A 57,671-nucleotide genomic window follows, 5' to 3' on the forward strand; every position below is an offset into this window, starting at 1 on the left:
CAAAATAAAATCGATGCGAATTCATAGCTACACCGGTAGTAAAATCGAAATGATCGCTGAAATGCTATCTCCAATGGTCAGCGGTTGGCTTAACTACTTCACGAAATTCAATCCATCAGCAGTAAAGTACACCATTGACTGTCTGAACCGCAGACTGATCAAATGGGCAATGTGCAAATACAAGAGGTTCAGGGGACATCGCAGTCGAGCGGAAAAATGGCTGAAAGAACTCGCAAAAAGAGAACCCAATATGTTTCCACACTGGGTTCTCGGAATGGTACCGTAACTGGCCGAATGATAAGAGCCGTATGAATCGAGAGGTTCACGTACGGTTCTGTGAGAGCCTGAAGGTGAAACCCCTTCGGGCTACTCGACTGGAAGGTCGGCTACTCAACTAATGGGTAGCCTCCTATCCGATTGGGAAAAGGGAGTCGCCTCCCGATAACGTAAGAACGAATTACGGTCAGATTTTGAATAAGTCAGACAATACCGGTTGAAGGTTCCACGCGCTTTCTTTCGTCACATCGTCGGTTCGGGACGGGTGATTTGCTTGTACTGGCGGTACATGGACAGGCGCCAATGGGTAATCATGCCGTAGGCAAGCAGGAAGAATAGGGCTCCTGTCTGCGGAATCGATATAAACTCTTCAATGTAACCGTGAAGCAGCAGCCGGACGGTCAGCAGCCCGAGCAGAATGAAAACGAAGCTTCGCGACCGCTGAATGAACACCTGATCGTTCTTCTTTTCGAATTTGGTGCCCCGAATCAGCGGATAGGAGAAGACGAACCAACCGATTAAAAAGGCGATCGCGCCCACAAAACGGGAATGCGCACCTCAGGGACAACGAACATCATAAAGCCTGTAGTCATCCCGAGCGGCGGAATAATGATTTTTTTGATGGTAACGGGACGGCTGCTGGCTTTCACGCGAATAAAGATCACGGCGAGCGCCATCACGAGCATGCCGACCGTAGAGCCTATTTGAAGAATTGGGGAATTCAGGTCAACCACAATTCAAGACCTCTTTCTATCAATAATGTCACAGCACTTTATACCTAGATGATTATAGCATAATACGCTGCCGGACAAAATTGAGGAACACCATGAAGTTGAGGGCATGGGTTTTAGGCAAATAAGGCTTCCGCTCTCCGGATCGCTTGGCGCATGCCGGGAAGGGGATTTTTAAGCATCGGACCGTGGCCGCATGCAAGCACGGAAGGGCTGAGATCAGTCAGTTTTTTGGCTGTGCTCAGGGCTGTGCTTTTACTCCAGGTTGCCATGGCGGGAAACGGAAACAGCAGGCGTTTATCACCCGATACCGCAAGACCTGCCCGGGTCTGCCAAGCATCGCCGGCAATCAGGATGCCGCTGCGCTGATCGAGAAAAACCATGTGGCCCGGCGTATGACCCGGTGCGTCAATGGCGAGTAGGGAGCCCAGCATGTCGCCATCCTTAAGCAGCCGATCTGGCTTGGAGGCGATGCCTTTCGGGATACCCCCCTTAATCGGCGTTTGAGGCTCATGCGCTTCCAGCCGGGTGTTTCCGGTAAGCAGGATCGCATCCCGCGCCGAAATGGAAAATTCCGCCTCGGGAAAGGCGCCCTTCAATCCATCCAGCGAACCGACATGGTCGCCGTGGGCATGGGTCAGCACAATGCGCGTAATCGGTTTGCCGATGTCGGCCGCGGCCGACACGATTCCTTTTTGGCAGAAAGGCATGCCGGTATCTATTAATGTCAATCCGTTCTCTTCTTCGACAAGATATACGTTCACAGGGAACAGCCGCGGCATGAACGACAGCTGCATAACCTGCTCGACGATAGTTTTTTTCAAAAAGATCACATCCCGTTAACTATTTATATTAATATTTTAACTAATATGATTAGTTTAGTCAATATTCTTTTATCGAGTCAAAATGGGATTTGTGTCGAAAAGATAAAATTTTAATATTTTTTCCATTTTTTGAGTGCATTTTTATGCAGGATAAGTTACCATTATGTTATGAATACGGAAAAATATGCAGAAAAAGTATCCGGAAAGAGAGGCTGGACTCATGGAATTGTACAAGCGTACCGTTATATTTTTGCTGATGTATTCGGTCTCCGTTTTTTTACTGTATGTGGCCAGTGAACACGCCCCGTATCTGCTTCCGGTTATCTGGTTTGCCGCTCTGATTTTGCTGATTTGCGGTCTGTGTTATATTTTTTTTCATTATGTATTCCGCCCCCGAAAAAGGAAGACCCGTTAAATATTGTGCCATTTGACTGTCCTGCGGGGCAGTTTTTTCGTTCAATGAGGGGAGCAAAAAGCGACTTCGTCCCTTGAAGGACAACGAAGCGTTTTTGCTTGGTTTTTTGCTGCAAAAATAAAAACGTTTTAGGGTAAAGCTCAGTCTAATATACAAAAGCAATTCATCAGCGAGAAATTACAATTGGGGGAAGGGAGCCTCGTCATGGAGGAGAGAGAACTGGCCGCCGCCGCATGCAGAGGCGATGAGGCTGCATTTTACGCACTCATTACGGGGCAGAAAAGAAAGTTGTACGGCATTGCCTACAGCTATCTTCACAATGAGGCCGACGCGCTGGAAGCGGTGCAGGAGACGGTCTGCAGGGCATGGACCAAGTGCGGGCGCCTTCGGAACCCTGAGGTGTTCGTAACCTGGCTGATCCGCATACTCATCAACTGCTGCATCGATGAACAAAAACGGAAGAGGCGCGTCATTCCTTATGAGGAAGTTGGCGATTCTGCTCCGGGGGAAATGGTCAGCGACAGCAAGGTAGACCTGGAGCGTGCATTGAGCCGGATGAAGCCCAAATACCGGCATGTGCTGATTCTGCGGTATTACGAGGATATGTCCGTCGCTGATATCGCCAAAGTGCTGGATTGCCCGGAAGGAACGGTCAAAACCAGATTGCGTCAGGGATTAAAGCTGCTGAAGCAGAAAATCGAACCGGGAGGTGCGGTCACTCATGCATGAGAAAGAAGAACGGATGCTTCGAAGCTTCACGGAAGATGCCAAATCGAAGGCCGCGGCCGTCTCTGATGAAGCGTTCGAGTCCGCGATCCGGGAAGGAATCCGGCAGGGAAGACGCCGCAAGCGGCGTCTTCGGCTGCGAGACAGAGGCCTTGTCCTCTTTGCCGGTGCTTTGGCGGCGGTTTTGTTGCTGATGTGGAACATTGTGCTGCATCAGCCTGAACGGATGGCCGCAGGACCTTTTCCTCTGCTCAAGGGGCATGAACTAGGAGAGGATATCACGCTGAACACGGCCAATAAGCACGGGCTTATCCAGCCGGTCGGCAAATCGGTCACAAAAGGGGACTACACCATAACCGTTGACGGCGTTCTCGTGGGCTCGCAGCAGCTGAACGTATTTTACACGCTGGAAAACCGGTCGGACCGGATAGCGATTGTGCAGGGAGAGGAGCTTAAAGATCCCGAAACGGGAAAATCATTGAAATATGGATCCCGCTCAGGAGGAGCTTTCGAGTTCGATAAAGGTACTCACGAGGTGCAGGTGGATTTTACATTTTCGGAGAATGACGCCATACCGGAGGACATCACCCTTGCTGTTCGGATGGCCCGGGATTCCGCCAACGCGAGGGCAGGGATCCGGGAAGACGGGGGGGAAGAACTGAATGTCGGTTTCCGTCTTGATATGGATACGTACCGAAAGTATATCCATACGATTCCGCTCAATCAGGCGATTGATGTCGAGGGACAAAAAATCATGTTGCGGGAAGCGGTCGTTTCACCGACGGGTATCGTGCTGAAGGCTAATATCGACAAGGAGAATACGATGAAGGTATTTGGTCTGCATGAGCCGTACTTGGAATCGGTCAAAAACGGAGAGATTGTTCGTCTGGTCAACCATATGTCCTGGCTTCCGGACGAATCGGGGAACATGACGTATTTCTTCGGAAGCAATGCCCTGGACCGGCCGGATTCCATTACGTTGAGATCGGAAGGATTGCATGCCGTCGATCCTTCTCTCCTGAAGGTTAAGGTGGATACCGAAACGGGCGCCGTGCTTCATTCCCCTGACGAAATGCTGAAATTCGACGAATACGTAAAAGGGAAGGAGGTCCACACGCTAAAGCTTGAGTATGAGAACAGGAACTCAAGCAATTCCTCAAATCTTTCCTTCGAGCCGGAATTCGTGGACGGAAAGGGCAAGAGGCACACAGAATCCGATGCTCATAACGGTACCCGAACGGAAACCCGTTCGGGCTCCGAAACCGGATGGAGCAAAGCAACCTATTACTTCTACCTCAAGCCCCGGGATTATTCGCAGCCGCTGACGTTCACGCTGACCAGTTATCCCGGTTTAATTGAAAAAGCAATCGAGATTCCGATCAAGTAAATGCATGGCTTTGGAATCGTAAGGGTAAAACCTCGGTAAACTAAAACCGTGATAATCGCCTATGCATCCCGGCGCGAAGGATGAGGCAGCTCGTTTGAGGGCCAAACCTTTGCGGTGCCGTTAAAACGAAAGGAACGTCCCCAGTGAGGGCGACGTTCCTTTATAAAATATAAGCCATGTACAAAAAATCACTTGGTACATGGCTTATATTTGTTCCGAAAATGCTATCGTTCTTCAAGTTGGAAACGAAGCCGCTTCGATTTGAGCGTATAGCTGCCCCGGACAGCTTCCGATTACGCTAACGGACACAGGATCCGTTATTCCCTGGATTTGCCCCGGTTTCTTATTCTAACGGACATAGAATCCGTTAAGATACCGAAATGCAGGGGAATCCACAAGTTTTAACGGTTTAACGGAATCCATGTCCGTTACAACGGAGAAGAGGCTCGAAAATGCCTTTTAACGGAACTCATGTCCGTTAAAAGGCCCAGAGCGTCGAACGCGGCACCTTCGGCCCTCGGAGTAGCTCGATCAAGCTACCCGTTACAAAAGTTTGCATACACGCCGCTGATCCAGCTGCATAGAATGGAACCCGCAGGAACTACTCCCTAAAACATTTTCTGCGGCAAACGTTGCAGCTGTAGTGCGGCCTCACCACCCGTGACTCCGCCACCCCGCGACCTCACCAGCCCGCGGCCGTACGATCCGAGGCTGCTACATCGCGTGGCTCCCCAAGCCCGCTGCAGCTCGCAGCGCCATCGCGCTCACCGCACCATAGTGCTCACCGCGCCATCGTGCTCGCAGCGCCATCGTGCTCACCGCGCCATCGTGCTTGCAGCGCCATCGTGCTCACCGCACCATCGTGCTCCCACCAAAACCCCCGCACGAGGCTCTTCGTACGGCCCGGTCTAATGAACCCCATCAATTCCTGTATTCCGTCGGCGAACTCCCGTCCGGCCCTTTGGCATCGAGCAGCTCGATCAGCGCTTTCGGCACGCCGTTTAACAGCAGCCACTGGCGCAGCGTTTCGATGGCCCGGATATGGCCGTTGCCTTCATCGCGCCAGGTTAAGAGCTCAACAACCTTGATGATGAGCGCCATGAGCTCGGTTTTGTCCTGCTCGGTCTTCTCGGCCCGGGCTTTTTGGTAGATCGCTTCTTTCTCCCAGTCGATCAAGATTTCGTCACCGATGGTGGGCTTCATCAGCGTATATCCGGAATCGCAATTCGGGCAGCGGACGCCGGTGAGCTGTTCGGTTTCAAAGGTTACCTGAATGTTCTCCCGGCATTTCCGGCACGGAAAGTTAACATGAATGATCGAATGGATGTCCATCATGGGGGAGCCTCCTTGAAAATGCAAGTTATGACATAAGGTAATTAATTTTTACCCATAACTTGGCCAAGGGACCCACAATTCTAGTCTTCGGTTATGACATACACGCATCGGCAGCCTCCGCTAGCGAGGCATTCGGTCCGTTCCACCTTGGCTTGAAGCAGGGAGGAAAAAAGCTCGAGTTCGCAGCTGCAGGCCTGGTTATAACGGTCCGCAACCCTTGAAATCGGACAGTTATGCTCTTTAATGACGTACTGGCCTTCCCCGGTTTGCTCGCATTCAGCCATATACCCGTTCTCGTTCTGGATGTCGGTAAGGGTACGGACACGCTCACTCAGCGGTTTACCGCCGATCCCGCGTTCGTAACGCTGACGCAGCTTATCGCGCCGGCGTTCGAACAGCCGGGTGACCATGCCTTCGCCGGCTTCCTCCGCCAGCTCATCCAGCAGATCCATCGTAAGGGTGGAATACTTGTTAGGAAAAAGCGATTCGGCATGCGGAGTCAGACGGTACAGGGCGAGCGGGCGGCCCATGGCTTGGCGGACCAGCTCGGTCTGGATCATGCCTTCCTTCTCCAGGCTGCCCAGATGGCGCCTGACGGCCATCTCGGTGACCAGAAGTTCGGAGGCGATCGACTTTGCGCTAAGAGGCCCCTGCGTTTTTAACATATGGAGAATGGTATCCCGGGTGGACAGATTCTGTGCCTGTTCCATCTTGATCACCACCTGATTTTATAATTGCATTGATGTTGTATGAGAAACATTATCGCCTATCGGCGGATACCTGTCTACCCGTGTCTTCACGCGGGCGGAACTGGTCTCTCCATGATTTATATTGGGAAAATCCGTGGATTCGAACTTAATCGTAAAAATGCACCCCTTGGAATCCATCGGTTAAACCCGGGGTGGGGCCAATGTCCGTTCCAAGGGGTGCACTTTGAAAAAAGGGATGAAGCTCATCGGCTTCATGCTCATTCCGTAACTTCAAGCATATCGAAGATAAGCCAGCTGCCGTTTTGTTTTTTTAACCAGTACAGGGCGGAGGAAGAGTACATGTCTCCATCCGCGTCATCGGTTTCCTCGGTATAAATAACGGCTTCATCATTTTGGTACAATACGATGCTTGAAGAGTCGGAATGAATATTGAAATCCAGCTCTTTAAACACTCCCGACTGAAGCCAGTCATCGATGATTTTCTTGTACGGAGATTCAGGAGCGATGACGGAGAAAAGAAGCCGGGTATCCTCCTGGTTGATTCCGTTGTAGTGGGTTTGAAGGATGTTCATCATGGCAGTCCGTTCCGCTTCCGGCACTTCCGGCTTTGCGTCCAAAAGGCCGTCAGGCAGATGGTATTCCATGTCAAAAATCCCGTTGTCATATTCTTTCCATGCACCGGCAGCATCCTTTTTCAGGAGAACCTCCTTGTATAAGGTGTAGTCCCAGTTGAAAGCTCCGCCGGTACGCTCGAAAGTATTCGCTACGGTAGCAATTACGGATGTACCGGCCACGGTCACGTTATATACGTAGGCCGATACTTTGCTTTTGCCGGACGACATCTCTTCGTAGCTTTGTTCATGGCTCTTGCGGGTTGGCGACTTGGGGTGGACAGCCGCAAGGGCCCCCTTATAATCGCCTTTGCTTAGTGCGGCGGCTTGGCCGGCGTACAGCTTTTTGATTTGGATGCTCACCAGGTCCGTAACCGTTTTGCGGTCGATTTTGATCGTACGGGTTTTGGCGTCCCATTTCACGGGCAGCCCGGTCGATTCCGCCACGAAACGGAGCGGTACGAGGGTATTTCCCGCATTGGCATACGGCGGCGTCTCAAGCTTTGTTTTTTGTCCGTTCACATAGGCAATCGTAGATCCAAGCTTCATCCGCAGCTCCTGGTCCGCAAGCGTGCCGGTCACCTGCTTGGCGGCGGAGTTCCAATCCACGTTATAGCCGAGGGCTTGAAACAGCGGTTTGAACTGAACGAACGTGACTCCGTTTTTCATAACGGGTGCTGCCTGGAACTGAATTGGTTTTCCGTCGAGCAGCACGCGGATTTGGGGCGGGTTTTTGGAGGGGGCTGCTTGAACGGCACTCCCGAACGCAAACAGCATGGCAATCAGCAGCAGCATGATTCTTTTCTTCTTAATTATAGCGGTCATCTCCTTCCAAATCAGCCCGACAATAGCGAAATAATGAGTATCGTTGAGGTAATCGTACATGAGAAACCCAGCTTGGGCAATACATTTATATTAAGTAAAATTATGGTGGATTCAGAGGCGGGTTGAGAGGTATGATCTTTTATGAAAAGGGGGCGGGAGGGTAAAGATTGGGCTAGGATGGGTAATACATTGAAATAGGACTAATCATGAAGGAGTGATGGGGCATGACGTATTTTTACATAGGAACCTATGGCTCGGCTGAGGAAAAAGGGATATATTTGGGCGAGATGAATCGGGAAACGGGGGATTTGCAGCTGGTGGATGGAGCTTCCGGCATCGAAAACGCGACTTTCCTGGAATGGGACGAGCTGCATCGGGTGCTGTATGCGGTCAGTGAAAAAGAGAACAGCGAAGTATTCGCTTATGCTGCCGATCCGGAAACCCGGAAGCTAAAGGTAATCAGCCGGAAGGCAACGGAATCCTCCGGGGCCTGCCACGTCTCCCGCTCGCGGGACGGCAAATATTTGTTCACGACCGGTTACAGCGACGGCCGGATTTCGGTTTTTGCGCTGGAAGGGGAAGGGGCTATCGGAGAGATTTCTTCCCTGATCCGCCACAGCGGCAGAGGATTGCGGGATGATCGTCAGTCGGAGGCGCATCCGCATTCCATTTTCCAGGATCCCCATCATGAATATGTGGTAGTGTGCGATCTGGGCATGGATAATGTGAACCTTTACCGGCTGGAGGACGGCAAACTGGTGACCCACCGCGAGATCGCCATGCCGCCGGGCTCCGGTCCCCGCCATGTCGCTTTCCATCCGTCAGGACAGTGGATGTACTGCGTGAATGAGCTGAACTGCACGGTAACCGTGTTTGCTTACGATTCAACTTTTGGCGATCTGAAAACACTTCAGCATGTTTCAACCCTCCCTCCGGGCGTGAGGTGGAGAATACGGCGGCTCAGGTCACCGTATCGCCTTGCGGGCGGTTTCTGTATGCTTCGAACCGGGGACATGACAGCATCGTGCAGTATATCATTGACGCCGAGAACGGCATGCTGCAAGCGGTGAATTGGGTTTCCTCCGGCGGAAAGACGCCGCGCCATTTTAGCCTTCTGCCCGGCGGATTTTTGGTATCGGCGAATCAGGACAGCGGTTCGATCGCAAGTTACAAGATTAACAAAGATACCGGCGGGCTGGAAGCTACCGGCTTTACGTTGGAAGTGCCGCGCCCGGTGTGCATCTGTCCGGTGGGGGAAGCGTAGCGGAAGGGCGGAATTTTCATAGTTGAATCAACAGTTGGGCCCGGGGATCATGTTCCCCGGGCCCATTTCATTATAAGAAAGTATAAGATTTCATTTATGATCGACTTATGTTTCTCTCAGCAACCTATCGTCCATTCGAAGGACGACAACGTTTATTGCTCGCAGAATCCATTTAGGCTAGGTGTCGTTCTGCTTGGTGTTTGTTCTGCTTGCCCGTACCGTTTAATTCGCAAAAGTATGGCGTCCGATTTGCATTGTAGGCGTACGCGTCCAAATCCATTTACTGGTGGCCGTTTTCGGATTAAAGTAGTAATGAGAGTTTCCGGTCGGGTCCCACCCGCGTACGGCATCGAGAGCGGCCATATAAGCCGTCCGATTCGGCTCCATTCCGTACTGCCCGTCCATGACGGCAGTAAACGCGTTTTTCTGGAATACGACGCCTTCGATCGTGTTCGGGAATTCGTCCGACTGGATCCGGTTCATCACGACGGCGCCGACGGCAACCTGACCTTTGTAGGATTCCCCGCGGGCTTCGCTGTAAATGATTTTGGCCATGATGTCCATTTCGGGTTTGCTCAGCGTGTATTTTCTGAGCTGTCTCCACGTGGCGGGGCCGGCAATCCCGTCCGGGTAGGCGCCGTACTCTTTTTGGAATTCCAGAACGCTGGATACCGTGCCGGGGCCGTATTTCCCGTCCAATGCTCCGTCGTAGAGACCGAGCGTTTTCAGCCGGTACTGCAGGTCCCAGACTTTAGGGTCCTCAATGCCGTATTTGAGGACGGGGGCCGCTTCGGCCTTGTCCTCTTTAAAGCCCAGGCTTTGAATGACAAAGAGGACGATAAGGATAGCGAATACTTTCCACTTGCAAGCTGTCATCGTAATCATCTCCTTCCGGATGAATTATAATGGGCGGCAGGCAGCTGGACAACGGCATAAACTGGAAAAAACCTGGGAGGCCTTGCCGCTCTAAGTGGAAATGGATTACATTTTGGCAAGCCAACTAACTAGCTTATTCGCTAGTATCCAACTTGCATTATACATAGGAGGTAATTATTGTATGACAGCTTCGATACTGCTTGTTGAGGATGACCTTTCCATCGGGGAAATGGTCGAAAACTATCTTTCAGGCGAGGGATTTGAAATTTGCAGGGCCAAAGACGGAGAGGAAGCGCTCCATCTGTTCAACAGCCGATCCTTTGATCTGGTTCTGCTTGATCTGATGTTGCCGAAGCTTGGCGGCATGGACTTTCTCCGGATCGTCCGGGAACGGAGCCATGTGCCGATTCTCATTCTTTCCGCCAAAGACGGAGAGGCCGATAAGGCGCTGGGGCTCGGATTCGGAGCCGATGACTATATCGCCAAGCCGTTTTCCATGATCGAGCTGACGGCCAGAGTCAAGGCGGCCATCCGCCGTGCCACGTTTTATGCGGACGTAAATCCGCCGGCGCAGGATTCCCGCATCGTGAAGGTGCATGAGCTGTCCATGGACCTGGACAACCTGACCGTAAGCAAGAACGGACGTGAAATCAAGCTGACCGCCAAGGAGTTGGAGCTGTTAAAGCTTTTTCTGACTCACCCGAAAAAAGTATTTACGAAGCAGCAAATTTACAGCTCCGTCTGGAAAGACGAGTATTACGGAGACGAGAACGTCATCAATGTCCATATGAGCCGGCTGCGCGAAAAAATCGAGGACGAGCCCTCGGTTCCCCAGTACATCAAGACGCTATGGGGGATCGGGTACCGGTTGGGGGAATTTTAGCATGGTGCTAAATATGGCGCTCGCCGTTGCCGTCATCGCCCTGGCGGCCATGAATGCCGCGCAATATATAGCCAGGAGGCGAATGGGCCGGGATCTAAGGTATGTCACTTCCAAGCTCGACTCCATTATGAATGCCTCGTCGCAGGAGCAAGTGCTCCTTCCGACCGGGGACCCGGACGTCCGGGAGCTGCTGAATGCCGTTAACCGGCTGCTTGAGCTGAAGCGGCGATATGAGGTGGAGTTCACCAGAACCGAGCTTGCCATGCGCAAAATGCTGGCGAATATTTCCCATGATTTGAAAACGCCGCTGACCGTGGTGCTGGGGTATATTGAAATGATCGCGAGCAAGCCCGGCATGGAGCCGGAGGAGCGGGAGCGTCTGCTCGCAAAAGTCCAGGCTAAGGCGGTGGAAATCGTCGATTTGATGAACCGCTTTTTTGATCTGGCGAAGCTGGAATCCGGTGACCGCGACTTTCCGTTGACCCGGGTTCACATGAACGAATTTTGCCGTGGCGCCATTTTGACCTATTACGATTTGCTGGAGTCCGGCGGGCTTTCGACGGAGATCGACATTCCGGACGACCCGGTCTATGCCCGGGGCAACGAGGAGGCCCTTGGGCGGGTGCTGAACAACCTGTTGTCGAACGCTCTCCGCTACGGCGCAGAGGGCGGGGTAATCGGCCTTAGGCTCTGGGGCACCGAAGAAGAGGTGTTCATTGACGTATGGGACCGGGGAAAAGGAATCTCGGAGCGCGATCAGCGTTTTGTTTTTGAACGGATGTATACGCTGGAGGATTCCCGGAACCCGGCCTTTCAGGGAAGCGGTCTGGGACTGACGATTACCAAAAGGCTCGTGGAGCAAATGGACGGTGAAATATCGCTCAAGAGCCGACCCTATCAATCCACGGTGTTTACGGTGAAGCTGCGCCGGATTCCATAAGAAGCGGGAAATGGGCTCTTGATTCATGAACTCATGAGTTTCTGAACTTAAGAGTTTCGTAAGAATTGCGAAATAATTATGAAAATGCTCCCGGCTACAATGAGGTTAGGGTAAGTCATCCAATGAGAAGCAAGTAGAGAGGGGCTAGTTAAAACATGGGTTATGTAGTGAGCACCCGGCATCTATCCAAAACGTTTAACGGGAAAGAAGTCGTATCCGGTGTCAGCATGAACATTTCGCACGGACAAATCTATGGATTTTTAGGTCCGAACGGGGCCGGGAAAACGACGCTTATGAAAATGCTGCTAAATCTGATCAAGCCGACAAGCGGCGAGATCGAGATTTTCGGCGAGAGGCTTATGCCTCACTCGGTCGAGTTGTTTAAACGGATCGGCAGCATCATCGAGTATCCGATTTTTTACGAGAAGCTGACGGCGAAAGACAATCTGGAATTGCATTGCGAGTATATGGGGCTGCATGACAAAAAAGCGATCGGCGAAGCGCTTGAGCTTGTCAAGCTGACTGCGGCGGACGGCAAGCCCGTTCGCGAGTTTTCCTTGGGGATGAAGCAAAGGCTCGGCATGGCCCGTGCCCTTGTGACCAAGCCGGAGCTGCTGATTTTGGACGAACCGATTAACGGGCTGGATCCCGTGGGCATCAAAGATTTCAGGGATTTGTTCCAGATGCTCAGCAAGGAATACGGAATAACGCTGCTTATTTCGAGCCATTTGCTGTCCGAAATCGAGCAGGTGGCCGACACGATCGGCATCATCCAGAACGGGATCCTGAAAGAAGAGGTCTCTATGAGCGATCTGAAGAACCGCAACAGGGACTTTATCGAAATCGTTACGCCGGATTGCCGGAAGGCGGCATTCGTGCTGGAAAACAGCCTGAACATCGGGAACTTCAAGGTGATCGGCGATTCCGTCATCCGCATCTATGAACAGGACGTTTCCCAGCAGGAGATTTCCAAAGCGCTTATCCTGAACAACGTGGCCATCGAATCGATCAATCACAAGCGTGCCTCCTTGGAGGAGTACTTCATGAACCAGGTCGGCGGAGGTGAAAAATATGCTTAAATTAATGAAGCTGGAGCTGCGCAAGCATAAACTCGGCTGGTACTGGAAAGGCGTATTAATCGCCAACCTGCTTATTGTGGTTTTTATGGGCCTGCTTCCTTCCCTCGATGATGAGCTTGAGGTCGCTTTTGCCTCGTACGAGGAAGTGTTTTTGGCGATGGGGACAATGGTGCGGGTGGTGTATGTCATTTTTGCATCGGTCTTGATCAGTTCGTTCATCATTCAGGAATACAATAACAAAACCATTTCGGTTCTGTTTACGTATCCGGTCCTCCGCAAAAAGCTGATTGCCGCCAAGCTTCTGCTGATCATGGCGATCACCCTGGTTACCATCCTGATATCCAATGTGATGGTGGTTGCGTCCTTTCTTGCGCTGAACGCGTTCATGGATATCATGCAAGGAACGCTGTCCACGGAATTGATGGTCCATCAGACGGTGAACATGCTCATTCAGGGCTTGTCAGCGGTCGGCATCAGCATGGTGCCGCTATACTTCGGCATGCGGAAAAAATCGGCGGCAGCAACGATCATTTCGTCGGTCCTCCTCATAGGCATCATCAGCTCCAACAACGGCGGATTTTCGATCGGTCAGTTTATCGCCGTGCCGATTACGGTCGGACTTATCGGCCTGGCCATCGCCTATCTGTCATTCAAGAACGTGGACAATACCGATATTGCCTGACAGGATTTTACCTTGTGCATGTAGAAAATGTCATAGATTCGAGTTTATGTTGGCATTTTTAACTCCGGGTCAAGACTGAAGGAGGGAATGCATGTACAAGGTGATGATCGTCGATTTTAACGGAACGCTGGTCCAGAGCAAATATTTAGTGATTAAGCTGATGAATGATTTAGCGGATAAATACGGATATGAAAAGATTGCCGATGAACATATTGAACGGCTTGCCGCCATGACGATCCGGGAACGGCTCAAGCTGATGAAATGCCCGTTTTACAAGCTGCCCCTGCTGGTGGCCGATGTGAAGAAGAGGTATAAAGAGGACGTGGTGAGCCTTGATATCGTTCCGGGAATCGTGGACGTGCTTGCCGCTGCCAAGAACAACGGAATGACGATGGGGATTCTCTCCTCCAACAGCAAGGAAAATATACAGAGGTTCCTCGGCATGCATAACGGTGAAATGTTTGATTTCGTGTATACGGCAAAGAGCATATTCGGCAAGGATAAAGCGCTGAAAAAGTTGCTGAAGGAACGCGGATTCGCCAAGGAGGAAGTGCTGTACGTCGGCGATGAGCTGCGGGATGCGGAGGCCTGCCGGAAGTCGGGGATCGCCTGTGCGCTGGTTACCTGGGGATATGATGCGGAGGAACTGCTGCAGAGAGGAAATCCCGAATATATGGTCCGCCGCCCGGAGGAACTGCATGACATCCTGTCGCCGGGGAAGGAAACCTGACTTGACCTGAGCATTCCGCATGGAAGAGAAACCTTCTTGCCGAGAAGCTGTTGCTTGCGGATAGAGAGAGCCGGTGCCCGGAATGCCGGCTTTCTTTTTCGATTGCAAAAAACGTTTGACAGACCGAGTCATTGAATTTAAAATAGCCTATAACATACTAAACAGGTAGGAATTATAAAGTTTGTTCTCACCGTATGAACGGAGGAACACCCGATGGATTGGCAGGCACGGCCATAGAGGCTGGCTTGACCCTTGTCCTTTGGGGGTTGCTCCGTTTTTTTTCGCCTTCTGATCCTGTTTGGCAAAGAAAAATAGGGGAAGTGATTCCATATGAAAAAGGGTTTGAAACGAGGAGTTCTCATTGGCATGGCGGTGATGATGGCGGCAGCTTTGGCGCCTGCGGCGGGGATAAAGCAGATAAGGCGGCAGCGGACCAGGATGGAGGCAAGGCATCGGGGGCCGGAGTGAAAAACGTGGAATTGCTGAACGTATCCTATGATCCGACCCGGGAGTTGTACGAAAGCTACAATAAGGCGTTTGCCGCATACTGGGAGCGGGAAAAGGGGCAGAAGGTGACGTTTAAGCAGTCGCACGGCGGTTCGGGCAAGCAGAGCCGGGCGGTGATCGACGGCCTGGAAGCGGACGTGGTCACCCTGGCGCTAGGCTATGACATCGACGCAATCCGGCAGGCAGGGCTGATTGACGAGGGCTGGGAAGGCGAGTTTGAGCATAACAGCGCGCCTTACACGTCCACGATCGTTTTTCTGGTAAGGAAAGGGAACCCGAAAAGCATCCAGGACTGGCCGGATTTGATCAAGGATGGGGTCGAAGTCATTACCCCGAATCCGAAAACCTCCGGGGGCGCGCGCTGGAACTATCTTGCCGCCTGGGGGTATGCGCTGAAGGCGAACAATAACGATGAGGCGAAGGCCCGGGAATTCGTGAAAGAGCTGTTTACCCATGTGCCTGTACTTGACAGCGGAGCGCGAGGGGCTACCACGACGTTTGTGGAGCGGGGAATCGGGGACGTGCTGCTGGCCTGGGAAAATGAAGCCTACCTTTCCATTAACGAGCTCGGTCCGGATCAATTCGAAATCGTGAATCCTTCGGTCAGCATTTTGGCGGAGCCGCCGGTGGCCGTCGTTGACAAAATCGCCGACAAGCATGGAACGCGCGAAGTAGCGGAGGGCTATCTTAAATATTTGTACAGCGAGGAAGGCCAGACCATAGCCGCTAAAAATTATTATCGGCCCACGTTGGAAGCGGTAAGCGGGAAATTCAAGGATCAGTTTCCGGCGATTGAGCTGTTTACGCTGAAGGATGTGTTTGGAACCTGGGAAGAGACGCAGAAAAAGCATTTTGACGACGGGGGCATTTTCGATCGGATTTATGTGCCCGGCAGCTGATCGGAGAAAGGATGTGCAAAGAATGGCTTCGCTACGGACCAAGAGCAGAACGCGGCGCAGGGTCATCCCCGGCTTCGGCATCGGGATGGGATTCACCGCGTTTTACGTGAGCCTCGTGGTGCTTGTGCCGCTGTCGGCGCTGCTGCTGAACCATACCGGCTTGACGTGGGATAAGTTTTGGGCGATCGCCGTTGATCCCCGGGTGTTGGCTTCCTATCGGGTCAGTCTCGGGACGGCGGCCATGGCCGCCTTGGCCGACACGATCCTCGGCCTGCTGCTGGCCTGGGTTCTGGTCCGCTACGACTTTCCCGGCAAAGCGATTTGGGATGCGTTGATCGATCTTCCGTTTGCGCTGCCAACAGCCGTGGCGGGCGTTGCGCTCACGGCGATCTATTCCTCCAACGGCTGGGTCGGGTCGCTGCTTGAGCCGCTGGGCATCAAGGCCGCGTTCACGCCGCTCGGCATTACGCTGGCGCTCATGTTTATCGGCATTCCGTTCGTGGTTCGAACCGTTCAGCCGGTCCTGCAGGATGCCGAACGGGACGCCGAAGAAGCGGCGGCTACGCTGGGAGCCGGGCGTGGCGGACGTTTCGTTTGGTCATCTTCCCTGCGCTTATTCCGCCGCTGCTCACGGGATTTGCGCTGGCGTTCGCGCGGGGGATCGGCGAATACGGCTCGGTGGTGTTCATATCCGGCAACATGCCGATGAAGACGGAGATCGCTCCGCTGCTCATCATGTCGAAGCTGGAGCAGTTCGACTACGCAGGCGCGACCGCCGTCGCTTTGCTGCTGCTGCTCATCTCGTTTGTCATGCTGTTCGGCATCAATCTGCTGCAGCGCTGGACGAGGAAAACCGCACGTTAAAATCGAAAGAAGGGGGAGACATCATGGCAGGAACCGTACCGGTGACGGCACGCGAATCGAGGGTAGGAAGCGAACCGGTGACAGGACGCGAATCGAATGAAGGAAGGGAACGGAAAACGGTATCCGAACCGGTATCCCCGCGACCCGGAAAATCCATGCCTTCACCGGCAACCGCGGAAAAACGGTGGGTGAAGGTTACCCTGATCAGCCTGGCGGGAATCGTCCTGCTGTGGCTGATCGTGCTTCCGCTGTTCACCGTGCTTGCGGAGGCGCTGAAAAAGGGCTGGGATGTCTATGCCGCGGCGTTGTCCGATCCCGATGCCTTATCCGCCCTTCGCCTGACGCTGCTCGTGGCGCTGCTGACCGTCCCGCTGAATGCGATTTTCGGGGTGATCGCGGCCTGGACCATCACCAAGTTCAGCTTTAAGGGAAAGGGCCTGCTCATTACGCTGGTGGATCTCCCGTTTGCGGTGTCGCCGGTCATCGGCGGCCTGATCTTCGTGCTTGTCTTCGGGCGGCAGGGCTGGCTGGGGCCGTGGCTGGACGCCCATGATATCAAAATCATTTTCGCTCTGCCCGGCATCGTTCTCGCAACGCTGTTCGTAACCTTTCCGTTTGTGGCGAAGGAGCTCATTCCCCTGATGGAGGAGCAGGGAACGCAGGAGGAAGAAGCCGCCGTTACGCTCGGCGCCGGGGGCTGGCAGGTTTTTTGGAGAGTAACGCTTCCCAATATCAAATGGGGCCTGCTCTACGGCATGATTTTGTGCAATGCAAGAGCCATGGGGGAATTCGGGGCCGTTTCGGTCGTATCCGGGCATATCCGGGGAGAGACGAACACGCTGCCGCTGCACGTGGAAATCCTGTATAACGAGTACCAGTTTCAGGCTTCGTTTGCGGTGGCTTCGCTGCTCTTGCTGTTAGCGCTGGTTACCTTGATCCTAAAGGAATGGTTAACGCGAAAAAGTGCCCATTGACAGGGGTTTCCAGACCATGCTAAGTTTAATTCATACTATGTGGGTTGGAAAAGGGTGATTAATGGGGACGCGAACGGGTTCCCACGAAGCTTCGAGTCCTCGGAAGAACGTAACGGGCAAAACAGATATCGTCGCCTTTTGAAGAACGGCGGCGTCGCTGCAACATGAGCCATTCAAATACAGGGCGTTAGGCCCCGGCAAAGGAGGCGGTATCCATGGCAAAGCCTTTAAAAGTGGATGATGCGTGGCTGGAACGCATTGCGGGTCTGCTGAACGACATGGAGTTCGGTTCGCTGCATATCGTAGTGCATGAGGGGCAAATCGTTCAGATGGAACGCACGGAGCGCAAGCGTTTTGGAAATACGCCCTCCGGTGCCGATTCGCCGGAAAAATCCACGCGTTCCTCAACCCGGCAGCATGTTCGCCGGCCGGGGGAGAAGCAGCAGAAGTAATCGAATTATCCGGACATCCCGGTAGCCATGTTTCCCGCATGTTAATGGTGATCTAACGCGGCATGGTGGTGCATAACACGTAATGGATGAGCTAACGCAGCCTAGTAGTGACATAACGCATTAATGTTGGGCTAACGCCGGATGATGGTAGGGGACACTGGTTCCGCTATTCCTTCGAAAACCCCTCTTTTTTCAGTCTAACGGACACAGATTCCGCTAATTACCGGAAACGAACTATAAAATGAAGCGATATGCCCAAATAACGGAACGTAAGTCAGCGACAGCGACAGTTGCCTGAAAGGGCTATTTACCTCAAATAACGGAACGTATGTCCGAGGCGATGCCCGGATCGCTGTTTACCCCAAACAAAGGGAGTCGCTGTCAGTTCTTCGTAGCCCTCTGTTTAGCTCAATCCGCTTGCGGGCAGGTCATAGGGGTTATCTTCATACCGCTGGCACCAAGAGCATGCTGCCTTCTCGTACCGGGTTACGGATTGGGCGGGGACGGTACGGCGGGTTCATTATCCCGTCCGAGCCGGCGGCTTGCCGTTTCCTTGCGGCCGGTAGCGGGGACGTGGCGGCCCGCTTTGGCGAGGCCGAACACGGGCATGTTGTTGTACAACGCCTCATGCTGTCCTTTTTGGACGATATACGTTTCGTGATAAATGCCGACCGTTCCGTCCGTGCCGATATTGCGGTTGAAATCTCTCCAGGCGGCTAAATGTTCGGCGCCATGCCGGGCATAATGCTCCAAATCCTCGAAAGACTTCCAATACTGAATCAGCGTGGCTCCCCGCGGCGAAAAGTGGTAGGTGCCGTCCAGAAAGCCGATTTCCCGGTTCGCGTAAAGTTCGCGAATCATCGGCGGCATCGATTTGAAAACAGGGAGCCATTTGTGGACCGCCCACGGGCGGTTGATCCTCATCCCGATAATAAACACGACAAAAGCATCATCCATCTCGGCCGTATAGCGGCCCGGAATTACTTTACCCAAACGTTCGTCCTCCTCAATTCCGATTCTCGATCAATCCAAGCTGGGTGTCATAAAAGGCGGAAATCCGGTCTGAAGCATAAAGCTGGGCGGTGAGAAACGCGCCGTAAAACACGGTGAAAAGAAACTGAACCGCGTCCGGTACGGAAATCCCGGGTTTCAGATGGCCAAGCTCCGCCGCCTCCTCCATGCACCGCTGAAAAAGAGCGAACATATCCGGCGACTCGCCCCCGGCTTCCTCCCGGCCCGGGAAAAGGAGCAGCACCTCGGCCTGCGTCATTTCAGGCATGCATGGATGCATTTTCATCTCCGCCAGAAAGGCGATCAGGCTGGGCATGATCCCGGCCCGGTCGCGGGCCTCCTTCGCCACGCTATGGCATACATGGCGCACGGCATCAAAGCCCTTAAGCCCATGTTCTTCGATTTCAATGATTCGTTCGGACAACCAGACCCGCATGTAATACAGCAGCAGATCTTCTTTTTTGCGGAACAGATTAAAGAACGTCACCTTGGATACTTCCGCCTTGCGGCAAATATCGTCCAGCATCACTTCACGGAACATCCGGTCCCCGATCAGGGATAGGGCGGCTTCGTAAAGGGCTATTTTGGTTTTGGCTTTTTTCAGTTCCCGGAGGGGAACCTGGGACAGTTCCATAGGTGTATCTCCTGCATCTTAGTTTTTAACTTCTGTAAATAAATTTATCCGAGTTAATTTATTTTGTCAAGGTAAAGTGAAATGAGACGGGTATTCCGAATTTGCCGTTCGCAAGCGAAAAGGGAAGGCGAGCAGCAACAGCAAAAAGAAGCCCTAAAGTCAGCGGCTGACCTAGGGCTTCTTCATCCGTCTGTCCTTAAAAGGCTTCTAAAAAACTCAGCTCCGTTTTCTGCCGCCATGTCCGGCATCGCGGGTCGAAAGAACGCTGTCCGGATGGGAATTCGGGTGTTTTCCATGGCTATCTCTTTGCGGGTCGGCCACCGGCTGCCCCGCGTACAGCTCCCGCAGTTCAGGGTGGCCCGCATATGGCCGCTCTTTCCGCGAAGGAGCGGTGTTGAACCAAAAGCCGGTCAGATACAGCATGATCTGGGTGGCCAACGTGTAGGGCGAGGCTTCCGGCCAGAACAGGAGCGGCAAAGCGGCGGCCGCAATAAGCAAATGCAGAACATAAAAGACGACGTTCTGCGTTTTCCGCTTGGAATCCATCAGCAGACGGTAAAACGACAGGGTAGCCGTCATGGCGGACAGCCAAAGGCACCACGCCTCCGGACGGCTCCAGCCGCCCGGCTCACGAAGCACGGACACGAAGTCGAACGTCCAGAGAAAGGCCGCAGCAAAGGTCAGGCCGGGCACGGCCGGCCTCAGGATCTGCCACAGGCCAATGCCCCATCCCGGGCTCTCGATGCGCCTGAGAAGCTCGCTGCGCTCGCGGACAAGCCGATTGGTCTCCCGTTCCAGCGATCTGCTGAGCAGCGGAAGGCGCGAATCGTCGCGATCCCGCAGGTAGGCGTCAATCTGCTCCAGCAGGTCGGATGTCAGCCGGTCCGCCGCTTTGCATTCCAGCAGGAGTCCGGCCAGCGTGTCCTCGTCGACGGCGATCCCGTCCTGCCGTTCCGCGGCAGCGGCCAACGGACCGGCAAGCTGGGTATAAAGCGTCAGCGACTGCCTTATTCGTTCCAGCGTCTCGGTTCTCACGGCCTGAAGCCGGGACGCGCTGTATATGTATAAGCCCAGGAATACGGCCGCCGCCAGCAGTGCCGCAAGCAGGCCTTCCATGGAGCCGAAAAAGCGGTCAATCCATTCCGCAAGGGACAAACCGATCCCTCCTTAGTTATTCTACTTTTCACTATTGCACAAGAAGGAAGGGATTTCAAGACAAGCTGAAAAAAGCTCCATATTCAGGGTGGCAGGCAATTGGGTAAGTAAATGGCAGAGAAGGAACGACAGGAGGGACGTACTTGTGGAATTGGGAATGACTGCCGTTAAACTGGTGATCGGTTTTTTCGGGTTATGGCTGCTGACGCGGCTCCTGGGAAAAAAGGAAATTACCAACCTCACGCCCTTTGACTTCATTTCTTCCCTTTTGCTCAGCGATATCGTGGGCGAAACCCTGTATGCGGAGGATATCCGGTACGGCGAACTCGTTTTTGCCCTGGCGGTATGGTTTTCGCTGTCCTATGTCTTTGAGAAGCTTACCCAGTACGCCAAAAGGCTGCGGGGTCCCCTTGAGGGAACCCCGTCGGTGGTCATCCGGAACGGGGAGGTGGATGTGGAGGAGATGCGGAAAAACAAGATCGATTTCGAACAGCTGACGATGCTGCTCCGGCAAAAGGAAATATTCACGCTGCGCGAGGTCGCCTATGCCATTTTCGAACCGAACGGGTCGCTCAGCGTTATGAAACATTCGGCGTACGATACGGTGGAACGGGGAGACCTGGGACTGCCGGAGGAAGAGGCTTGTTTATCCCATTGCCTTGTGGAGAACGGGGAAGTGAATGAAGACAAGCTCAGCAAGTTAGGGAAAGATAAAAAATGGCTTCTGACGAAGCTGCGGGAGCAGAACATAAACGACTTTTCCGAGTTGGCCTACGCGGAATGGATGGAAGGAAAGGGGATGTTCGTGATGCGGCGCTGCAATAATTTTTAGGCTTGGGCCGGTGAAAAGGATCTTAAAATGTGCTTGCAAACGAAGAGGTCCGAATTTATAATTTTCCTTAGGGAAACATTTTAAGTTATGGGCAAGAAAAGGCGGGGCAATCGATCAGCAGATCTCTCGAAAGGCCGAAGATGATATTGAAGGAAATAAAATATACATCTTTAAAGGGAGCGGATTCATGTGAAAGATCAAACGAAAATTTCAAAAGGCCCTATACAGCGGGCTAAGCTGACTATGAGTTATGTGATCTTGCTCTTGCTGGCGGCTTAACCGTCGCATCCCGGCTCCGGAAATCAAACCAGGCACTTCACGGAAAAGATGCAGAGGATTCTGACATTGAGCACATTTCAGGGCCGTTCATAACAAATCGCAAACAGGGTATGCCTTTAAGGTTTTCAGGCCTTAGGCATACCCTGTTTGTTTTTTTAAGATAACCGAAAAACATAACCCCGTCTGCTTTTGCATCGATCCGAGATTGCCGAATTCCGTTCGCATAACCGACGGCGGCCTTCCCGTGAAGCAGCGAATGGTTCGGGCACGCCGGGATTAGTTTCCTTTTTCCACTAAAGCTTTATAGGAATTGTACTCATGAATGGCGAAGCCGGAAAAGGAGGCGTGATCGGCGGCCATCGCTTCAACCAGCTGCAGTTGGCGATCCATAAATTCGGCACTCTCTTCATAGAAGGTGATAAATGCCCCTTCGGAGCTCTGCTTCGTTTCAACAGCGATCACCGCTTTTTTGCCCAGCTCATCCGCTTCCTTCAACTCGGTGGCAGCCAGACTGTAAATATTCGATGCCTGATCCCGGTAAGCCATAATGGCAACGGCATCCACTTTGGATAACAGCCAGCGGCTCATGGACGCGGATTTGTCGGGCAGGTTATATTTATGGAGCCAGAAAGGGATGTCGGCCGTAACCGGCAGGTTCAGGGGGCGCAAGCCATCGACAAGGTAGCTTATGCTGCTCTGCCATTGAGCAATCACGGAGGCCTGGTCCGTTTTCCATTGACTGAGGACATGAGGCTCGATATCGAAATGAATGCCTTTAAAACGCTCCGACGGAGCGGCGGCGTTTTGGTAATCCGTCGTCCATTTGATAAAGGCATCCACGCGGTAACGTTCCGACTCCAGCGACCAATTGGGGGCGCCGCCGAGTGCATGAACCTCCATGCCGCGTGCGGTGGCTTGCCTGATGAAGCTTTTATAATACTCGGGCTTTACATCCCGGTTCATCTGAACATAAAAGACGTTGATTCCGTTCACGTCGGCAAAAGAAAGAATGCTTTCGGAGGAATCCTTGATGAGAGAGGCGTTCCATAACCATGTGGCCTTTTGCGGAGGCTGCGCCTGTACGGTTTTGGAAGGCAGGGACAAGCCGGCAAGGAATAACAGACAGCAGGCTACCCGTAGGAAGATACGGTGATTGCGGTAGTTTATCATTGGCGTATTTCTCCTTACATACGTTGGATTGGTAAGAGCAAGGAATAGGGGCATGGATATGCATTTCGCTATAAATGGACATGTATATATGGAAGGAGGACGTTAAAGGCAGGTTTTTTACGACATTTTTCACAAATATGCATGCATAAATACTATCGGTGATAATTTAAGTTAATGACATAGGTCTTTAGTAATGTTGTTTCGAGAAATTATGAATGCTTAAGGTTTGAAAGATGCGGATTAAGGATAAGTAATTAAGGAAGCGGGGCTTTCGGACGCCTTGAATAACCGGATTTCCAAGGAAAGGCCGATATCGTCATTACAGCCTGAAAGGGGTAGCATTTTATGAAGGTAGCAGTTGTCGGAGCATCGGGCACGATCGGAAAGCGGATCGCGGAGGAGGCGGTCCGGCGGGGACATGAAGTGACCGCAGTCGTCCGTAACCCCGAGAAAATGCAGGATTTTAAAGACCGGATGAATGTCGTCCGGGCAAGCGCGGTGGACCCGGATTCGATTGCCGAAGCGGTTAAAGGCAGCGATGCCGTCATCAGCGCGTACGGGCCCAGATTTGGGGAAGAGGAAGAGCTGTTGGAGGCGGCCCGGGCTTTGCTGGAGGGTGTCCGGCGGGGCGGCGTCTCCCGTCTGCTCATTGTCGGCGGGGCGGGAAGCCTGATCACGGACAGCGGCAAGGCGCTGATGGATACGCCCGGATTTCCGGGAGAGTTCCGCACGCTTGCCATGGCCCATGGCGACGCTTACGGCATATACAAGGAGTCGGATATGGATTGGACCTATCTCAGCCCCGCAGCCATTATCGAGCCGGGGCGGCGGACCGGGCAGTTCCGGATCGGAACGGACCGTTTAATTACGGATGAGAGCGGGGACAGCCGGATCTCCGCGGAGGATTACGCCGTGGCCATGATTGATGAGCTGGAGGATCCTCAGTTTACCCGGGCGCGGTTTACGGTGGCTTACTGATGCTGGCGAAGCGGATTGCGACCGGAGAAGCCGGTTTCGCAGGCTTGCTGTTTTTTGGATGTGTCGCGCACGGCCATCGTTCCCTCGAAGGATGATGATGCGGCCTTCCGGTTGACTGCAGGATGTTTTGTTTTGGAACAAGGGACGCCTTAACCTCGATACGGCGGAAATGGCCCGTCCGAGGAACGGCGTCTTTTGGCATGCGTGGATTTCCCGTCTAACCGAATGAGCCGGTAGTGCGTCTTGCATCCCTTGCGCGGTATAATGTGGAAAACAGATAAGACTCCGAATCCTCTTGTTCGGATGGCTGGCATCGACGCATTTCCGTCAGTCGGGATAGACGCGTTTGAAGGGGCCGAGCATGGAGGGGCAGGGACGGCAAGTGAACGCAAACGGGGGTTGGGGAAGCTTACGGCAAAGGAGCTGAGTATGGATGTACATCGTCGATTCGGAACAAATGCGGGAGCTGGACCATCGTGCCATTCACGGGCTTGGCATTCCGGCAGCATCGCTGATGGAGACAGCGGGGAAAACCATAGCGGAGGAGGTGCTGGCTCTATGCCGGGAACGGCGAGGAGGAAAAGCGGCCGGGGAAGGCCTCTTTTCGTCGCATGGCATTGCCGGGGATGCCTCTACGCACCTGGAGCGGGCCGCGGAGGAGCACTGGCTGGTGCTCGCGGGCAAAGGCAACAACGGCGGCGACGGTGCCGCCGCCGCAAGGCATTTGCGTGAAGCGGGGGTCCGCGTCACGCTGCTTTATGCGACCGAGCCGTCGTCCCTGACCGGCGAGGCCGCCCTCCAGCGGGACGCCGCGGCAGCGCTCGGCATCCCGCAGCTTGTCCACGGCCGGGAGGAGGCCGTGGATTACCGCGCGTACACCGGGATCGTGGACGCGCTGCTTGGAACGGGCGCGTCGGGCGCGCCCCGCGGCGCTTACGCCGCGATGATCCGGGCCGCGAACGAGAGCGGCCTGCCGATTGTGTCCGCGGATATTCCCAGCGGACTTGACGCCGACACCGGCATGCTGCACGAGCCCTGCGTTCGGGCATCGGTGACGGTATGCCTCGCGTTCCTGAAGCGGGGCCTCGTCCAATATCCCGGCGCAGGGGCCGCCGGGCGGGTGGCGGTGCGTTCCATCGGCATCCCTTCGTCCCTTTGCCGGGAACAGGGGGTACCGGTGTTTCTGCTCACGCCTGACGTTATTCGCGAAGAGCTTGAAACGGACCCCGAGCTTCCCCGTTCGCCGGAAGGCCATAAAGGAACGTACGGCCATGTGCTGACGGTCGGCGGAAGCCGTACCATGAGCGGCGCGGGCCTGCTTGCTTCGCGGGCTGCGCTCCGGGCCGGCTGCGGGCTGGTTACTTGGGCTCTGCCCGAGGAACTGCTGCTGCCCATGTCCGGCACGGCTCCCGAGCTCATGCTGGCTCCGGCGGCAGCGGCTGGAGACGGGTCCTGGGACGAAGCTTCCGCCGGACGTGTGCTGGAACTGCTGCAGAGCCGGGATGTTCTTGCGGCAGGCCCGGGTCTCGGCCGTTTCGAAGGAGACGGCAGATGGATCCGGCGCCTCTGGGAAGAAAGCCATGCTCCGATGGTGGTGGATGCGGATGCCCTCAACGCCCTGTCCGCAACAGAAGATTTTGCGGATTGGAAGCGAAGAACAGCGGATACCGTGCTGACGCCTCATCCTGGGGAAATGGCCCGTTTGACCGGCAAATCCACGGCGGAAGTGCAGCGGGACCGAATCGGCACGGCGATCCATTTTGCGGTCCGTCATGGAGTGACGCTTGTCCTGAAGGGAGCGCGAACGGTCATTGCGGCTCCTGACGGGAGGGCATATGTCAATGTTACGGGACATCCCGGCATGGCTACCGGCGGCATGGGGGATGTGCTGACCGGAATCATAGCCGGTCTGCTCGCTCAGGGCTTGTCCGGCCCCCAGGCCGCTGCGATCGGTGTTAGGCTGCACGGACTGGCCGGCGAAAGAGCGGCGCGGCTCCGCGGACATTCCTCATCCGTCACGGCCGGTGACGTCATCGAAGCCTTATAGGCAGGACGGCCGATGCCGAGGCAAAACCAACGCCAAAGCCAACGCCTAATAAACAACCTTCGCTTCTCCTGGGAAAACGAAGGTTGTTTATCTTGCTGCTCCCGCTCGGGCCCGATTCTCAATTACAGGATGGCCCAGCAGAGAAGGGGGACGACGAGCGCAAAAAACAGCGTGAGCAGGGACTGGCCTGTAAAGAACGTTTTCCCCCACAAGTACATCATGAGCATAAGGACTCCAGCGGCACCGCGGATCCAAAGGGTGCTCGGGCTCCCGTCCGCAAGCAGCGCGAAGAAGAGAAAACCCGCAGCTCCGTAAAGGGTCGCCTGCTTCATTTTGCTGAGCGATGGAATAAACGAGATGACGGCGTCCGCCGCAAGCGAAGAGGTAAGCGCGTAGCCGTAAACCCAATGCTCCAGGGGAATCGACGCCCCAAGGATGGATGCCGGCCTGGCCGCACCCTGCGGCCACATCCAGGAAACGATGGTGAGCAGCAGCAAAATGGAGCCGGCACAGGCCAATTTATTGAGCGCATACAAACCCATGTCCATCCGGCCGTTCGAGTTGCTTTTTACGGAATTCATATGTGTTATTCCTCCTTAACGGCAATTGTTTCGGTTTTGTGAAAATGTCCTCTGCCAGAGGACTTTTCACTTGAAAAACAGCCTGTGACGGATTCTCACGACCGTGTATTCATGTTAAAATGAAAGCGGAATCAGGAGCGAAACTGATTGCCAACATCACCTGCGGCTAAGATCTTGCCGGCCCCTGAAAGCTACGGGAGCAAATCCTCGGCAGGACAATGGCTGCCGGTTATTCCCAGGGAGGTCGAGCGTTTATGTTCGAGTGTTTTTCGGAGATGCAAAATGTCGTGAATCAAACCAACACCCGTTCGGATCTGGATCAGGAAGGCGAGTATTACCGCCTGGAGTTCGGTTGTCAGCGGTTCAAGCACATTACGGATTTGCCGGATGCGGAACAGTACAGCGTCAAAGCCGAACCGTCATTTTTGCGATGGATGTGGTGGAAGCATTAAGGAAAAACCGATAACAATACTGAATCTGGGGCCCGGAGAAATCCGGGCTTTTTTTCGTGGAGCTGCGGCTCGTTTTCAGCACAAGACATGAATATAAAAAGCATTCTTTTGAAGGTTGAACATTGTCCTTGCACAATGGACATTCATCTGTCAGGAGGTGACATCGAGGCGTTAAGTATTCCATGGACTGACCCCGCCTGCCTGATCGGCCGCCATCACCCCTCCTTGCCAGCTCTATTGGTTATATACGTGGATGCTTTATCTCTATGCAGATGCCCATACCGAAGTGCCGAAAGCCGGTTTTTTATTCGTTTTCACATTCCCGTACGGTATTTTAGAAAATGATTTTGGAAAAGAGAACAATTCATCTCCTAAATAGGTTATGAAGTGAAGCATCTATCCCGTTAATCATTCGGCCCCCGCAGAACGAGGGCGGCACCATTCACGCTTCCGTTAAGCCGGCGGGCGTCCCCCCATCAGCTTCCTCAAATAATGCTGCGCAAGGACCATGCGTTACAAGGGACAATGCCGCACGGCATAAGGCTCTCCGCCATTGACAAAGGGGGGAGCGGATTGATAACATGAGAACTAAATCACTTACATAAGGGATTACAATAAACATCTAATTTTAGGTTTACGGCCTGATCGCCGGAGGACTTTGCAGTAATCTTGTAGGGTCTTTTTTTAAATATAAGAAAGCATGAGCTTGCATTTATACTTTGCTTATATTTGCTGCAGAAACGGTCCTGCGCCTTGGGAGGCGCGGCGATTTGTACTGCTTGCCGGTTCCGGTCGAAGGAGGCTGTTCCTTCCGAAAGGATAACCTTGATAATTTGGCGCCTGATCTGGCGGCACGATACTATTTAAGCGAGAGGTGATAGGTAATGGCTAAAGCCGTCATTATTAACGGCAGTCCCACGTCTGGCTCAAGATTGACTGCCATCATGGAACTGGCGGAGCGGAATCTGACAGAGGCCGGTTTCGAGGTGAACCGGATCGATGTGGCCCAGATGCCTCCTGAGGATTTGATTCATACGAAGTTTGAAAGCGAGCATATCGTCAAGGCGAACGGCCTTGTGGCGGAGGCGGATGCCGTTATCGTGGCAAGTCCGGTGTATAAGGCATCCTATACGGGCGTGCTGAAAACGTTCCTGGACCTGATCCCGGAAAAAGGACTCGCCGGAAAAATCATTCTGCCGCTGTTCGTCGGTGGAAGTCTGGCGCATCTGCTGGCGATCGATTATTCGCTGAAGCCCGTGCTTTCCTCGATCGGTGCCCGCCACATTCTCGGAGGGGTATACGCGGTGGATGCACAGGTTGCCCGTACCGAAGAGGGTGGATTCGATATCGCCGAAGTGCTGCGGGAGCGGCTGGAATCGGCGCTTGCGGAGCTGGCTGAAGAAACGCGTCTTAGAATGCGGGATTAAACATACCGTCAGGCAGACACAATATACTCAAGAGGGGGTACCACATGCAAAAGCTGGTGTTTTTTGTTGGCGTGGCCGGGACAGGCAAAACGACGGTAGCCAAGAAGCTGGCCGTCCGTATTCCCGCTGCGTTTTTGGACCGGGATACGGTTGGAGGGCGCTTTGTCGAGAAGTTTCTGGAGTCGAACGGGCTGGATCCGAACGACCGGGACTCCGCATTTTATAAAGAAAACCTGCGTGACCTCGAATACGATACCACGAAGGATATATGTATCGAAAACTTGAGTGCGGGTCAGAACGTGTTCATGATCTCCCCGTTTACGGCCGAGCTTAAAAACCGCGAGTGGATCGAAGAAGTGATCTCCGCGGCGGGCCTTGCCAGACACGAAGTTGATGTCAAGGTGATCGTCGTTGCGCTTAAGGATATGGAACTCCAGCGGAAACGCATTGTGGACAGGCAGACGGAGCGCGATCAGTGGAAGCTGGAGCACTGGGACGACTTCAAGAAACGCGTTGATTTTGTTCCCGAGGTGAATTGGGATATTCCTCAAACATCCATCAAAGTGTTTGACAACAGCGGTCAACTTACGGATGAGAAGGTTGAAGAGCTGTATCAGTTCATCGTAAACGAATAACCTCAGCATGAAGATATTAGGGCGGCATCAACGAAGCATATTTCGGGGATGCCGCCTTTTTCAAAATTTTCCGAAAGAAAAGCTACGCCGCCTCTTGAACAGGACGGCGAAGCCGTTTCTGCCTGAGTGGAGGAGAAAGAGATGGACCCTGCATTGCTGAACGCCTATTTGCGAGCTATCTTGCTGTTAAAGGACCAGGTTCCTTCGTTCCGGGAGTATCCGTTCAATCTGCCGGCCGTTTCCTCGCTGGATCAGTTGGAGTTTCATCCGAAAGTGACCTATATCGTCGGCGAGAACGGCATGGGCAAATCAACGCTTCTGGAAGCGGTAGCCGCCGTGCTCGGCTTTAACCCGGAGGGCGGCACGATCAATTTTTCATTTGCCACAAGGGAGACTCACTCCCCGTTGCACAGGTATATCCGGCCGGTTCGGGGCACGCGGAAGCCGAGGGACGGTTTCTTTTTCCGGGCCGAAAGCTATTATAATGTGGCCTCGGAGATCGATGAACTGGAGCGCATACGTCCCGGACTCTATCAGTCCTACGGAGGCAAGTCGCTGCACGAGCAGTCGCATGGGGAATCGTTCTTCGCGACTTTCCTGCACCGCTTCAGCGGGCACGGCTTGTACATCATGGACGAGCCCGAGGCCGCGCTGTCGCCTTTCCGCCAGATGGCCATGCTGGCCCGCATTCATGATCTCGTCCAGGATCACTCCCAGTTTATTATATCCACGCATTCTCCCATTCTGATGGCGTATCCCGATGCCCGGATCTACAGGCTGAACGAGAACGGAATCGAGGAATGCCGGCTGGAGGAGACGGATCATTATATGATTACGAAGGAATTCGTCAACAACCGGGAAGCGATGCTGAAAGAGCTTCTGGCCGATTCCGGGGAATGAGGCTCCCTCCTTTTCGGAGGGAGTCTTTTTATGTCCTTATATTCATATATTAATACAGTTTTTCTAATTAAATTTGTTCTTTTTCTGGTCTGTATTTCGATAAAAAACATTTACAATTTTAATGATTCGAATTAAAATATGATAATATCAGGTTTATTCGGCAGTCTTACGGAAATGGATGGCGTGGATTTAGTTAGAAATATTGAAGTAGGATGGAGCCCGGACGGATGACTGTAAGCAAGCCTTTGTCGGGTTTTTTAGTGTTTTCCTATGCCGTCCGTTTTATTGAAAATTCGTCGATGACGTTTTTTTTGAGAAGGACGGAGGGGCGTTTCTGTTTGTATCTAACCAATGAAAAGCGAGGTGAGTTCCATGGATAACCGGGAAAATATCCGCGTGGATCAGCTGATGGAGGTATACCGGGATTTGTCCGATCGGATGACCAAACATCGGGTGGTCTCTTTTTTGAAGCACTTGAAAAAACATGACCTGACCTTGAACCAATACTCCATCTTAAGTTTTATTGACCAGCAGGGCCCCTGCCTGCCGGTTCAATTGGTGGAGCACCTGGAGTTGAAGGCCGCCACCATCACGTATCTGGTGGATTCGCTGGAGCAGAGGGAGCTGGTCTTCCGGAAGCCGAACCCGCGGGACGGCCGCAGCCATTATGTCCATTACACGGACAAGGGGCGGGAATTGGTACTCGGCGCACGGGCCGAGGGAGATTCCCTGATCGAGAAGTCTTTCGGGCAGCTTGATGAGGACGAAGCCGACATGCTGTACATCCTCATGAAACTTTTGCGCAGGAAGCTGTTCGAGTAAAAGGAGGGAAATGACGTTTGTGGAAGTAAAAAATCAATCATCTTTTTGGCTCATCATGGCAGCCATATTTTCCGGCAATTTTCTGGCGGTGTTAAGCATAACGACCATTAATGTGACCTTTCCGGTCGTGATGGACACGTTCGGCGCCAATCTCAGCACGGTGCAGTGGCTGATGGCAGGGTATCTGCTCGCCACGGGAATCGTCGCGCCGATCGTAGGGTACATGGGAGACCAGCTGAGTTATAAGCGCCTGTTCGTGATGTCCCTGATCGGGTTTGTCCTGTTTTCGGCGCTTTGCGCTTCGGCCTGGAGCATCCAGTCGCTGATCGCGTTCCGAATCGTTCAAGGCATCTTCGGCGGCATGATCATCCCGATTACGATGACGATTATTTACCAGGTATTTGACCGGGACCGTCAGGCTTACGCCATGGGTCTCTGGAGTCTTGCGTCCATGCTGGCTCCGGTGATCGGACCGACGCTCGGGGGCTGGATGGTGCAGTATTTTGGCTGGAAATCGATTTTTATGTTGAATATCCCGATCGGGCTTTTTTCCATCTGGATTGTCGCCAAATTCATTCCCTATTACAAGCTGAGCGAAAAGAAGTCGTTTGACGTATTAGGTTTTTTGTCGGTCGTGATCAGCAGCTCCCTGCTGCTGCTTACCTTCAGTCATGGCAGCGAGTGGGGATGGGGATCGCCCAAAACCATTTTCCTGATCGTCATCGGAATCCTGCTGCTTGCTTTCTTTATAGGCTGGGAATTAAAAACGAGCTCGCCCCTGCTTCATTTGAAGGTGTTCCGCTTTCCGCGGTTCCGGTACAGCCTCATCCTAAACTGTATCGTTACGGTTTCGATGTATGCGGGAACGCTTCTCGTGCCGCTCTACCTGCAGACGGTGCTGAAGCTGTCCCCGATGGAGACCGGACTCATCATGCTTCCCGGGGCGCTCGTCATGGCAGCCGCTGCACCGGTGATCGGGCGGTTCTACCACGTGATTGGTCCGTTCAGGCTGGTGATCGCGGGCATACTCGTCATTGTCGGCGCTACGGCCGCATTCAGCCATATTACGGTAAAGACCTCCGTTTATACCATAGCGGTTCTGCAGCTGATTCGCTGTCTCGGGATCGCTCTTTGCAACATGCCGCTGACCAATGCCGCCATGAGCGCCGTTTCGAGCGAGTATTCGGGTCATGCGTCATCGATTACCAACTGGGCCCGGCAGGGCCTGGCATCCTTGTCCATCGGAATATTCAGCGCCTTGATCGTGCTGAGGACATCCCATTATCGAGCCGAGGGGATTGCGAGCAAGCCTGCGGCTACCGTCATGGGCATTGACGATGTGTTCCTGGTGGGCACGGTGATTGCGATAGCAGCCGTTCCTTTTACCTTCCTGCTAAGGAAAAAAGAAAAAGGGGAGACTCGGGGGCCGGCTGCGTATCCTGAAATCATGCGTATCCTCAGCCTTGATATCCAAGGGCATTCGCTTGAAGGCGGTGCCCTTTTTCATTTGCCGTAAAAAGGTCAACAAACCTGTAACTTTTTCAAGCTTTAAATGTCACGGGGGCTGTGGTAGGTTGGAGCATATGACACGGATATCAGGAGGAAATATGACTTTTTTTCGCAAGCTGTGGACGTTCGGAATACAGCAGGCGCTGTCCTGCATTTTTCCGGTTATTATTTTTGCTGCACTGGGCTTGACCAAAATCGTGGAAATCCCCGGAATTCACCGATATGATCTGATATTGCTGATCTGCCTCTTGGCGCAGGCCGGGATGGTGGCCGCGAAGCTGGAGACGATGGACGAACTGAAGGTAATCTGCGTGTTTCACGTCATCGGGCTGATGCTGGAGCTGTATAAGGTTCACATGGGCTCCTGGTCGTACCCGGAGGAAGGGTGGAGCAAAATCGGCGGCGTCCCGCTGTACAGCGGCTTTATGTATGCCAGCGTGGCGAGTTACATCTGCCAGGCCTGGCGCCGTTTGAATCTGCGGCTTACCGGCTGGCCGCCTGCGGTGATGACGGTGCTGCTGAGCACGGCAATTTACGCCAATTTTTTTACGCATCACTTTCTGTGGGATGTCCGCTGGGTGTTGACCGCGCTGCTGTTCATCGTATTCTGGAGAACGGTCGTTTATTTCGACGTGGCAGGTGACACCTATCGCATGCCGCTATCGCTGTCTTTCGTGCTCATCGGTTTTTTCATTTGGGTGGCGGAGAACATATCGACCTTTCTGGGGGCCTGGACATACCCCGGGCAGGAGAAGGCGTGGAGCCTGGTGCATATCGGGAAGATCAGCTCCTGGTTTCTGCTTGTGGTCATCAGCATCATCATTGTCGCCCAGCTGAAGCACGTAAAACAGGGAAGAACGGCGGAGCCCCCTGCGAAAAGCTGCTAGCCCCGATTTGAAAAACGCCGAAGAGTTGTGTATCTTGTTAGGTAAGCAGCAAAGCAGTGTTTTGAAGAACTTCTAACTTTGCATTACATTCGGCAATCGATGGATATATACCATTCCGAATCACGAAAGGAGAGTGCCCGAAATGAAAAAAAGAGCGAAACGGTCTTTGCCTAAAGGCGTAGGGTACTCTACCGCTGTTTTCTTTGATTCAGCCGTCCGCGGGAGAAGTGTGTCCAAAAATGGCATAACCGGCGGCATAACCTTCGGGATTCGTTGATCTGAAGGGATACAGTGGGCTTAAAACACCACAGGCCGCTTCCTGTGGAACATGGCTTTGACCTAAACACCACAGGAGTCTGTGGTGTTTTTTATATTTTCGTGAAAAAGGAGAAGGATCAGCATGCAAATCATCGGAGAACGGATTATCGTAAAGGCGGTTGAGGAACGTGACGCGGAGTCCCTTTTATCGCTAGAGGTAAGAAACAGGGAGTTTTTTCAACAGTTCACGGGGTTAAGAGAGGAATCGTTTTTTACGCTTCAAGGCCAGCTGGACAGAATCAAGGAAGCTGAGGATTTAAGCAAAAATGATAAGGGATACGTGTTCGTCATTCTTCTTAAGGACTCGGGCCGGGTCATTGGCGAAGTGATGCTGACGGAAGTCGTGAGGTACAATCTGCAAAGCTGCTGGGTCGGTTATTTCCTCGACAAGGAATACAATGGAAAAGGCTATATGACCGAAGCGGTTAAGCTGGTCGTGGAGTTTGCCTTTCGGGAGCTGGCACTCCACCGGATCGAGGCCGGCGTTCAGCCTCATAACATAGGGTCCATCAAGGTTTTGCTCAAAGCGGGATTTCACAAAGAGGGCATCGCCAGGAAAAACGTCAAAGTCAACGGGCGGTGGAAGGATCACCAAACCTTGGCGATCCTAAACGAGGAGGACGAGGATGAGGGGGACCAAGGGGCTCAAGCGCTTCAATCGATTCCAGCGATTGAAGCGGATCAAAAAGTAAGCCGTCATCAGCCGAACAGTATAGCTCCGCCAATCGGTCCCTATACTCACTTAACCAAAATTGCGCCAGGGGCCGAGCTGCTGGTCTTTTCCGGGCAAGTCGGAACGGACGTGAACGGTCATATCCCGGAAGATTTGAACGGGCAAATCCGGAATACGCTGGACAACATCACGCGTGTTCTGCACGAGGAATCTTTAACGTCCGATAGCATTGTTAAAATCAATATTTGGGCCGTGGAAACGATGGACTGGGATTATTTCCATAGAGTTTGGGAGGAATTCCATGGCGGCACGCCGCCTGCGATGACGATGGCCTACGTGCCTGCCCTGGCGGTTCCGTCACTGAAAGTAGAGATCGAGGTTTGGGCTGCCAAGTGATCGAGTACAAAGTTCAAGCCTTTAATTAGTTTGAATAACGTTCCATAGTATGGAAAAATTAGCGGTTGGAGACGTTTTTGAACTTCATTATTGTACATGACGTATAGCGTAGGGGCTCGGGAGGTAACGGACTTCAGGTCCGTTACCTCCTGTTTTTATACCTCTCTTCAATCTTAACGGACATAGGATACGTTACAGGCCATTTTTGTGTGTTTTTCGGTAGTTTTGGCGGGTTAAGAGTCTCCTATGTCCGTTACATCAGGAAATGGTAATTCTAGGCATGCTAAGAGGCTGTCATGTCCGTTAGCGCTCGATGTCACCGCGAGGTTCGGCCTAACGCCAGCTCACTCAGGCGCATCCCTTGCTCAAACCAAGAAACAGCTTTGAACTGTAGAGAGGGACTAACGTTTTTGAGTTTTCACAAATGATTGAAGCCATTATTGGCATGCACAGTTCATAAGTTTGCGTCGTTATGCCTTGGTTGTATGTGCGCACAATGAGGAACGAGTGGTGGGGGATATCATTAGAAACTTGCAGGATATCCATTATCCTAAAGACCTGTATGATATCTACGTGATTGCCGACAATTGTTCCGATCGAACAGCAGAGATTTCCCGTGAACTCGGAGCCATTGCCAGGGAGCGTAATCATAAATTGCAAATAGGCAAGGGCTACGGGATTGAATGGTTCCTGGATCAACTGTGGAAACTTGAAGGCGAAGGAAAAGTTTATGATGCTGTTGCCATCTTTGATGCTGACAATCTAGTAATCCATAACTTCCTCCAACAAGTCAATTCCAAAATTGACCAAGGGCATGAAGTCATTCAAGCTTATCTTGACAGCAAAAACCCAAATGACACTTGGATCACAAAGAGTTATGCATTTTCTTACTGGGCAGCGAGTCGGATTTATCAAACGGCACGCGAGAACATCGGTTTAAGTGCTCAACTAGGCGGGACCGGGATGATCTTTAGCGGCGAAATCCTAAAAGAAATGGGCTGGGGAGCGAAATCATTAACGGAGGACCTTGAATTTACTGTAAAGTACATTGTAGAAAAAGGCAGGAAAGTCGCCTGGTTGCATACGGCCAAGATTTATGATGAAAAGCCTCTTAAAATGAAACAATCGTATGTACAACGAATTCGATGGATGAAGGGACATTTTTACTGTGCTTTCCGATATGCCAAACCGCTGATACATAAGATTGTAAAAGCGAAGGGATCCAGATGGATTGCACTGGATGTGCTGATCTATCTTTTTCAGCCTGCCCTATTCGTACTAGCCCTGAGCGGTTTAGCTCTACTTGGTCTATCGGTGTTTGAGCCGTTACCTCTTTGGGTGCCAAAATACGTACACAATTCATACATTTGGTTGAGTGTTTTAATCCCTTTTTACTTACTGCCTATTATTGGCCTTCTCCTTGAAAATCAATGGAAACGGGTCTGGTGGTTCTTGTATTTGTATATTTTCTCCTGTACTTGGATACCGATTGTAGCTTATTCGATTTTCAAAAGAAATGAAAAAACCTGGAGTCATACGCAGCACACCCGTTCCATGGATAACAAGGAATTTATGCAAGAGGGCGGTTTTTGAGTGAAAAACCGTCAGCGTGGGCGTGCATTGAAAAAGGGAAACTTGGACGTCCAAGTTTCCCTTTTTGTTATCCCTCTATGTTTAAGTCCAGTATGGCTAATGTCCGCCTGATTTACAGATCGTCGAACCCGTTGTCGTCGCCGACTTTGCCGTAGTTGCGGGATTTGGCTTCGAAGAAGTCCGTTTTCGTCGCGTTCAGGGCTTCGTCGGAGAACGGCTTGATCCAAGGCATGCAGTTTACGTCGACGCCTTGATAAGCTTTGTCCAGCCCCATCATGGTCAGGCGGCGGTTGGCGATGTATTTGATGTAGTCGGAAAGCTCGTTCAGGTCAATGCCTTTTACATTGCTCAGCGTGTAGTGGGCCCAGTTCGTTTCCAGCTCCACGGCGCGGTCGATGGTGCGGTAAACATAGTCGATGTTTTCCTTGGTGTTCAGCTCAGGGAAGTCCTTCAGCAGCTGTTTGAACACTTCTGCAAAGAAATAGCAGTGCTGGTTCTCGTCACGCTGGATGTAGGAGATCATCTGGCTGGTTGCCATCATTTTTTGGTCGCGCGCAAGGTTGTAGAAGAAGGCGAATGTGCTGTAGAAGAAAATGCCTTCGAGAATCAGGTCGGCCACCATCGATTGGAAGAAGGTTTGCGGCGACGGATTGTCGCGGAACGATTGGTAAATGTCGGCGATGAACCGGTTGCGGTCGAGCAGCACCGGATCGTGCTTCCAGTATTCAAAAATTTCCTTCTGTTCCTGCTCGGAAACGATCGAGGACAGGACATAGGAATAGGATTGGTTGTGGACCACTTCCTGCTGTCCGATTATCGCCGAGATGGCCTCGAGGGAGGAGTCGGTGAAATACCGTTTGACGTCTCCGACAAACATCGTCTGCATGGAATCCAGAACCGCGAGCAGCGAAATGTTGATTTTAAAGGTGCGCTGTTCCTCCGGATCCAGGAGCGGGAACTGCCCGGCATCCTTGGACATCGGAATTTCGTCCGCGATCCAGTGGTTCAGGAGCAGCACTTTGTACAGCTTGTACATGTGCGGCATACGGATGTCGTTCCAGTTCAAAATGCCGGAGCATTCCCCTTCGATAATGCGCGTCGATTGGTTAGGCGCTTCCGTGTTAAAAATCTTTTGCATTTGCATGCTCATTCTCTCCTTGCAATGATATTGGTAAAAAGCTTTCCGTTACGATAGCTTGGTCCGACAACGTTAGGTTTCGGGACGGGTATCCCATCTCCGGCCGCTTCTTGGGGGATCGGGTATCCTATATCCGGCCGCTTCTTGTCAGCCCTTTGCCTGAATGTATATGAAGGTTGCAAAGGGCTCCCAAAGGCGGACGTAAACTCCTCCGATTGGATACCCTCACCCTTCGCCGTTTTTTCTTTAGGTTATTCAAAGATGCAGGATCTCGTACTGGGCAGGTTTAGAAAGCAAATCAAATCAAACTAATATTAAATTTACTCCAAATTAAGACGAATCCCTAAAGAAGTACTCCGCATGATAATCCAGATAGAACGCCGCAGAAACTTGGTAGTGTTTGCACCAAACTTAAAGCGTACCCGAAGGGGGAAAAGCGCTCCCTGCACCGAAATTTCGTTCCTCCGCCAAACTCAATACCTTACGCGGGTTGAAGTTCCGGGAGTCCAGAGGTAAAAGTGTTCCGAAGGAAAACTCGCTTCGGAAGCATCCGCTTGCCCTATGGGGCCCTCCTGAAAGTTTCCCGTAGGGAAACTCTCTCCGAAAGCATACGCTTGGAAAGGGAGGGTTTGGGAGGGTGAGAACACTTAGCTAGCACAAGATTCGCATTCCTCAATCGTCAGCGCGCGGCTGCGTACATAGTACGTAGACTTGATGCCGGCTCTCCAGGCATGCAGGTGCAGCTCCAAGAATTCCGATGCCCGGATGTCCGGACGCACGTACAGGTTGAAGCTTTGCGCCTGGTCCACGTGGCGCTGGCGGGCAGCCGCCATCTTGATGGACCAGTTCTGGTCGATCAGGAAGGCTGTTTTGTAATACCAGATCGTTTTTTCGGACAGGTCCGGCGCCGGATTGGCGATTTTGTACGTCGTTTTCTCCTCATAGGACAGAAGCTCGTACAGCGGATCGATGCTGGCGGTGGAGCCGGCAATGATCGAAGTGGAGCCGTTCGGCGCGATGGCGAAAAGCCAGGCGTTGCGGACGCCGTTTTGCTGCACTTCGCGCTGCAGCTCGCGCCACTGTTCGGTGGATACGTACTTGCCTTCATGCTCGCCGTCGGTGTAACCGCGGAACGTGAAGTATTCGCCGCTCTCCCAGTCGGAGCCTTTGAACTTCGGATAGTGGCCTTTTTCCTTGGCCAGCTCCATGCTCGATTTCACGAGCAGGTAGTTGATATGTTCATACAGGTTATCGTTATACGCAACCGCTTCGTCGGATTCCCAGCGGATGCCTTCCAAGGCCAACAGGTGATGCAGGCCGAAGGTGCCGAGTCCTACCGCGCGGTACTGGCTGTTCGTGTACTGCGCCTGCAGCACCTCGATGTTATTGATGTCGATCACGTTGTCCAGCATGCGGACCTGAATCGGCACGAGACGCTCCAGCACGCCGGCAGGTACCGCGCGGGCAAGGTGGATGGAGTTCAGGTTGCACACGACGAAATCGCCCGGAATTTTCGAGATGACGATGCGGGTCTGTCCGTCTTTAGTCACCAGTTCTTCCTGTTCGACCACCGTCGGCGATTGGTTCTGCATAATTTCCGTACACAGGTTGGAAGAGTAGATCATGCCGTGCGCGGAGTTCGGGTTCGAACGGTTGACGGTATCGCGGTAGAACATGTAAGGCGTACCGGTTTCAAGCTGGGATTTCATGATCCGCTTCATGATATCGATCGCCTGCACCGTAATGCGCGGCAGCAGCGGATGGGCAACGGCCTCGGCATATTTTTCGCGGAACTTGCCTTCGCCCTTCTTCTCGTCATAAAAATCTTCCAGGCCGAGCGGACGGCCGTTTTCGTCTTTCCAGCCCATAATCTTCTTCACTTCGTGCGGACAGAACAGGTTCCACTCGTCTCGGGCTTCAACGGCTTCCATGAACAGGTCGGGCAGGCATACGCCGTGGAACACGTCATGCGCTCTCATGCGCTCGTCGCCGTTGTTCAGCTTCAGGTCGAGGAAGGCCAGAATGTCTTTGTGGAACACGTCGAGGTAGACGGCGATCGCGCCCTTGCGCGTACCGAGCTGGTCTACGCTGACGGCGGTGTTGTTCAGCTGGCGGATCCAAGGGATGACGCCGGAGCTGGTGTTTTTATGTCCGCGGATGTCGGAGCCGCGGGCTCTCACCTTGCCGAGGTAGACGCCGATGCCGCCGCCCATTTTGCTGAGACGGGCCACGTCCGTGTTGGAGTCGAAAATCCCCTCAAGCGAGTCGTCCACCGTATCGATGAAGCAGCTGGAAAGCTGTCCGGCCACTTTTTTGCCGGCGTTGGACATGGTTGGCGTTGCTGCGGTCATGTACAGGTTGCTCATCGCCCAGTAGGCTTCTTTTACCAGATCAAGGCGCTTATCGGCAGGCTCTTGGTGCATGAGGTACATGGCGATGACCATATAACGCTCCTGCGGGAGCTCCATCACGCGGCCGTCAAAGTCGGTAGCCAGGTAACGTTCAGCGAGCGTCAGCAGGCCGATGTAATCAAACAGAAGATCGCGGGTGTAATCGATCGTATCCCCGAGCTCTTCGATTTGCTCCTTGGTATAGCATTCCAGCAGCTCTTCGCGGTAAATGCCTTTTTGCACAAGCTCGCTGATGAGCGGGTATAGCGCGCCGTAAGGCTCTTCAGGGTATGCTTTATAACGGCGGTTGTTGGCCGCTTTTTTATAGAGGGAGGTTAAAAGGGAGCGGGCCGCCGCAAACTTCCAGTTCGGCTCCTCTTTGGATACCAGCTCCAGGGCGGACATGGTGAAGGCGCTGCTGATTTCCTCGCCGGTGACCTGTTCGCCGCGAAGCTTGGAGTTAACGCCGCGGAGAAGGCGTTCCTTGTCGAGCATCTCCAGTTCCTTCAAAATGCGGTCCGCATAAACGGAGAGGCGGATTTCGTCAAAAGCTAGCTGGCGGTTGTTCGGTTTAACTACGAGTTGGGGCATGAATAATTCCTCGCTTTCCAAAGGAAAAATGAAAATAGGCATAAAAAAACATTTTCGGAAAACCTTAGGGAAGGTTTGAAAATGTCCGTGTGCGCTGTGAATCGAAGTGTGCATGATAGCGTTAAGCCGGCTGCCGCCGGCCTATCCGGTATGTACAGACGCAATTCGTGAACACTTTCCTAATTCCCCGTAGGACAGGTGTCAAAAACGCATACAGGCAGGTCTCCTGACTTGGGCCCGATGCCGGCGCCTTCCCAAGGACCTGTTGGACTTCATCCTCAGTGGCATTTAACCGGACTCGATTCAGACAGCGTAAGGAACGCTCTCTTTCTGCCCTTTACAGTGGCGGGACCGTGATGGATTTGCACCATGCTTCCCTATTAAGTCAAACGCCCATGCGGAGCGAAAGACACCTGTACACACTATATTTGGTTGGTGCTTATTAAATTTAACCCAATATATTGTGTTTGTAAACCATAAACTTAAAAAATGCACAAATCGAATTATAACAAACGGACGAGAAAACCGCCAATCCGCAAACGTACAAGATAGAGTGAGATTCCTCACATTTTGACGAAATACGTTCGTTTATTCATGGATTCAATCTTTATGGGAAATTGCTTTTGCCGCGGAGGGGGAAAAGGACCGGTAGGCAGGTTTTGAGTTGGGCGGGGAAATGGTAAAATGGAGATATTCAGTGGATGTTTAGAAAAAAGAGGAGGCGAAGAAAATGGCGATCGCAGAAGTAACCGTCATTCCGATCGGGACGGAAACCACGAGTTTAAGCCCGTATGTTGCCGAAATGCAAAAAGTTCTGCAGCAGCAGGAGGGCATATCCTACGAGCTGACCTCCATGAGCACGATTATTGAAGGCGATTTGGCCCATGTGTGGCGGGCGATTGCGGCGCTTCACGAAGCTCCGTTCATGTCCGGAGCGAAGCGGGTATCCACTTCCGTCAAAATCGACGACCGGCGCGACAAGGCTTCATCGAGCAGGCAGAAGCTGCAGTCGGTGCAGGAAAAGCTGGGCGGAGAATGCGCCATGGCTCCCAATTGAAGCACAAAAAATGGACTATTCACCCATCAGTGAATATGTCCATTTTCGTTAACTGCAATTTGGGCAATAAATCAAATTTGCGGGAGAGAGGATTAAACCTGGGTAAACTGCTCCGTTTCCGTGGAGCCTTTCAAAGCTGTAGTAGAGGAGGTTCCGCCGGAAATCGTCTGCGCCACTTCATCAAAGTAGCCTGTTCCAACCTCTCGTTGATGCCTTGTAGCTGTATATCCATGCGCTTCACTGGAAAACTCATTCTGTTGAAGCTCTGAATAAGCTGCCATTCCGCGGTCACGGTAGCCGCGTGCGAGCTCAAACATACTGTGGTTAAGGGCATGGAACCCGGCGAGGGTGACAAATTGGAATTTATAGCCCATTTTCGCAATTTCTTTTTGAAAGTTTGCAATCGTTTTATCGTCAAGCTTCTTTTTCCAGTTAAAAGACGGGGAACAGTTATACGCTAATAATTTGCCCGGGAATTTCTCATGGATGGCGTCAGCAAACCTCTGCGCTTGCTCAAGGTTTGGCTCAGACGTTTCACACCAAATCAAGTCCGCATACGGGGCGTAGGAGAGGCCTCTGCTAATTGCCTGATCCATGCCGGCTCTGGTACGGTAGAATCCTTCTGCGGTACGTTCTCCCGTTATGAATTCATGATCGGCAGGATCAACATCGCTTGTAATTAAATCGGCAGCATCTGCGTCCGTACGGGCAATAATGATGGTTGGAGTGCCCATGATATCAGCAGCCAAACGTGCCGAGACGAGATTTTTCACTGCGGTTTGCGTCGGCAGTAAAACCTTTCCGCCCAGATGCCCGCATTTTTTCTCGGATGATAATTGATCTTCAAAATGAACACCCGCCGCCCCTGATTCGATCATGGATTTCATGAGCTCGAACACATTTAATTGGCCCCCAAAACCTGCCTCCGCATCGGCTACGATCGGCACAAACCAGTCGATTTCCCCTTTTTCTTCAAGATGCTGGATTTGATCCGCGCGTTGAAGCGCCTGATTTATTCGTTTTACAACATGAGGAACACTATTTGCAGGATACAGGCTTTGGTCAGGATACATATTTCCTGAGAGGTTTGCATCTGCAGCAACTTGCCAGCCGCTTAAATAAATCGCTTTTAATCCGGCTTTGACTTGCTGTACTGCCTGATTCCCCGTTAAGGCGCCTAAAGCATGAACATATTCCTCTTTATGAAGCAGGTTCCACAATTTTTCTGCCCCGCGTTTGGCGAGAGTATACTCTATGTCAATGGAGCCCTTTAAACGAATAACTTCCTCTGCCGAATATGAACGCGTAATGCCTTCCCAGCGTTTATCGAGTGTCCAGCTTTCTTTTAAAGCCTTGATTCTTTGACTGTTCATTTCACGTTCCCCCCATTAAAATTAATTTGATTTTAAAGCTTTTCATAGCTTGGAATTGTTAAAAAATCAATGAAGTCGTCATGCATTACAAGCTCGTCAAATAGGGCTATGGCTTCCTCGAATCTTTCCCCTTGAAAGGCTGTTTGACCGAATTCCTCTTTGATTTTTCCGACCTCCTCATCCCTTATCCGGCGATAAAGTTCAAGTGTAAGCTTACGGCCGTCCTCGAGGATGCCTCGGGGGTGTCTGATCCATTGCCAAATTTGGGCTCTTGAAATTTCCGCCGTTGCGGCGTCTTCCATTAAATTATGGATCGGCGCAGCGCCTCTGCCGCTAAGCAGGAGGCGATATAACGGATTCCGACGTCGATATTTACTCTGACGCCTTCTTCCGTGATCGTACCGTCCGGCACTCTCAATAAATTTTCAGCTGTAATCTCAACATCGTCCCGTTTGCGCTGGATTTGATTTGGCGTTTTCATATGCTGATCAAACATTTCCTTGGCTACCTGTACCAGTGCGGGATGCGCTACCCACGTGCCGTCATGGCCATCGATGACCTCTCTTTGTTTGTCGGCCCGTACCTTGTCAAAAGCTTGTTTGTTCGCTGCTGGATTGTTTCTTACCGGAATTTGTGCAGCCATTCCACCAATTGCATGCACATTCCGCTTGTGGCAAGTTTTGATCGCAAGCAGGGAATAGGATCTCATAAAATGAGCTGTCATGGTTACTTGGGAGCGATCCGGCAAAATTACGATTTCACAGTTCCGCAGTTTCTTTAAATAGCTGAATATATAATCCCAGCGGCCGCAATTCAATCCTGCCGAATGCTCTTTTAATTCATATAGAATCTCATCCATCTCAAACGCTGCCGTAATCGTTTCAATGAGTACCGTCGCTTTGACGGTTCCTCTCGGAATATTCATTTCATCCTGGGCGAAGTTAAATACGTCGTTCCAGAGCCGTGCTTCAAGATGTCCCTCGATTTTCGGCAAATAAAAATATGGGCCGCTCCCTTGTTGGATAAGCTCCTTGGCATTATGAAAAAAGAATAAACCAAAGTCTACCAAGCTTGCCGATATTCTTTGTCCATCAAGCTCGATATGTTTTTCTTCAAGATGCCAGCCTCTCGGCCTTACCTTTAAAGCCGCAATCTGTTCACCGAGTTGATAGGTTTTACCGCTTTCATTTTTGTAAGAGATCGTTCTGCGAACAGCGTCCCGCAGGTTCATTTGCCCATTTATGACATTGTCCCAGCTTGGCGTGGTTGCGTCCTCGAAATCCGCCATAAACACGCTAGCGCCTGAATTTAACGCATTGATGATCATCTTTCGGTCAACAGGACCCGTAATTTCAACCCGCCGGTCCCGAAGATCTTTGGGAATCGGTGATACTTTCCAATCCCCGTTTCGAATATGTTCTGTTTTGGGCAAAAAATTCGGCAGCTTTCCTTCGTCGATCTCTTTCTGCCTGATTTTTCTCCGCTGCAGCAACTCTTGTCTTCTCCCGCCAAAATTCCTTTCAAGCTTTTCGATAAAATGCAGCGCCTCTGGTGTTAGCACTTGTTGAAATGATTCCTGCATTTTGCCAACAATGTTGCAACCCGTCATTTGTGCTGCCATGTTTAAAGCACCTCACCCTCAATTGTTATATAACAGAAATAAATTCTTGGGATTAATATATAACAGTTGTGGTGGAAATGGAACGTTTTTTTGGATAAATTTTTAAGAAATTTTCCATATCTTTTTTTCCATGAAATGAGGGTTGCATTTTTTGTTCAGAGGTATATAATAGTTTTTGTCGTTTTATTGCGGCGGTTCTGTTTCTGCTGGTGTAGCTCAGGGGTAGAGCAACGCACTCGTAATGCGTAGGCCGGGGGTTCAATTCCCTTCACCAGCATGTCTAATAAGCCTTACAGGGCGCGGGATTCCGAATTTCGGAAGCCGCGCCTTTTTTTGTTGTTTTTGCTATACTTCTAACTTTTTTCTATCTTGAGTAAATTAAAAACATCCTAAAAAAGGTAATATTCATAAATATACCAATATTAGGTTCGATAATACTATTTACACCAATAATAACCAAATGTAAGATTCATATAAGGTTAATGAAAATTAACTTTAAAAAAACTGGAGGTGTTAATATGGTTAGCAAGGGTAAAAAATTTGTGTTATTCTCTTCGATCATTGCGGCTTTCATGACTGTAGCAGCGCCAGTATCTGCAAGTCCTATCTCACAGACAGATTCTGAGATAACGCCTCAGTATTGTAACCCATGTAGAGTAAAAGCAGGTTATATGTACCCTAAAAGCGAGTATAGCAGAGACTATTTTACGCCATTGCATTACATTACCGTCGGTGGAGTGGAGTACTTTTTTTGGTATATAGATGATGAGAAATCTACGGATACACATTGGTACACTGTCTGGAAGGAAGAATAGAGGTTTCAACGAATCCGTTCAACATTGCGCATGGATCACGTAAGAATAAGAGCCCCTACCGGCTAAGCGAACCGCACCCCGAATCTTGGACGCATGATGTAATTGTCTGAGGAGAAGGGGGGGCGGTTCAAAGTTCCGGCAGGGGCTTACTCTTTTCTTGAACCTATCAACCGCCTATAATTGCATAAAAAAGGAGGATTCTTAGTGGACATTCTGACATTATTATCGTTTTTAAGTGCTGCGGTCTTGCTAACGCTGGCTCCTGGGCCGGATAACATGTTTGTTTTGGCTCAAAGCATTTCTAAAGGAAAAAATGCCGGCATTTTAACATCTGCGGGCCTTTGTACAGGCTTAATTGTTCATATTCTTGCGGCAACCTTCGGAATTTCGGCAATTATCTATCAGTCTTCCATAGCCTTTGCAGTTGTCAAATATGCAGGAGCGGCTTATTTGTTGTACTTAGCGTATAAGGCATTTCGGGAAAAGGATTCGAGTTTTGCGCAGAATAAATTAGACGCCTCGAATCATGAGTCTTTGTATAAAAAAGGGATCATAATGAATCTCCTTAACCCTAAGGTGTCGCTATTTTTTCCTGCTTTCCTCCCGCAATTTGTAAATGATCAAGCTGGAAATGTATCGTTGCAAATGCTTGCATACGGGATCGTATTCTTAGTGCAATCGTTAGTTATTTTTACTTTTATCAGTATCTTTGCTGGTAAACTAGGCAATTTCATGCACAAGAGTCCTGCCATCTCGAGGAAAATCAATATTTTACAAGGCTCTATTTTTGCACTTATAGGATTGAAAATCGCCTTTACCCCAAAAAATTAAGTTGTGCTGCCGAATCTTATCGATGTTTGCTTTGTATGCCAAAAAAGAAAAGCCCCCGAAGGGGCTTGAAGGCTTGAAAGGAATGTGGTTTCAAAGCGGCACTTTATTGACCTTTTTTAACCGTGGATACGGTTAGCAGAACGGCATTGGTGGTACCGCCGCTTACATTGTCAAAAGCATATTGGGCCGTCGGCACGCCGCGCATGGTCACGATGTCCCCATCCAGGATGTCGCCGGTCGAATTGGCATAGATCCCGACGATGGAATTGTCGTTGTCATCGATGATATGAATCTCGGCAAGCGTGGTGCCCTGATCGATTTCTTCTTCCGTGACCTCAACGACATAACCGCTTACCTCGACCATTTTGTCCAGATAAGGGTTTATATTCTTGAACAGGTGGCGGGAGGTGATCTTGGAATCGACTTCCGCACCGGCTGCCTTTTTGGATTGGGCGTTCACCGCCGGGAACATCTCGTGATGCTCAATGATGTAGTCATATGTTTTGGGGTCAATGGCTCCGCCTTCGATCATGTTTTGCACGATCAAAGACATCATATCTGCGGTTCTCGTTTGTTCCGTAGTTTGTACCGGAGCGGCGCTTTCTTCAGTACCTGAATCCGAAGCGTCGCCGACCTCCGCCGTTTCGGTTACCTTGAAGGAATCGATCATGGTCTGAACCGTTTTTTCCCCGCCGCTCTCATATGATTTTTTGGAATAGGTAACGGATAAGCTATAAAGCTTCTTGCCGGTCGAGACAAAGTATTGGGTCAAAATGACTTGGGTTCCCGACTGTCCCTGCGTATATTCGGATTTTAAAACACCTGCCGTTTTATGGCTGCCGGAAGCGGGAACGTCACGGTAATCAATCTTTTTATAATCCTTTACAAGATCTCCGCCCCCACCGCCGGAAAGCTGCGATACCGTCAGTTCTACTGCTTCATTGGCAGGTACGGCAGATTCTTCGACGACAAGATTGATATTGTCCCGAAATTTATCCACCGTGTTGGGATCCACAAATGCAACCGTTGCTGCAGGAACCTCCATCTCCGGAACATTCCAAGTGGCAGGATATGCGAAAGAAAAACCTTCACCCTCATAGGTTTTGGTTTCCACGTTTTCTGTTTCCTTTGAAGCATTTCCTTTGTCTGTCTCATTGCTTGGAGAACCAAAGGAAGTCGTGTTGCTTTCCCCTTTGTCCGTGCTTTTTTCCGAACCGCAAGCGGTTAAAGCAACAGATAATGACAATAACAGTACAGCAAATGTTCTTAAACCTTTCATGACCCCAGTCTCTCTTTTCTCGTCCCCATCGGATGGGGGATTTGCTAACGGGATGACTCCCCTTGATGTAGGTGCGGTTCATAGCCCTAATTCGGAAATGTCCGCGCCTTAAGCTTTTACTACGATTTCCTTGCCAGTAGGTTTCTTCCTTTTTCGACACATCGTAACTTTTTTCTCCGGCAATTAAAGAAACCCTTCCTGAAATCAAGGTTTATTGTGACAAAATGATCAAAAATCGATTTTTGGGCATTCAAAAAACGCAGGTTCCAAAGACGGAATCTGCGTTTTTTAACTTCTGCTATTTTGTTCATAAGAATCATAAATCCGTTAGAAACCAAGTTTGCGAATGATGTACTCGCCCACGGCTTTGTCCGTCATCTCTTGGAAGGAATGGAATGATGTCGATTCGGCAACATAGCGGTCAAGAGCTTCGCGCGGGATGTCCTCGAAATCGGCATCGGATTCCACTTCGAAGCCTCCGTCTTTAAAAAAACGTTCGATCGAGCCGGAGGGGGTGTAGGTTTTCATAAAAGCTTCCGTAAACACTTCTTCAAGAGGGACACTCCGGTTACTCTCAAGCTCTTTTGCATTTTGCTGCAGTTCGTTTATATTTCCTGAAAACTCATCGAATCCTTTCATTTTAAAGCTCACCCAAGCAGCTCCTTTCCATTCTTTCATCATAAAACGACCGGACTGGAAAGTTGATCCAATCCGTCGAAAGGCATATTCATGTATTATATATGAATTTTGGAAAAAGGACATGATTCAACGGAACTTCATCTCAGGATGAATGCCCGTAATGCTCCATTAACCGCAGCGCCCGCCATTTAATATCTTCGACGATTTCCTTCGGCTCCAGTACAACGGCGTCGGTACCCAGCCGGAAAAAATAATCCGCGGCAAACCCCGTTTCGCTGTCATCCATAAGCATATCGGCATACGCGATATATTCGCCTTCCGAATCGGCCCTTCGTATATAAGGCGCGAGCCAATGCTCCTTTTGGCACTGCCGCAGGCCTTCACGGGTAAGCTTGACATGCAGCCGTACGGGGGTGCGGATGGTACGGTGATGAAGCCAATCCTCCAAGCTCATCGGTACGGGGGAGGCGATCCCTGAAATCTCAAGCGACAAAATCCGATCCGCGCGAAACAGCCGGACCTCGTCATGCTCCGTATCGAAAGCCGGCATATACCACAGTCCGTCGTTGGCATACACGCCGATAGGGGCGACCTCTTTGATTTTGTTCCCGGATTTTGACGCATATTCCATGATAACGGATTGCCCATTTAGAGAGGCTTCGATGATTTCTTTCAGGTAGGGAGAGGAGACGATTCTTTTGGGATTCCAGAAGGACAGCACGGACTCCAAACGGTCCACCTTGTTTTTCAGATCTTCCGGAAGGTTGGCATGCAGCTTCCTGGCCGCGGATTCCACATTGATGTCGAAGGGGAGCGATTGATAGTGCTTAAGCGACTGAAAAGAAAAGAAAATCGCAAACGCTTCATCCTCGTCAAAAAGAACGGGAGGCAGAACCCGGTTGTTCAGGATACGGTAGCCTCCGTTTCGTCCTTGTTCCGCATATAAAGGCACGCCCAGTTCGCTTAGCTCCATCAAATAACGGTGCGCCGTCCTGACGGAAATATCGAACTCATACGCTACGTCCTGGGCGGTGAACTTCCGCTTTGCATTGACATACATCATTAAATCGAAAATTAATTTGGTCTTTGACATCATGCTCTTCCTCCTCAACATTTCGAATCTGCTGAAAGACCGCTTAAACATGACAATTATTGACGTGTTTATAGTTTATATTTTTCACGGAGGATTTCAAGCAGGTTAGGAGGGAGAAGACCTATGGACAAGTCAACCGAGAATCATATACGGGTTATCGGCGCAAGGGAGAACAACTTGAAAAACGTGACAGTGAGCATTCCCAAAAAGAAAATCACCGTATTCACCGGGGTTTCGGGCTCGGGAAAATCTTCGCTTGTCTTTGATACCATCGCGGCCGAATCCCAGCGGCAGTTGAACGAAACTTTCGCAAGTTTTATCCGGCACCGTCTTCCGCATTACGGGCAGCCGGACGTGGACGCTTTGGAAAATTTACCGGTAGCGATTCTGATCGACCAGAAACGGATCGGGGGCAGCGCGCGGTCGACGGTCGGGACCGTAACCGATATATACTCGCTGCTCAGGCTGTTGTACTCCCGGGTCGGCAGGCCTTTTGTCGGTTATTCCGACGTGTTTTCATTCAACAACCCGCAAGGGATGTGCCCGGAATGCGAAGGCTTGGGCACGGTGAAGACCATAAACATCGATGCCCTGATCGACCGGAATAAATCATTGAACGAAGGAGCGATCCGGTTTCCGACGTTCAGGCCGGGCGATTTCCGGTGGAAGCGTTACGTATGCACAGGGCTGTTCGATAACGACAAAAAGCTGAAGGACTATACCGAGGACGAATGGGACACGCTGTTGTACAAAAAAGGGTTTAAACCTCCGAATCCTTTGGAAGGCTGGCCGCTCAGCTCCGATTATGAAGGGGTGATCCCAAGGATCGAGCGGTCGTTTCTGAACAGGGAATCGAAGGAAGCGGCAAGGCATAAGGAAGAGATTGGCCAAACGGTGTCAAAAGGAGTCTGTCCGGTATGCTATGGCGCCCGTTTAAACCGGACGGTGCTCGGTTGCAAAATCAACGGGAAGAACATAGCCGACTGTGCAGCCCTTCAGGTCAACGAGTTGATGGAGGTCATTCGCGAAATCGATGTGCCGCAGGTTTCCACGGTCACCGCCGCCCTGATGGAGCGGCTGGAAAATCTCGTTTCCATCGGATTGGGGTATTTAACGCTGAACAGGCAAACTTCAACCCTTTCCGGCGGAGAATCACAGCGCGTGAAAATGGTTCGCCATCTCGGCAGCAGCTTGACGGATATCACCTATATTTTTGACGAACCCAGCATCGGCCTGCATCCCGATGACGTTCATCGGCTGAACGGGTTAATCCGGCGTCTCCGCGATAAAGGCAATACCATTCTTGTGGTCGAGCATGATCCCGACGTGATCGCGATAGCCGATCACGTGATCGATATCGGCCCCGGAGCCGGAACAGCCGGAGGGAAGGTTGTTTATGAAGGAAGCCTTGCCGGCCTGAAAGCTTCCGGTACGCTGACGGGAAAGCATTTAAGCCATCGGCCGTCGTTGAAGACAAATCCCAGAACGCCGAACGGCTCCCTGGAGATCCGGCATGCGCGGATGCATAATCTTAAAGACGTAACCGTGACGATCCCGATGGGGGTGATGACCGTCGTTACCGGCGTGGCGGGCTCCGGAAAGAGCACCCTCATCCACAACGAGTTGCCCAAGCGTTACCCGGAGGCCGTATTGATCGACCAGAGCGAGCTGCGCGGTTCTAAACGCTCCAATCCCGCGACCTATATCGGCCTGTTTGATTTGGTGCGGTGCCTGTTTGCGAAGGAAAATAAGGTTAATCCATCCTTATTCAGCTTTAATTCGGCCGGGGCTTGCCCGGAATGCAAGGGACTCGGGATCACTTATACGGACCTCGCTTTCATGGATCCCATCGTCAGCAAGTGCGAAGTATGCCAGGGACGCCGATTCACGGATGAAGTTCTCGCCTGCACCTTGCGCGGGAAAAACATCAGCGAGGTATTGGAGATGCGCATAGCGGATGCAAGATCATTCTTCCGAGAAGAGGACATCGCCTCGATTCTGGATCGCCTGCTGGATGCGGGATTGGATTACATCACCCTCGGACAACCGCTGAATACTCTTTCCGGAGGGGAGCGCCAGCGCATCCGGCTGGCGACCGAGCTGAACAACAGCGGACAAATTTATGTGTTTGACGAGCCGACCACGGGCTTGCATATGTCCGACGTAAACCGGCTGATTGTCCTGATGAACCGGATGGTGGATCAGGGCGGCACGGTGATTGTCATCGAGCATAACTTGGACGTGATCAGCCAGGGGGACTGGATTATCGATATGGGACCGGGAGCGGGAAACCAGGGAGGACACGTGATTTTTGCCGGGCCCCCTAAGGAGCTGATTAAGGCCAAATCCTCCCGGACCGGATATTATTTGAAGAAGCATGTAGAGTAGATTTTCGGCAGATTCCTTGACGTTTCAAGTTCAAGATGCGGGTCTCAATGCCCTCGGCAATGGTTGTCAATGATAAATTCGTCCAATACAATATAGAGGGTGCAGCGTTGACTATATGTAAGTTTGTATATACAATTAGCATCTTGAATTACTTGTTAAAAGAGAGGTCGTGGAATATAGGAAATGAATGCCGATGATCTTAAGCAAAACGGAAAGCCGGGCCGCACGCCCGCAGGGCGCATTTGGATCGTAACGATTCTGGGCTCCCTTACGGCGTTCGGCCCGTTATCCCTTGATATGTATCTGCCCGCTCTGCCGACGCTGGCCCAGGAATTGCATACAAGTCCCTCGCTGGCCCAGCTTAGCTTGACCGCATGCCTTCTCGGCCTTGCGTTAGGACAGCTGGTTGCGGGACCGATCAGCGACGTCAGCGGGCGCCGGAAGCCGTTAATGGTGGGCTTGATCCTCTATGCCGTCACGTCCTTTTTATGCGCCGTCAGCTCGTCCATCGAGGCCCTGATCCTGCTGAGGTTCATTCAGGGGCTTGGCGGCGCGGCGGGCGTAGTCATTGCCAGAGCCATGGTTAGGGACATGTATTCCGGCACGGAGTTGACCAAATTTTTTGCCCTTCTCATGCTGGTTAACGGCGCGGCTCCTATCCTGGCTCCCATTTTTGGAGGCCAGCTGCTCCGATTTACGTCCTGGCCCGGCGTATTTATCGTGCTGGGAGCGATCGGAATCATCATGTTCCTCGCGGTTTTGTTCGGATTAAGGGAAACCTTGCCGGAGAGCGGGCGTTCCGAGGCGGGGATGAAAAATACGTTCAAAACGTTTGGCCGATTGCTGCGCGACCGCAGTTTCATGGGCTATGCCCTGACCCAAGGCCTCGTATCGGCGGGGATGTTCGCCTACATCTCCGGATCCCCCTTTGTCATCCAGGATTTATTCGGCGCTTCTCCGCAAACGTTCAGCTTTATTTTTGCGGTTAACGGCGTGGGAATCATTGTGGCCGGACAAATTACGGGCAGGCTCGCCGGAAAAATCAGCGAGGCCAAGCTGCTTGTGTTCGGGCTTCTTTTCGCCGCCGCCGGCGGATTGTGGCTGATCGCGATGATTTTGCTCGGGACGGGGCTCACCGCCATTTTGGTTCCGTTATTCATGATCGTATCGAGCGTCGGAATCGTGGGCACCACCGCCTTTTCGCTTGCCATGCAAAACCAGGGGCACTCCGCTGGCAGCGCGTCGGCGCTGCAAGGACTGCTGTCCTTGCTTGGCGGAAGCCTGGTCGCGCCTCTGGTCGGCATCGGAGGAACCGGCACCGCCGTTCCCATGGGGGTTGTCATCGCGGCAGCCGACGTAGGGGCCGTTATCTTGTATTATTTCATGATCGTAAGAAGGAAAAAGGAAATTTCCGAAATGTCTCTTCAGGCATAACAAAAACGTCTATCGACGTACATTCTCAGAAGACAGACCGCATATAGCGGAAGTTTTTCTTGCGATATAAGGAGGCCGTGTCTCCGAAGCTTATACATTCTTATATCTAAACAAAAACGTCTTTCGACGTACATTCTCAGAAGACAGACCGCGTATAGCGGAAGTTTTTCTTGCGATATAAGGATGGCAAACCTCTGAAGTTTATTCTTTCTTATATCTAAACAAAAAGCCCGGCTTATAAGCCGGGCCTTAGTGGGGGCGTCCCAAGGTCCATTGACCTGGGACGCCCTCATGTTATTTTGTCAAGCCGAGTGATCTGTCGTTATCAAACGGTCCATGTTGACATTGGTTCCGTTATAGGTGCCGAAAACGTGGATTTGACCGGTTAAGTGACACTGGTTCCGCTATTTGGCCTTTAAAAAGAGCTTGTGGACAGGAAAATGTCCAATAACGGAACGGTTGTCACTAAACAGGCCCAAACCACACAAAAAGCAGAAATTAACGGAACCTGTGTCAAAGAAACGAATAAAGCCTATTGCTGGAGCCATCCAACCGTACTACAAATGCTAGCGGGTAAGATCGATCTCGAACGTCTTGATTTCATAAGGCTCCAGCACAAAAGAAATCACGGAATCCTGCTGCGGTTCCCCTTCAGGCTGCTCCATCAGGTTGCATTCTCTCCAGGATACGATGTTAAAGTCGCTTTCCAGCACGAGACGCTTGCGGCTGCCCGAATAGTCGTGGATGCGGACAATCGCTTTATTGTGATCCTCCGCCTTTTTGACGGCCGAGATCATGGCCGTATCCGACGAGAGCCTGAACATCGAGCGCTCCGGAACTTCCGCGGCACCGCGGCTGGCTTTGAGCGGATTGTTCAGATCCCAGGCCTGCCGAACGGTATCCCCCTGAAGCCATGTGCCCGCATGCGGGAACAGGGAGTAGGTAAACCGGTGGTATCCTTGATCGGCTTCGGTATCCGGATGGACGGCGCATTTGATCAGGGACAAGCGCATGACGTTGTCTTTAATGTCGTATCCGTATTTGCAGTCGTTCATCAGGCTGACGCCGTAGCCCTGATCGGATAGATCGGCCCATTGATGGCCGACGGTCTCAAAGCGTGCCATGTCCCAGCTGGTATTCCAGTGGGTCGGACGTTTCACGTTGCCGTACTGGACATCGTAAGTCGCCTCCGTGGAGCGGACGTTGACCGGGAAGGCCACTTTAAGCAGCTGCTGCCGTTCGTGCCAGTCGGCTTCCGTAACGAAATCAATCCGGCGGCTGTTGGCGTACAGGATCATCTGCTGCTCCAGGGTCGATTGGCCGTACTTCCAAGCAAAACGGATCACGGTCCGAAGATGGCTGCTTTCCACGACCTTAAGCTCGGTCAGGGTGCCGATTTCCCTGGACTTCTGCTGATAGAAAATATCGATGTCCCATGCCTCGTGGGCGAGCGGCTTATCCTCGAAAATCTGCAGCACGTTGCCGCGCGCGCCCTTCGCCAGAACCTCCCGCTGCTCTTGGATGTCATAAAGGCGGGTCAGCTGGCCCGACTCGTTCCATTCCAGCTCGTAGTATGGCGTTTCAACGCCGCGTTCGGTCAGAGCGAACGGGCTTTCGGCTTCCGGTTCGGACGACTTCTCTTCCAAACGGATCGTGGTATATCCGAGCGAAGGCACGTCCTGCGCCTCCACGATCCAGCCGTCCGCTGTACGCTGGGAGAACAGTTCACGGCCGCGGGCATCCTTCCAGACGCCTTCGGGGAGTCCGTTCGCTGCCGGGATTACAACAAGCCCGGTCCATGTCCATGGCGAGGAGTTCCAGACCGTGAACTCGCGGCTGTCCGCGTCTCCGCCCACAAGGGCGCTTTGGGCTTGCCGCCAAGCCGTTTGTCCGATTTCCTCGGCTTCGGCGTATTCGACCCGGCTGTCCTCGTACACCTCGCGGATCGAGGATCCCGGAATGATGTCGTGGAACTGGTTGCGCAGAATGATTTTCCATCCTTCGTAGAGCGGATGTTGCGGATAAGCGCTCCAATCGCCGCGGACGACGCTGTGCATGGCATTAAGCCACTCCGACTCCCGGTACAGGAGCTCCAGCTTGCGGTTCATCAGCTTGTTGTGGGCCTGGCTGGTATAAGTGCCGCGGTGGTATTCAAGGTATAATTCGCCGTCCCAGGTATGGACATAGCTGTCGGTTTTCTCGACGGTGTTGTTCAGCTTGCGGAAGTATTCGTCGGCCCGTCCGGTCTTCAGCTTCGGCATGCCCGGCATCTTGTCCAGCCTGCGGCGCATTTCCAGCATTTCGCGGTTTACGCCGCCTCCGCCGTCCCCGAACCCGTAAGAGAGCAGCAGTTCCTGATTCATGTCCTTGTTGCGGTAGGCATCCCAGCTTCCCTTAACCGTTTTCGGGGTGATGCGCCCGTTATAGGTGTAGAACCAGGATCCCGGCTCGGACCAAGGCTCGGTCGTGGTGATGAAATGGGTCAATATTTCGGTCCCGTCAATGCCGCGCCAATGAAACGTATCATACGGCATCCGGTTGTATTGGTTCCAGCTGATTTTGGTGGTCATGAACGTGTTAATCCCCGACTTTTTCAGGATTTGCGGCAAAGACCAGCTGTAACCGAACACGTCGGGCAGCCATAGGTAGTCGCAGTCCGCGCCGAATTCCTGCTTGAAAAATCTCGTTCCCACAAGCAGCTGACGGACAAGGGACTCCCCGGAGGTCAGGTTGCAATCCGCCTCCAGCCACATGCCGCCGCCCACTTCCCAGCGTCCTTCGGCAGCACGGTCCTTGATCTTGTCGTACAGCTCGGGGTAGTCGTTTTTTACATACTCGTACAGTTGCGGCTGGGTTTGCAGGAAAATGTACTCCGGAAACAGCTCCATCAGTCTCATGACCGTGGAGAAGGAGCGGGCGCATTTCTCGCGGGTATGCTTCAACTGCCACAACCAGGCCACGTCGATATGGGTATGGCCGATGCAGGTGATCTCCACCGGAGTCGTTTTTTCCATGGCATCGATTTTTTCGGCCAGGTAGTCCCGCGCTTCGTAGACCGAGGCATAGAAATCCTCCGATCCCGGATGGCTCCAGTCGATCAGGGCCAGAGAGCGGTCCGCGTACTTAAGCAGTTGTGCCCGTTCTGCCAGGCTTTCGTCCAGCACCTTTACGGTTTCGGCAACGGCGAGAAGCGTGTAGTAATAGTCGTCGGCGATCTCGTCGAGCCAGCAGATTTCCGCCATTCGGACGCCGTGGGTCTGATTCCTCCGCTGTCCGCCCCCTTCAAGGCCCGACCACAGGCGGAACAGGAAGTGCTGGCGCGTGCCCGCCAAATCCTCGTTCATGAACACCTCGGTATGATTGGAGTCCACGCCTTGGTATGGTTTGCCGTGCAGATAGAACAGGGATTCGAACCCCGAATTGTTCCCGGCGCCGGTTTCGCCGAAATCAAAGCGTCCCAGCACTTTTTTGCCGGACCAGGACGACGGGATATCGACATGCGCGGACAGCCATAAATAAAGGTCTCGTCCGGTCCAGGTATCTCCGGCATGAAGCGGAGTCCAGGAGCCGTCGGCCTCGGGAAGGGCAGGATTTATCTCTTTGCGGTTGTCTTCCAGACTGAGAAAGGAAGGGATGGGCTTGCTGTCGCGGTAACGGTAGCTGGATAATTCGTGAATGCGAGCGTCTAGCTTTTGTTGAGTAAGAAACATAGGAAAGTACCCCCTTGGTCATCGGTTTGGGGGGCGAATGAGTATAAAGAGAACCTTGGCTTGACGGTTTGGTCCGTTCGCAGCCAAGCGTAAAATAGCGGAGATCTAGGGGATCATCGTCCATTATAATCACGGGGATCTCATTCGTAAAGGTGCAAATTTCAATTGCCCGGTTTACGGAAAGGGTGTACACTGGGTGCCGAAGTGACCATTATAGAACAGGGTGTGTTTCATATTTTCAGACTGCGCCAATTCTATTTAAACCATCTGAAACGAAAAATGTTCAACAAAATCGTCGTGCTTTATTCGACCGTCATGATCGTGCTGTTCGCGATTGCGGCGGCCTTGGTTTACCAATACCAGACCCAGCGCATACTCCGTGAGCAGACCGATGCCAACCTCAAATCCGCGCATGTCCTGAATATCTATTTGAGCCGGCAGTATGAGAGCATCCAAAATATATTCCAGCAGATTTACGGAGATGCCACGCTGAGCGATGAATTGATCTATTTTCTGAACCACGAATATGAGAGTTACCTGAAATACCGGTTGGATTTGTACACCAAAACGGGGGAGCAGCGCTTGCGCTCTTTCAATACCCTGCTGAAAAATTACCTGGAGCAGGAGGCAAGCGCCAAAAGCGTGTCCATCTACAGCTATCCGAACAATTTCTATATGCATATCAGCCGGACCAACCAGCAGCTGAATAATGAATCGGGTTCCAAAAGCAAGTGGGAAACCTGGTTCGCCCGCCGGGAGCAGCACAGCTGGGATACCATGCCGCAAAACGAATCCTCGCGTTCGTCCGCCGGCTCCAGTCCAAGATCGTATTCCTATTCCAGGGAGCTGAAGGACCCGTGGACCTTGAATCGGGTGGGGATGCTGAACGTGGAGTTCGACGCCCGGCAAATTTCTTCCTGGCTGGAGAACCGCGCCTCGGTAAAAGGCCGGATTTTGGTTTTGAACGCGCAGGGAACCGTTATTTACGATTCGGAGGACGTGTATTACGGCAAAACCTATCCT

45 protein-coding genes, 1 tRNA gene, 5 pseudogenes and 1 riboswitch (1 of these 52 running past the window's edge) are annotated in these 57,671 nt (G+C 52.0%); of the genes and pseudogenes, 32 read left to right on the plus strand and 19 right to left on the minus strand.

The window, feature by feature from the left end:
* A partial coding sequence (locus XI25_RS30145; RefSeq protein ID WP_046681529.1) for a group II intron maturase-specific domain-containing protein occupies nucleotides 1–286 on the plus strand: 286 nt, incomplete at its 5' end.
* Nucleotides 287–519: 233 nt separating this feature from the next.
* Here XI25_RS30145 and XI25_RS30150 read toward each other — a convergent pair.
* A pseudogene (locus tag XI25_RS30150) lies at nucleotides 520–1,010 on the minus strand (CcdC family protein).
* Nucleotides 1,011–1,123: 113 nt separating this feature from the next.
* The gene (locus XI25_RS30155; protein WP_046681530.1) at nucleotides 1,124–1,831 is read right to left on the minus strand and encodes an MBL fold metallo-hydrolase; all 708 of its coding nucleotides are present in this window, start codon (nucleotides 1,829–1,831) and stop codon (nucleotides 1,124–1,126) included.
* A 619-nt stretch (nucleotides 1,832–2,450) separates the two neighbouring features.
* On the opposite strand from XI25_RS30155, the gene XI25_RS30165 reads away from it, so the two are divergent.
* Complete coding sequence (locus tag XI25_RS30165; protein WP_046681531.1) at nucleotides 2,451–2,975, plus strand: sigma-70 family RNA polymerase sigma factor; 525 nt, start codon at nucleotides 2,451–2,453, stop codon at nucleotides 2,973–2,975.
* Entirely contained in the window at nucleotides 2,968–4,359 is a 1,392-nt protein-coding gene (locus XI25_RS30170; RefSeq protein WP_046681532.1) for a DUF4179 domain-containing protein, read from the plus strand. The genes XI25_RS30165 and XI25_RS30170 overlap by 8 nt, the downstream gene beginning before the upstream one ends.
* 921 nt (nucleotides 4,360–5,280) lie before the next feature.
* Here XI25_RS30170 and XI25_RS30175 read toward each other — a convergent pair.
* The 3 genes from XI25_RS30175 to XI25_RS30185 form a co-directional block, all read right to left on the minus strand.
* Nucleotides 5,281–5,694: a hypothetical protein gene (locus tag XI25_RS30175; RefSeq protein WP_235440512.1), complete on the minus strand. Its 414-nt coding sequence runs from the start codon at nucleotides 5,692–5,694 to the stop codon at nucleotides 5,281–5,283.
* 80 nt (nucleotides 5,695–5,774) lie between these two features.
* The gene (locus XI25_RS30180; RefSeq protein ID WP_046681533.1) at nucleotides 5,775–6,404 is read right to left on the minus strand and encodes a helix-turn-helix transcriptional regulator; all 630 of its coding nucleotides are present in this window, start codon (nucleotides 6,402–6,404) and stop codon (nucleotides 5,775–5,777) included.
* Between the two features lie 257 nt (nucleotides 6,405–6,661).
* Entirely contained in the window at nucleotides 6,662–7,900 is a 1,239-nt protein-coding gene (locus XI25_RS30185; protein ID WP_235440513.1) for a copper amine oxidase N-terminal domain-containing protein, read from the minus strand.
* A 227-nt stretch (nucleotides 7,901–8,127) separates the two neighbouring features.
* Here XI25_RS30185 and XI25_RS30190 point away from each other — a divergent pair.
* Nucleotides 8,128–9,104 (plus strand): annotated as a pseudogene (locus XI25_RS30190) (lactonase family protein).
* Between the two features lie 222 nt (nucleotides 9,105–9,326).
* On the opposite strand, the gene XI25_RS30195 reads toward XI25_RS30190, so the two are convergent.
* Entirely contained in the window at nucleotides 9,327–9,989 is a 663-nt protein-coding gene (locus XI25_RS30195; protein WP_046681534.1) for a cell wall hydrolase, read from the minus strand.
* 172 nt (nucleotides 9,990–10,161) lie between these two features.
* Here XI25_RS30195 and XI25_RS30200 point away from each other — a divergent pair, with 172 nt between their 5' ends.
* The 9 genes and pseudogenes from XI25_RS30200 (at nucleotide 10,162) to XI25_RS30240 (ending at nucleotide 17,990) form a co-directional block, all read left to right on the plus strand.
* On the plus strand, nucleotides 10,162–10,863 hold the full coding sequence (locus tag XI25_RS30200; RefSeq protein ID WP_046681535.1) for a response regulator transcription factor: 702 nt from the start codon (nucleotides 10,162–10,164) through the stop codon (nucleotides 10,861–10,863).
* A gap of 1 nt (nucleotide 10,864) precedes the next feature.
* On the plus strand, nucleotides 10,865–11,803 hold the full coding sequence (locus tag XI25_RS30205; protein ID WP_235440514.1) for a sensor histidine kinase: 939 nt from the start codon (nucleotides 10,865–10,867) through the stop codon (nucleotides 11,801–11,803).
* Between the two features lie 155 nt (nucleotides 11,804–11,958).
* Nucleotides 11,959–12,882, plus strand: coding sequence for an ABC transporter ATP-binding protein (locus tag XI25_RS30210; protein ID WP_046681536.1), 924 nt, complete (start codon nucleotides 11,959–11,961; stop codon nucleotides 12,880–12,882).
* Entirely contained in the window at nucleotides 12,875–13,564 is a 690-nt protein-coding gene (locus XI25_RS30215) for an ABC transporter permease (protein WP_046681537.1), read from the plus strand. The genes XI25_RS30210 and XI25_RS30215 overlap by 8 nt, the downstream gene beginning before the upstream one ends.
* A gap of 91 nt (nucleotides 13,565–13,655) precedes the next feature.
* Nucleotides 13,656–14,294 carry an HAD-IA family hydrolase gene (locus tag XI25_RS30220; RefSeq protein ID WP_046681538.1) on the plus strand — a complete coding sequence of 213 codons (639 nt, stop codon included), beginning with the start codon at nucleotides 13,656–13,658 and terminating at the stop codon, nucleotides 14,292–14,294.
* A gap of 330 nt (nucleotides 14,295–14,624) precedes the next feature.
* Nucleotides 14,625–15,700: pseudogene (locus XI25_RS30225) on the plus strand (sulfate ABC transporter substrate-binding protein).
* Between the two features lie 22 nt (nucleotides 15,701–15,722).
* Nucleotides 15,723–16,564: pseudogene (gene cysT, locus XI25_RS30230) on the plus strand (sulfate ABC transporter permease subunit CysT).
* 155 nt (nucleotides 16,565–16,719) lie between these two features.
* Nucleotides 16,720–17,538, plus strand: a complete 819-nt coding sequence (cysW, locus tag XI25_RS30235; protein WP_046681574.1) for a sulfate ABC transporter permease subunit CysW — start codon at nucleotides 16,720–16,722, stop codon at nucleotides 17,536–17,538.
* Nucleotides 17,539–17,753: 215 nt separating this feature from the next.
* The gene (locus XI25_RS30240; protein ID WP_046681539.1) at nucleotides 17,754–17,990 is read left to right on the plus strand and encodes a YezD family protein; all 237 of its coding nucleotides are present in this window, start codon (nucleotides 17,754–17,756) and stop codon (nucleotides 17,988–17,990) included.
* Nucleotides 17,991–18,476: 486 nt separating this feature from the next.
* On the opposite strand, the gene XI25_RS30245 is transcribed toward XI25_RS30240, so the two are convergent.
* The 3 genes from XI25_RS30245 to XI25_RS30255 form a co-directional block, all read right to left on the minus strand.
* Nucleotides 18,477–18,983: a DUF4188 domain-containing protein gene (locus XI25_RS30245; RefSeq protein ID WP_046681540.1), complete on the minus strand. Its 507-nt coding sequence runs from the start codon at nucleotides 18,981–18,983 to the stop codon at nucleotides 18,477–18,479.
* Nucleotides 18,984–18,996: 13 nt separating this feature from the next.
* Nucleotides 18,997–19,635, minus strand: a complete 639-nt coding sequence (locus XI25_RS30250; RefSeq protein ID WP_046681541.1) for a TetR/AcrR family transcriptional regulator — start codon at nucleotides 19,633–19,635, stop codon at nucleotides 18,997–18,999.
* 216 nt (nucleotides 19,636–19,851) lie between these two features.
* Entirely contained in the window at nucleotides 19,852–20,790 is a 939-nt protein-coding gene (locus tag XI25_RS30255) for a hypothetical protein (RefSeq protein WP_152669258.1), read from the minus strand.
* Between the two features lie 145 nt (nucleotides 20,791–20,935).
* Between XI25_RS30255 and XI25_RS30260 the strand changes: the two genes are divergently transcribed.
* On the plus strand, nucleotides 20,936–21,622 hold the full coding sequence (locus XI25_RS30260; protein WP_152669259.1) for a YetF domain-containing protein: 687 nt from the start codon (nucleotides 20,936–20,938) through the stop codon (nucleotides 21,620–21,622).
* A gap of 555 nt (nucleotides 21,623–22,177) precedes the next feature.
* Here XI25_RS30260 and XI25_RS30265 read toward each other — a convergent pair.
* Nucleotides 22,178–23,071 (minus strand): hypothetical protein, encoded by an 894-nt coding sequence (locus tag XI25_RS30265; protein WP_046681542.1) that lies wholly within the window; start codon nucleotides 23,069–23,071, stop codon nucleotides 22,178–22,180.
* A gap of 345 nt (nucleotides 23,072–23,416) precedes the next feature.
* Between XI25_RS30265 and XI25_RS30270 the strand changes: the two genes are divergently transcribed.
* Both XI25_RS30270 and XI25_RS30275 read left to right on the plus strand, forming a co-directional pair.
* On the plus strand, nucleotides 23,417–24,049 hold the full coding sequence (locus tag XI25_RS30270) for an NAD(P)-dependent oxidoreductase (protein ID WP_046681543.1): 633 nt from the start codon (nucleotides 23,417–23,419) through the stop codon (nucleotides 24,047–24,049).
* 433 nt (nucleotides 24,050–24,482) lie between these two features.
* The gene (locus XI25_RS30275) at nucleotides 24,483–26,096 is read left to right on the plus strand and encodes a bifunctional ADP-dependent NAD(P)H-hydrate dehydratase/NAD(P)H-hydrate epimerase (RefSeq protein WP_046681544.1); all 1,614 of its coding nucleotides are present in this window, start codon (nucleotides 24,483–24,485) and stop codon (nucleotides 26,094–26,096) included.
* Nucleotides 26,097–26,218: 122 nt separating this feature from the next.
* On the opposite strand, the gene XI25_RS30280 is transcribed toward XI25_RS30275, so the two are convergent.
* Entirely contained in the window at nucleotides 26,219–26,677 is a 459-nt protein-coding gene (locus tag XI25_RS30280; RefSeq protein ID WP_046681545.1) for a hypothetical protein, read from the minus strand.
* Between the two features lie 254 nt (nucleotides 26,678–26,931).
* Here XI25_RS30280 and XI25_RS30285 point away from each other — a divergent pair, with 254 nt between their 5' ends.
* The 10 genes from XI25_RS30285 (at nucleotide 26,932) to XI25_RS30325 (ending at nucleotide 36,289) form a co-directional block, all read left to right on the plus strand.
* Nucleotides 26,932–27,129, plus strand: coding sequence for a hypothetical protein (locus XI25_RS30285; RefSeq protein ID WP_046681546.1), 198 nt, complete (start codon nucleotides 26,932–26,934; stop codon nucleotides 27,127–27,129).
* 884 nt (nucleotides 27,130–28,013) lie between these two features.
* Nucleotides 28,014–28,556 (plus strand): NADPH-dependent FMN reductase, encoded by a 543-nt coding sequence (ssuE, locus tag XI25_RS30290; protein WP_046681547.1) that lies wholly within the window; start codon nucleotides 28,014–28,016, stop codon nucleotides 28,554–28,556.
* 44 nt (nucleotides 28,557–28,600) lie between these two features.
* Nucleotides 28,601–29,191 carry an AAA family ATPase gene (locus XI25_RS30295; protein WP_046681548.1) on the plus strand — a complete coding sequence of 197 codons (591 nt, stop codon included), beginning with the start codon at nucleotides 28,601–28,603 and terminating at the stop codon, nucleotides 29,189–29,191.
* A 141-nt stretch (nucleotides 29,192–29,332) separates the two neighbouring features.
* Entirely contained in the window at nucleotides 29,333–30,091 is a 759-nt protein-coding gene (locus tag XI25_RS30300) for an AAA family ATPase (RefSeq protein ID WP_046681549.1), read from the plus strand.
* Nucleotides 30,092–30,463: 372 nt separating this feature from the next.
* On the plus strand, nucleotides 30,464–30,913 hold the full coding sequence (locus XI25_RS30305; RefSeq protein ID WP_235440515.1) for a MarR family winged helix-turn-helix transcriptional regulator: 450 nt from the start codon (nucleotides 30,464–30,466) through the stop codon (nucleotides 30,911–30,913).
* Nucleotides 30,914–30,932: 19 nt separating this feature from the next.
* The gene (locus XI25_RS30310; protein WP_442950447.1) at nucleotides 30,933–32,429 is read left to right on the plus strand and encodes an MDR family MFS transporter; all 1,497 of its coding nucleotides are present in this window, start codon (nucleotides 30,933–30,935) and stop codon (nucleotides 32,427–32,429) included.
* A 91-nt stretch (nucleotides 32,430–32,520) separates the two neighbouring features.
* Nucleotides 32,521–33,309 (plus strand): DUF817 domain-containing protein, encoded by a 789-nt coding sequence (locus XI25_RS30315; RefSeq protein WP_046681550.1) that lies wholly within the window; start codon nucleotides 32,521–32,523, stop codon nucleotides 33,307–33,309.
* A 142-nt stretch (nucleotides 33,310–33,451) separates the two neighbouring features.
* Nucleotides 33,452–33,586, plus strand: a complete 135-nt coding sequence (locus tag XI25_RS35995; RefSeq protein ID WP_268794589.1) for a hypothetical protein — start codon at nucleotides 33,452–33,454, stop codon at nucleotides 33,584–33,586.
* A gap of 123 nt (nucleotides 33,587–33,709) precedes the next feature.
* Nucleotides 33,710–34,696, plus strand: a complete 987-nt coding sequence (locus XI25_RS30320; RefSeq protein WP_046681551.1) for a GNAT family N-acetyltransferase — start codon at nucleotides 33,710–33,712, stop codon at nucleotides 34,694–34,696.
* 477 nt (nucleotides 34,697–35,173) lie between these two features.
* Nucleotides 35,174–36,289, plus strand: coding sequence for a glycosyltransferase family 2 protein (locus XI25_RS30325; RefSeq protein ID WP_268794590.1), 1,116 nt, complete (start codon nucleotides 35,174–35,176; stop codon nucleotides 36,287–36,289).
* Between the two features lie 112 nt (nucleotides 36,290–36,401).
* Here the strand turns inward: XI25_RS30325 and XI25_RS30330 are convergent, their stop codons facing one another.
* A complete protein-coding gene (locus tag XI25_RS30330; protein ID WP_046681552.1) occupies nucleotides 36,402–37,433 on the minus strand; it encodes a ribonucleotide-diphosphate reductase subunit beta in 1,032 nt (343 codons plus the stop codon).
* A gap of 641 nt (nucleotides 37,434–38,074) precedes the next feature.
* Nucleotides 38,075–40,408 (minus strand): ribonucleoside-diphosphate reductase subunit alpha, encoded by a 2,334-nt coding sequence (locus XI25_RS30335; protein WP_046681580.1) that lies wholly within the window; start codon nucleotides 40,406–40,408, stop codon nucleotides 38,075–38,077.
* Between the two features lie 199 nt (nucleotides 40,409–40,607).
* A riboswitch (cobalamin riboswitch) is annotated at nucleotides 40,608–40,840 on the minus strand.
* Nucleotides 40,841–41,138: 298 nt separating this feature from the next.
* Here XI25_RS30335 and XI25_RS30340 point away from each other — a divergent pair.
* Nucleotides 41,139–41,465, plus strand: a complete 327-nt coding sequence (locus tag XI25_RS30340) for an MTH1187 family thiamine-binding protein (RefSeq protein ID WP_046681553.1) — start codon at nucleotides 41,139–41,141, stop codon at nucleotides 41,463–41,465.
* 92 nt (nucleotides 41,466–41,557) lie between these two features.
* On the opposite strand, the gene aceA is transcribed toward XI25_RS30340, so the two are convergent.
* Entirely contained in the window at nucleotides 41,558–42,838 is a 1,281-nt protein-coding gene (gene aceA, locus XI25_RS30345) for an isocitrate lyase (RefSeq protein ID WP_046681554.1), read from the minus strand.
* 32 nt (nucleotides 42,839–42,870) lie between these two features.
* Nucleotides 42,871–44,459 (minus strand): annotated as a pseudogene (gene aceB / locus XI25_RS30350) (malate synthase A).
* A 205-nt stretch (nucleotides 44,460–44,664) separates the two neighbouring features.
* Here aceB and XI25_RS30355 point away from each other — a divergent pair.
* Both XI25_RS30355 and XI25_RS30365 read left to right on the plus strand, forming a co-directional pair.
* Nucleotides 44,665–44,736: transfer RNA gene (locus XI25_RS30355), tRNA-Thr, on the plus strand.
* A gap of 742 nt (nucleotides 44,737–45,478) precedes the next feature.
* Nucleotides 45,479–46,105: a LysE family translocator gene (locus XI25_RS30365; protein WP_046681556.1), complete on the plus strand. Its 627-nt coding sequence runs from the start codon at nucleotides 45,479–45,481 to the stop codon at nucleotides 46,103–46,105.
* A 103-nt stretch (nucleotides 46,106–46,208) separates the two neighbouring features.
* Here the strand turns inward: XI25_RS30365 and XI25_RS30370 are convergent, their stop codons facing one another.
* From XI25_RS30370 to XI25_RS30380, 3 genes are all read right to left on the minus strand, one after another.
* Nucleotides 46,209–47,384, minus strand: a complete 1,176-nt coding sequence (locus tag XI25_RS30370; protein ID WP_046681557.1) for a PsbP-related protein — start codon at nucleotides 47,382–47,384, stop codon at nucleotides 46,209–46,211.
* A gap of 327 nt (nucleotides 47,385–47,711) precedes the next feature.
* The gene (locus tag XI25_RS30375) at nucleotides 47,712–48,035 is read right to left on the minus strand and encodes a hypothetical protein (RefSeq protein ID WP_052759809.1); all 324 of its coding nucleotides are present in this window, start codon (nucleotides 48,033–48,035) and stop codon (nucleotides 47,712–47,714) included.
* A gap of 130 nt (nucleotides 48,036–48,165) precedes the next feature.
* On the minus strand, nucleotides 48,166–49,119 hold the full coding sequence (locus XI25_RS30380; protein ID WP_235440516.1) for a helix-turn-helix transcriptional regulator: 954 nt from the start codon (nucleotides 49,117–49,119) through the stop codon (nucleotides 48,166–48,168).
* Between the two features lie 120 nt (nucleotides 49,120–49,239).
* On the opposite strand from XI25_RS30380, the gene XI25_RS30385 reads away from it, so the two are divergent.
* Both XI25_RS30385 and XI25_RS30390 read left to right on the plus strand, forming a co-directional pair.
* The gene (locus tag XI25_RS30385) at nucleotides 49,240–51,504 is read left to right on the plus strand and encodes an ATP-binding cassette domain-containing protein (RefSeq protein WP_046681559.1); all 2,265 of its coding nucleotides are present in this window, start codon (nucleotides 49,240–49,242) and stop codon (nucleotides 51,502–51,504) included.
* A gap of 183 nt (nucleotides 51,505–51,687) precedes the next feature.
* A complete protein-coding gene (locus XI25_RS30390; RefSeq protein ID WP_046681560.1) occupies nucleotides 51,688–52,938 on the plus strand; it encodes a multidrug effflux MFS transporter in 1,251 nt (416 codons plus the stop codon).
* A gap of 566 nt (nucleotides 52,939–53,504) precedes the next feature.
* Here the strand turns inward: XI25_RS30390 and XI25_RS30395 are convergent.
* Nucleotides 53,505–56,648, minus strand: coding sequence for an alpha-mannosidase (locus XI25_RS30395; protein WP_046681561.1), 3,144 nt, complete (start codon nucleotides 56,646–56,648; stop codon nucleotides 53,505–53,507).
* Between the two features lie 165 nt (nucleotides 56,649–56,813).
* Here XI25_RS30395 and XI25_RS30400 point away from each other — a divergent pair, with 165 nt between their 5' ends.
* Nucleotides 56,814–57,671 carry the 5' end (the start) of a sensor histidine kinase gene (locus XI25_RS30400; RefSeq protein WP_235440517.1) on the plus strand. 1,044 nt of this gene lie beyond the right edge of the window, so only the first 858 of its 1,902 coding nucleotides appear in the window; its start codon is at nucleotides 56,814–56,816; its stop codon lies off the right edge, out of view.

The sequence above is a fragment of the Paenibacillus sp. DMB20 genome, assembly GCF_000987955.1.
Lineage (GTDB): Bacteria > Bacillota > Bacilli > Paenibacillales > Paenibacillaceae > Paenibacillus_AQ.

Coding starts and splice junctions, on each gene's coding strand:
- XI25_RS30165 (WP_046681531.1), top strand. CDS start 2,451: ATGGAGGAGAGAGAACTGGCCGCCGCCGCATGCAGAGGCGATGAGGCT.
- XI25_RS30170 (WP_046681532.1), top strand. CDS start 2,968: ATGCATGAGAAAGAAGAACGGATGCTTCGAAGCTTCACGGAAGATGCC.
- XI25_RS30175 (WP_235440512.1), bottom strand. CDS start 5,694: ATGATGGACATCCATTCGATCATTCATGTTAACTTTCCGTGCCGGAAA.
- XI25_RS30180 (WP_046681533.1), bottom strand. CDS start 6,404: ATGGAACAGGCACAGAATCTGTCCACCCGGGATACCATTCTCCATATG.
- XI25_RS30185 (WP_235440513.1), bottom strand. CDS start 7,900: ATGTACGATTACCTCAACGATACTCATTATTTCGCTATTGTCGGGCTG.
- XI25_RS30195 (WP_046681534.1), bottom strand. CDS start 9,989: ATGATTACGATGACAGCTTGCAAGTGGAAAGTATTCGCTATCCTTATC.
- XI25_RS30200 (WP_046681535.1), top strand. CDS start 10,162: ATGACAGCTTCGATACTGCTTGTTGAGGATGACCTTTCCATCGGGGAA.
- XI25_RS30205 (WP_235440514.1), top strand. CDS start 10,865: ATGGTGCTAAATATGGCGCTCGCCGTTGCCGTCATCGCCCTGGCGGCC.
- XI25_RS30210 (WP_046681536.1), top strand. CDS start 11,959: ATGGGTTATGTAGTGAGCACCCGGCATCTATCCAAAACGTTTAACGGG.
- XI25_RS30215 (WP_046681537.1), top strand. CDS start 12,875: ATGCTTAAATTAATGAAGCTGGAGCTGCGCAAGCATAAACTCGGCTGG.
- XI25_RS30220 (WP_046681538.1), top strand. CDS start 13,656: ATGTACAAGGTGATGATCGTCGATTTTAACGGAACGCTGGTCCAGAGC.
- cysW (WP_046681574.1), top strand. CDS start 16,720: ATGCCTTCACCGGCAACCGCGGAAAAACGGTGGGTGAAGGTTACCCTG.
- XI25_RS30240 (WP_046681539.1), top strand. CDS start 17,754: ATGGCAAAGCCTTTAAAAGTGGATGATGCGTGGCTGGAACGCATTGCG.
- XI25_RS30250 (WP_046681541.1), bottom strand. CDS start 19,635: ATGGAACTGTCCCAGGTTCCCCTCCGGGAACTGAAAAAAGCCAAAACC.
- XI25_RS30265 (WP_046681542.1), bottom strand. CDS start 23,071: ATGATAAACTACCGCAATCACCGTATCTTCCTACGGGTAGCCTGCTGT.
- XI25_RS30270 (WP_046681543.1), top strand. CDS start 23,417: ATGAAGGTAGCAGTTGTCGGAGCATCGGGCACGATCGGAAAGCGGATC.
- XI25_RS30275 (WP_046681544.1), top strand. CDS start 24,483: ATGTACATCGTCGATTCGGAACAAATGCGGGAGCTGGACCATCGTGCC.
- XI25_RS30280 (WP_046681545.1), bottom strand. CDS start 26,677: ATGAATTCCGTAAAAAGCAACTCGAACGGCCGGATGGACATGGGTTTG.
- XI25_RS30285 (WP_046681546.1), top strand. CDS start 26,932: ATGTTCGAGTGTTTTTCGGAGATGCAAAATGTCGTGAATCAAACCAAC.
- ssuE (WP_046681547.1), top strand. CDS start 28,014: ATGGCTAAAGCCGTCATTATTAACGGCAGTCCCACGTCTGGCTCAAGA.
- XI25_RS30295 (WP_046681548.1), top strand. CDS start 28,601: ATGCAAAAGCTGGTGTTTTTTGTTGGCGTGGCCGGGACAGGCAAAACG.
- XI25_RS30300 (WP_046681549.1), top strand. CDS start 29,333: ATGGACCCTGCATTGCTGAACGCCTATTTGCGAGCTATCTTGCTGTTA.
- XI25_RS30305 (WP_235440515.1), top strand. CDS start 30,464: ATGGATAACCGGGAAAATATCCGCGTGGATCAGCTGATGGAGGTATAC.
- XI25_RS30315 (WP_046681550.1), top strand. CDS start 32,521: ATGACTTTTTTTCGCAAGCTGTGGACGTTCGGAATACAGCAGGCGCTG.
- XI25_RS35995 (WP_268794589.1), top strand. CDS start 33,452: ATGAAAAAAAGAGCGAAACGGTCTTTGCCTAAAGGCGTAGGGTACTCT.
- XI25_RS30320 (WP_046681551.1), top strand. CDS start 33,710: ATGCAAATCATCGGAGAACGGATTATCGTAAAGGCGGTTGAGGAACGT.
- XI25_RS30330 (WP_046681552.1), bottom strand. CDS start 37,433: ATGCAAATGCAAAAGATTTTTAACACGGAAGCGCCTAACCAATCGACG.
- XI25_RS30335 (WP_046681580.1), bottom strand. CDS start 40,408: ATGCCCCAACTCGTAGTTAAACCGAACAACCGCCAGCTAGCTTTTGAC.
- XI25_RS30340 (WP_046681553.1), top strand. CDS start 41,139: ATGGCGATCGCAGAAGTAACCGTCATTCCGATCGGGACGGAAACCACG.
- aceA (WP_046681554.1), bottom strand. CDS start 42,838: ATGAACAGTCAAAGAATCAAGGCTTTAAAAGAAAGCTGGACACTCGAT.
- XI25_RS30370 (WP_046681557.1), bottom strand. CDS start 47,384: ATGAAAGGTTTAAGAACATTTGCTGTACTGTTATTGTCATTATCTGTT.
- XI25_RS30380 (WP_235440516.1), bottom strand. CDS start 49,119: ATGATGTCAAAGACCAAATTAATTTTCGATTTAATGATGTATGTCAAT.
- XI25_RS30385 (WP_046681559.1), top strand. CDS start 49,240: ATGGACAAGTCAACCGAGAATCATATACGGGTTATCGGCGCAAGGGAG.
- XI25_RS30390 (WP_046681560.1), top strand. CDS start 51,688: ATGAATGCCGATGATCTTAAGCAAAACGGAAAGCCGGGCCGCACGCCC.
- XI25_RS30395 (WP_046681561.1), bottom strand. CDS start 56,648: ATGTTTCTTACTCAACAAAAGCTAGACGCTCGCATTCACGAATTATCC.